This is a genomic window from uncultured Parabacteroides sp. (assembly GCF_947855115.1).
In the GTDB taxonomy this organism is placed as follows: Bacteria; Bacteroidota; Bacteroidia; order Bacteroidales; family Tannerellaceae; genus Parabacteroides.
In genome coordinates, this window is record NZ_CANTZW010000001.1 from 346030 (window position 1) to 403700 (window position 57671).

The following is a 57671-nucleotide window of genomic DNA, read 5'->3' on the forward strand; positions in this document are numbered from 1 at the left end:
TCCGTCCCTTCATCACGGGTGAGTTCACGGTAACAGACATTAAACGAGCTCGTTTATCCGAATTATTTTTCAACGAGAACGGTGATCGATTCTATAAAATCAAGGTTTATTTCATCACGTTGGACGAGAAAAGCGGGGCAGAAAAGAAAACCGCCGCACAAATGCTTGCCCAAGCCACTACACTTAAAGAGGCCATCGCCGTGTTGGAGGATGGGATGAAGGGTACATTGGCAGATTATACCATTGCTTCCGTCGCGGAAACCCAGTTGATGGACGTATTCCCATTCGACGCCAACAGCATTCCCGGCGAGAAGAAAAGCGGTGAGGAACTGATAGCGGAACAAAAGCAACAAGCAGAACAAAGAGGATAAAAACACATGAATATCGCTCAAAACATAGTACAACTAAAAACATCGCTCCCCGAAGGGGTGACGTTGGTTGCCGTCTCTAAGTTTCATCCGGCAGAGGCTCTGCTGGAGGCTTACAACGCCGGACAACGAGTGTTTGGCGAAAGCAGGGCACAGGAATTAAGCGCCAAGCAAAAAGTACTACCAGAGGATATCGAATGGCATTTTATCGGCCCGTTACAAAGTAATAAGGTAAAAGATATCGCTCCTTTTATCCATTTAATCCATAGTATCGATTCCTTGAAGCTTTTGGCCGAGGTGGATAAACAAGCGAAAAAGCACGATCGCATTATCCGGGTATTATTGGAGATCCATGTAGCGCAAGAGGAATCCAAGCACGGACTCACACCCGAGGAATGCAAGGAGTTGTTGCGTGACGAATCTTTGGCCGGACTCCACAATATTCGTATTTGCGGATTGATGGGTATGGCTACCAATACCGATGACATGGAGTTGGTACGGAAGGAGTTCCGTAAAATCCATGATTTATTTATCGAACTGAAAGAGACTCTCTGTAAAAACAACCTTGATTTCAAGGAAATATCCATGGGTATGAGCCATGATTACCCTATCGCTATCCAAGAAGGAAGTACCTTGATACGGGTGGGAACCAGTATTTTTGGTGAACGGGAATATTAAAGTAATTATTAAATCTAAATATAGACAACATGATTGACATTAAAACCCAATATGCGGGGTTGACACTTCGCAATCCGATTATTGTCGGGAGCTCCGGACTCACCAATAAAGCGGAGCGTAACAGGGATTTTGAGAAAGCAGGCGCTGGCGCTATCGTATTGAAATCTCTTTTCGAAGAGCAGATCGAGATGCAGAGCGAGGCTTTGATGCAAGATTCTGATTACCCGGAAGCAGCGGATTATATCCGTGGTTACGTAAAGGCGAATCAAGTAAATGACTATCTGGAACTGATCAAGAAGAGTAAGGAATTATGTACGATCCCCATCATCGCCAGTATCAACTGCTACAAGGCAGACGCTTGGATTGATTTCGCCCGCCAAATCGAGTTGGCAGGAGCGGATGCCTTGGAACTGAACGTGTTTTTCATGGAAACTGAGCTGACAGAAAATTTTGAGAATATCCGAGATACGTATGTCAGCATTATTCGTAAGGTAAAAGAAACCGTATCTATTCCGGTTATCATGAAGATCGGGAAGAGCCATAGTAATATTCCTTCGCTGGTTAATTTGCTAAAAGTAAACGGGGCTGATGGGGTCGTGTTATTCAATCGTTTCTATCAGCCGGATATTGATATTAATAATATGCAAATCGTCTCGGGCAATGTATTCAGTAATCATTCCGACTTGAGCGACACGATTCGCTGGACAGCTATCGTATCCGGGAAAATACCAGGAATCAGTATCGCTTCCTCTACCGGTGTACATGATTGGGAAGATGTCGTTAAATGCCTATTGGCGGGCGCTTCTGCCGTACAAATGTGTAGCGCAGTCTATACACATGGAGCGGAAATCATCTCCCAAGTATTGACTTGCGTGGAAGAATGGATGCATCAAGCCCATTACCAGTCTCTCTCCCAATTCCAAGGTAAATTGAATTACGCCAATATCCCGGACCCGGCGATGTATGAGCGTTCACAATTCATGAAATATTTCTCGAACAGAGACTAAAAAAGAAAGAAAGAGGTCCCTCCACAGGACCTCTTTTTACTCCCTGATCATTCCTTTGTATGCCTTGACCTTAAGGGCATATTCTTCTAGGGCAGCGCTCCTTGTTCTCTTTTCCTACGATTGTAGCGGTGCGTTATACAACGCAGAAATCATATTGCCTTACTTCTTAAAAGACAATGAAACTAAGTCTGTGGGGAGGATTCTCTTTTTACCTGATTATTTACTTCTAGCGAATATGTATAACACAAATTAATAAAAACAGATATGAAATACTTGATTATTGGCGGTGTAGCCGGTGGAGCTACCGTTGCGGCCCGGTTGCGTAGAATGGATGAGAAAGCGGAAATCATTCTTTTCGAACGTGGAGAATATGTTTCTTACGCAAACTGCGGATTACCTTATTACATAGGAGACACGATCAAGAACCGGAATAAACTGTTTGTACAAACAGTGAAAGGTTTCACGGACCGGTTTCGTATAGATATCCGCACGGGACAAGAAGTGACCCGAATCCTTCCCGAATCCAAACAAGTAGAAATTAAGATATTAAGTACCGAGGAAACTTATACCGAGACTTACGACAAACTGGTTCTATCGCCCGGAGCGGAACCCTTGCGTCCACGCATCGAAGGGATCGAGAGTAAAAAGATATTCACGCTACGTAATGTTCCGGATACGGACACAATCAAGAATTACGTGAATGCGGAAAATCCACGTACCGCCGTAGTAGTAGGTGGTGGCTTCATCGGTTTGGAGATGGCAGAGAATTTGCATGAGCTGGGTATCCACGTTACCGTGGTGGAAATGGCTGATCAAGTGATGGCGCCTCTCGACTATTCCATGGCTGCTATCGTACATCAGCAATTGGTCAGCAAGCATGTAGGCTTGATGCTGGAAGATGGAGTATCTCGTTTCGAGGAGACTTCAGGAGGCGTGACTGTTCATTTGAAAAGAGGGAAGCAAATCCCGGCAGATATGGTTTTATTGAGTATCGGTGTCCGTCCGGAAACCCGGTTGGCCAAGGAAGCGGGACTTACGATCGGAACACTCGGAGGTATCGCAGTCAATGATTATATGCAGACCTCGAACCCGGATATTTATGCGTTGGGAGATGCCGTGGAAGTACGCCATCTCGTGACAGGAAGACCGGCATTAATCCCATTGGCTGGTCCGGCAAATAAGCAAGGACGTATCGTAGCCGACAATATCGTTTTCGGTAATAAAGAAACCTACGATGGGACGATGGGAACCTCTATCGCCAAGGTATTCGACCTGACGGTTGCCACGGCGGGAGCTAACGCCAAACTGTTGAAACGGGAAGGAATCGCTTACCAATCCTCTTATACCCATGGGGCTTCGCATGCGGGATATTATCCGGGAGCCGTACCTTTATCGATCAAGTTATTGTTCGCTCCGGAAAACGGACGACTGTTAGGAGCTCAAGTCGTAGGTTTCGGTGGCGTTGACAAACGGATCGAGATGTTGGCGCAAGTTATCCAGCGGAAAGGCACAGTCTACGAGCTAACCGAATTGGAACATGCCTATGCTCCTCCTTATTCGGCAGCTAAAGATCCCGTAAATATGGCCGGGTTTGTTGCGGAGAACCTACTTACGGGAAAAGCCAAAGCGATCCAATGGAGAGAGATCGAGAATTTATCGCCCGATACTGTATGTATCGATGTCCGTACCCGGGATGAGTATAACTTAGGAACAATTCCTGGCTTCATCAATCTCCCGGTCGATGAATTAAGAGAACATTTAGCTGAATTACCCAAAGATAAACCGATTGTCGTGACTTGCGCCGTTGGATTGAGAGGCTATCTGGCTTATCGTATCCTGACACAAAATGGTTTCACGAATGTCCGAAACTTATCTGGTGGTTATAAGACTTGGAGTGTAGCGACAGCAAAGATTAAGAATGAGCCGATCGACGCATCTTGTCCATCAGGGAACATTTCCAATAAAACTTCCGGCCCAAACACCCCTTGCGAATCCGCTCCGGTAACCACCACGATCAAGGTAGACACTTGTGGATTAACGTGTTCAGGACCGATCATATAGTTGAAAAAGAAGAACTAACGGATAATGTTATTCCCCAAGGCTATAGCTATCTATATGGAAAGTACTAAAAGTATAGATTTATTCATCTAATTCAAATAAAACATCCCAGTATATCCTTTATTAGGAGGATTTTCTGGGATATTTTACATAGAAGTTATACGAAGTCCAATGTTGAACGTTTCATAATAATGAGGATATAACGTTCCGGATGTTTCAAGCTTTCGATCTCCAAATCAACATTTAACTCCGGCCATTCTATCGCATTACGCCTAGCCATTCGAACATTTAACACATTACTAATACGTGCTTCTTTCAACCATGGAACACGATTATATGACAGAAAATAATCCCGTTCTAACACCGAAAGCATGATACCCTACACATTAATCATTAATACGTTTACCGATATGTTCATCGAATTGTTTCCTGAACTCGTTTGCCTTATTCCCCGCTTTTATAACATGAATACGCTTATGTTCCTCTTCGTTAGAGAAGATCTTAAATGTATATCCATCTTGCCTTAAAAAGTTGGGACTCATACATTCTTATTCGAGATTATCATAATAATAAAAAGCACATCAAATGATTTGATTCTTATTTAATCATATCAAACCCAGTGTAAGGTATCAGCGCTTTCGGGATGCGGATGCCTTCGGGGGTTTGGTTGTTTTCCAATAAGGCGGCTACGATGCGAGGCAAGGCCAAAGCGCTACCATTCAAGGTATGGCAAAGTTGCGTTTTCTTATTCTCGTCACGATAGCGGCATTTCAAGCGGTTGGCCTGATAGGTATCGAAGTTGGATACGGAGCTAACTTCCAACCAACGTTGTTGCGCCTCGGAATACACCTCGAAATCAAAGCAAAGAGCAGCCGTGAAACTCATATCACCACCACAAAGACGAAGGATACGGTATGGCAACTCTAGTTTCTGAAGCAATCTTTCCACATGATCCAACATCTCTTGGTGAGATTGCTTGGAGTGCTCCGGTTTATCGATCCGAACCAATTCCACCTTAGAGAACTCGTGCAAACGGTTCAAACCACGTACATCCTTACCGTAAGACCCGGCCTCACGACGGAAACACTGCGTATAAGCGCAATTCTTGATCGGTAACTGCTTCTCATCCAGAATGACATCCCGGTAAATATTTGTCACGGGCACCTCTGCCGTCGGAATCAAATACAGATCGTCTACCTCACAATGATACATTTGTCCTTCCTTATCCGGAAGCTGTCCCGTACCATAACCGGAAGCCGAGTTCACTACCGTAGGCGGCATGATCTCTACATAACCGGCATCACGGGCCTCATCCAAGAAGAAATTGATCAACGCACGTTGCAAACGAGCGCCCTGTCCTTTATAAACCGGGAAGCCAGCACCTGTGATCTTAACACCCAGATCAAAATCAATCAAATCATATTTCTTCGCCAATTCCCAATGCGGAAGAGCGTTCTTCGGAAGTTCCGTTTCCATACCCCCCATTTTCTCTACCACATTATCCTCCGCGCCAACACCCTCTGGCACCTCATCATAAGGTACATTCGGAATCGTATAAAGTAAGTTCTGCAACTCCTCGGCAGCCTGATCCATCTCAGCCTGCAAAGCCTTGCTCACCTCTTTGATCTCGGAAACATGTTTCTTAGCGGCCTCTGCCTCTTCCTTCTTGCCCTCTTTCATTAATTGTCCGATCGACTTCGAAGTCGCGTTTACCTCCGCTAGGTTCTTATCTAATTGGTTTTGTGCGATACGTCTTTTATCATTCAATTCCAACACTTTAGCGATGCTCTCTTTCGCATCCTTAAAATGTTTCTTTTCCAACCCACGAATCACCGCATCCGTGTTTTCTGTAATTAATTTGATTGTCAACATATTTCTATTTATGTTTAATAGTTTTTCTAGGGCACAAAATTAGTAATTTTATTTTACCCGACCGCCCGTTAACCAAGTTCTTGTATAATAAGGCTCGCTAAGGTTACTTACCATCACGCCTCTGGATGTACTGGTATGGATGAAACGCCCGTTTTTCAAATAAATCCCCACGTGATTCGGAACACCGCGTTTCCCTCCACGGCTTGTCTTGAAGAAAACCAGATCTCCTTCCCTCAACTTGGCACGACTTACCTTCTTGCAATTATACTTCAACATATCCGCTGACGAACGAGCCAGTTGCTTGCCATACACCTCCCGATAAACGATAGATACGAAACCGGAACAATCCACGCCCCGTTTTGTGCTTCCCCCTAATTTATGACGTACTCCCAGCCAACGAGCCCCTTCGTTGTACAAGAAGATGTTATCTTCCGGCGTGATGCGTACCCCGTATAAGCGAGCCAACTCCTTCGGCCCCTTGAAATCGGCGGGTAAAACTACTTTCTGTTGTTTCCGGCTACCGCACGAGGTCAGGCATACAAGTAGGATAAAGATCCGGATAAACCCTAAAGGAATGCTATTCTTCATATCGATTACTCTTAATTAAAGCACGAATATACGCATAAAAGTTTAGAATGCCCATTATAAGATCCCTACAATGGGCATCGTAAACTCGTTAGAACGCCCATCGTAAGGAGCTCAGGATGGGCATTCCTGCTCAAGAAGGTTGAGCGGCCTTCAAATAAGCGTTGAACGCCTCTTTATAGGCATCCGTCACGTGGATGACCTCTTTCCCGATATAAACACAATTATTCCGGTCAACGGAACGAATCTTGTCCAACGCCACGATATAGGAACGATGGACCCGCATAAAACGACCGGAAGGCAGCATCTCCTCCATCGCCTTCATCGTCACATGGGTGATAAGCGGACGAGCCTCCTCTTCCAGATAGATCATCACATAATCCTTCAAGCCCGTCACGTACAATATCCGGGAGACATCTATCTGCCGCAACTGGCTATCCACCCGCACGAAAAGACTGCCTCTTTCCTCTTTCGCGCTACTCATCTCAAACCATTGGCGAGCCTTCTCGGCAGCACCCAGAAACTTATGATAACGAATCGGTTTCAGCAGGAAATCAAGGGCATTCACCTCATAACTATCAAAGGCATATTCCTTAAAGGCGGTCGTAAAGATCACCTTTGTACCGGGTGGAACCATACGGGATAAGTTCAATCCGTCCAGATCCGGCATCTGGATATCCAAGAAAAGCACGTCTACCGGAGACTCGCGCAACGTGGAGAGCGCCAACACCGGGTCATTGAAAGAAACCGTCAGCCTCAGATAAGGCGTACGGCTCACGAACCCTTCAAGCATTTTCACAGCCAGGGGCTCATCATCCACGATCATACAGGTAAGTGTTTTCATAAGCAGTCTCGAAGTGTTATTTGAACAAAGTAAATATCTTCCCGAAGTTCTTGTACGTATTGGTAGCGACCGGGATAAGCCAGATCCAACCTACGCCTCAGGTTTTCCAATCCGATCCCCGATCCACTACGGTTTACGTCCGGTTTCGGATGATCGCTATTCTCGCAGGTAAAAACGAGATCATCTCTTTCTGCCTTGAAACGAATACGCACGAACGACGGTTTACGGCTATTCACGCCATGCTTGAAAGCGTTCTCTATCAAAGATATGAACAAAAGAGGTACGATCCTCATCGGTTTGGGCGGGACCTGTAAATCCACCTCCACGGTTGCCAGTTCATTACAGCGCAGCCTCATCAACTCAATGTAATTATTCATGAACTCTATCTCTCCTTCCACCGGTACCAGCTCATGATTCGACTCATAGAGCGTATACCGTAACAAATCGCTCAACTGTCCGATACTTTCCTGCGCCGTATCTTGATCTATTTGAACCAAGCTGGATATATTATTCAAGGTATTAAAGAGAAAATGCGGATTCAACTGGTTCTTCAGCCAAGCCAATTCCGCCTCGGCGTTTTTCTGCCGTTCCTCTTTCAAACGCATCTGCATATCGCCCCAACGTACGATATAACGGAATCCCACGGCACATCCGACCACTAGCAAATGCAAGAAGAAAGCTCCGAAAGCAACCATATACATCCCCGAACGCCATTCGTCCGGCAAATCTGCCTTGGGAGAGAATATCCATACGTTAGCCCCCGTGATCAACAATAAATTCATCAAACCAAAGAGCATCTTCCGATCCCGATAAAGCAAATAGGGCACCAATACATAGAAATTAACGGTGAAGACAATAGCCAACGGAGTAATGAACCCCGTATTAATCTTCCATACCTCGAAAGCCGAACCCGGATTAAAACGTATGAAAAAATCGATCGCAGGAGGAATCAACCATAAGGTGATCCACAATAAAGCCTGTCCCCCCGCCAGTATATAATCTTGCCTCGTGAGTTTCATAGAACCGTTTTTCACAAAAGTAAACAATAGATTTGAATCCCCCGGCTATTTGATCAACATATTCCCGACTCCTTCCGTCTCGGATTTCATATCCTTCACGTCCGTATTCCGGATCGTACGTTTCACCTGCTTTATTGCCTGTTGCTTACCAAAGGTATAGCTCACGCTTATGCCTACCATTCGGACCGGGAGAAGCATGCAGGTTCGATTCACGAAATCCTTGCCTCTCGCATAAGACTTGAACTCCATACTCTTTCCCTTAAAGGGAGTAGCCCCGGTGATACTCACGCTCAAGCGATCTTTCAAGAAGGAGCGGGATACGCTTCCCATCATTGCATTAAAGCCCGTGCTCCATCCCTGCAGATTATACTGCTTCGTAGAACCGATCAGGTTCACGCTCAGCCGGATATTCCATGGAAGTGTCTGTTGGGCACCCACCATGGCGTTTGTCTGCCATCCGCTATTCGAAAGATCTAGTTCCGGGCTTCTCAAGTCGATGTACGAGATACCACCATTCAAATAGATACGGGTCTTGGGGCCGGCGTTCCAGTTCACATAAGCGTTCAAGCCTGTCTGACGGTTCTTCACGATATTCCCGTAGGTCGTGTTCAAGATATTATCCTTATAGAAACTATAGCTCTCGATAGCGTTATCGCAAAAGCCCTGCCTCAACGTCAGGTTCACGATCCACTTGCTGGTGAAAAGATTGTATACCAAGCTCAGGTTATGCGCTTTCTCGCATTCCAGATCCGTATTACCATATGAGACGCTGGTCGGGTCGGATTTATCGATATAAGGATTTAAGTAGCCGATACCCGGGCGGCTGATACGCATATTGTAAGTCACCCCGATATTCTGGTTGGCCGACAAACTATAAGAAAGGTTGGCCGAGGGAACCAGATTGCCGTAACGCATCGAGAAATTCTCACCCTGACCTACCACGTACTTCACGTTCTGCCAAGTGTACTCATAGCGCAAACCGCCCTTGAGCCCCCACTTCTTCCATTTCCCGTCGTATTCGGCATAACCGGCCAAGATGTCATTGTAATGCTTATAGTTCAAGCTATTGCTCTCGTTGTATACATACCCGCCATTCTCGTTGAGATAATACTTAGAATCAGAGTAGTTATTCCGGGAGATATATTTCAATCCCACGTTCAAGAGATGCCCGGGTTTCAAAGGCGAGGTGTAATCCACTTGAAAGGTATTCTCTAACGTATTCCGGCGAGCGTCCGTATAACGGTTCGTCAAGTTCAGGAAGGGGTTTTCCTGCTCTCCGTCGAAGAGGCTGTACGAGTCCGTATTGGCCGGAGAGGAAGAGATTAAGTAAGAGAAGGTCAACATCCGGTCCTTGTTACCGGCGAAAGAACGTTGGTAATCGAGACTGCCGTTGATAGAATAACTGCCATTGTCTTGTTTCGATCGTCCGGTATAATCGAAACCATTGCCGTAGATGCCGCCCCGCATCGAGGTCATCGTACGATAATCCGAGTTGTTATCGAACCCCATTAAGCCAAAAGAGGCTGAGAGCAAACGTAAGGAATCGATCTCGTAACCCAGATTCAAGTTTCCCATTTTTATAAGAATATCCGTCCGGCCTTTCTGCGAGTTATCCAAGAAACTACTGCCGGCTTCTCCCAACTGCTCCCGGTCCGCGCTGATTTCCGAATCATCGATATCCCCGTTAGCGACGTTGGCATTCACGGTCATCGAGAATTTATCCTTTTGCATGCTGAAATAGGCCCCCCCGGCGAATCCTTTCGTACTGGCCATTCCCCGGAAGGTAGCGTTATAACCACTCAAACCCGCCTTGCCTCCGGCGGCCTTGTCCGTCACCAAATTCAATATCCCCCCTACGCCTTCGGCATCGTATTTCACACCCGGATTGGTGATTACCTCGATATTCTTCACGCTACTCGCCGGCATATTCTTCAACACCGCAGAGGGGTTACTGCTCATCATCACGTTCGGCTTCCCATCTACATATACCTTGAAATTGCTACTGCCGTTTACCGTGATATTGTCATTTCCATCCACGGTTACCATCGGTACCTTACGTAGCATCTCCAGTACGGTACTCGATTTCGAGTCTACGTCATCCTCCGTATTATAGCTCATCTTATCCACCTCCATCTTCACCAACGGGCGTTGGGCCACGACCTCTATGCCTTTCAGTCGCTGCATGTCCTCGGAGATATAGACGGTATCTAAGTTCACGGTCTGTTCTCCCTTCAAGGAAAAAGGAACCGTCTTGCTCGTTTTCCCGACCGAGCTAAATAAGATCTCGAAATCGCCTTTACCACTTACTTCTTGTTCGAACCGCCCCTCCATATCCGTCACCGTCATCGCCACGGGGTTATCCGGCTTCCGTTGCTGGAAAATACGGATAGTGGCGAAAGGCTCGCCTTCTTGGGTTAATGAATCCAATAACAAGCCTTTCACCAAAGTCTTTTGCGCCTGTACCAAAACCGAGACAGACAACGTAACCAATAACAGCATCCCCATTCTTATAAACCGACTCTTCATATCCTTTACTACTTTTTTATAAATGATATGCGAATCTAACGCCTGCGCCTATGAACGCAAGCGTTTATTCGACGAGTGGCCGGGACGCTTTAGACGAACAAAGAATTATCGTTTCTGGATACGAGCCGCATAGCCTCCACCGGGAGCCATATGGATTTTCAGTTTGCGATCTGCCGGCACGGGGATTATCTCTTTCTTATAATCACAAGCGGCACGATCGGCATTTATACCATCCTTAAATAATTCCAAGGTATAATCACCTTCGCCCAAGAAAGAAAGGTCCAAATCCAGCTCCCTCGGCGTCCAGTTGGTCAACGCCCCGATATACCAGTCATTACCATGACGGCGGGCGATCGCTACATACTCGGAGACTTTTCCATCCAATGAGATCGTCTCATCCCAGACGGTAGGAATAGTAGAGATAAATTCCGTGCACTCCTTCTCTCTCCTGTAATTAGACGGGGCATCGCACAACATATTGAAAGGAGACTCGAAGATCACGTAAGTAGCCAACTGGCGGCAACGGGTTCCTTGGCTCATCGGCTCCGAGTTTACCGGGCGATAATTACCCTTAGCGGCGTTACGCATAGCGCCTTGCGTATAATCCATCGGGCCGGCGACCATACGGATGAACGGGATCGTGACATCGTACGTCACCATATCGTAAGACTCGGGAGACCATTTCAGTTGCTCCAAGCCATTCACGCCCTCATAGTTCAGCACGTTCGGATACGTCCGTTGAAGGCCTGTCGGCTTGAATACGCCATGAAAATCCACAAGCATCTTATATCTCGCGCATACCTCGGAGGCTTTATAAACAAAGTTCACCATTTCCTGATCGTCACGATCCAAGAAATCCACCTTGAAGCCTTTCACGCCCATATCCGAATAATGCTTCACGACATTCTCCATATCGCGGGCGAAAGCCCAATAGCCCGCCCAAAGGATAATGCCGACATTCTTGGATTTACCGTAATCCACCAATTCTTGAAGATCGATCTCCGGTATTACTTGCATCATGTCCGCTTGCAGGTTTACGGCCCAGCCCTCATCCAAGATTACGTACTCGATACCATGCTCGGCGGCGAAGTCGATATAATATTTATAGGTGGGATTATTGATTCCGGCACGGAAATCCACACCGTATAGATTCCAGTCGTTCCACCAATCCCAAGCCACCTTACCCGGTTTGATCCAAGAGATATCGTTTATCCGGGAAGGAGAAGCCAGACGGTAGACCATATCGCAATCGGCCAGTTCCTTATCATTCCGGGAGATTATAAACGCACGCCAAGGAAAAGAACGGGTTCCGGATGTCTTGGCGATATAGCTCTCACGCTCTTTCACCAACATCTGTAATTGATTATGGCCACCTTGTTCCTTCACTTTCGGATAAGGTGCGTGAACCGCTTTCAAGGAAGGCTTTCCCGTCTCGTTATTCAAGAACATCCCGGGGAAATCCTCCAGATCGGCTTCCGTGATACAGACCTTACGACCATCTCCCAGGTCTACTAAAAGAGGCAGTATCTTCAAGCGTTTATCATTCAGGCTCGTGATCGACTCGTTTACGTAAGGCTGCTCGAAAGAGTTGAAGAATTGCTCCTCAAACGTCGGCTTCGTGCTATTCACGTAAGCGGTGAAGGTCTTATAATCCGAAGGGAAATTATAGATGGCCTCTTCATCGGCGATAACGATCGATTCCTTTCTTTTTGTCGTGAAGCGGTAAGCGACCCCATCGTTATAAACCCTGAACACCAAGCCGTAGTTTCCTCGAAACGAGATTTGCATCTCGTTATAGACATCTTTTACTACGTCTTTCTTATAGAATGGAGAGGGTATTTCCTTATCCACCGAGGTCTTCGTCACTTTCGAGACTTTCGGGTTCGCACCAAGCACCTCGCCTCCCTGTAAAGTCATGGATACTGCAGAATTCATCACTTCCGCATGATCCTGCACGATAGCGAAAGTAACTTTCTCGGCTACCGTGACCTCAACCTTTATATCCCGGTTTGGAGATTGGACTTGGTAATTCTTTTGAGCGATCGACGGGATAGCGCCCAGTAAAAAAAGAAAAACAAATAACACGTTTTTACTCATGGTTTGCAGATTTAAGTTTGTTTATGAATACAAATATATACTATCTTTGCCATACTCTTAACAAAAAAGCAAATAATACCGAAATTATGAGACTTCACAAAATCTTCTTAGCGCTCGTGTGTTTCACGGCCTTCTCCGTCCATGCGCAATGGAAATGGCTTAACCCGCTCGAATGCGGATTCCCTGTCATACAAAACCAAGGATGGACCGAAGAGATCGGAGACAGCTACGTCCGGCTTCCCCAAAGGGCCGAGGGCAAAGTCCGTAAACCTGTATGGGATCTATCCCGCAACTCTGCCGGGCTGGCGATTCATTTTTTCTGTAACGCTCCCGAACTAAAAGTACGCTACGTAGTAAACGGCCCCTTGAATATGCCTCATATCCCTACGACAGGCGTATCGGGCGTAGATTTATACAGTATCGATAGCGATGGCCAATGGAGATTTTATTTCGGAGGTTATCCTTCCGGCGATACGCTTCAATATCATTATACGAATCTAGGAAAAGACAAATATCACGACAAGGGCTATGAGTTCCGTCTCTACCTCCCGCCTTATAATACGATAAAATGGCTGGAAATCGGTATACCCGAAAAAGATGAGCTTACGTTTATCCCCGTATCGCCCGAAAAACCGATTCTTTTATACGGAACCTCGATCGCCCAAGGCGCATGTGCCTCTCGTCCGGGTATGACTTGGGCCACGATCTTGCAGCGTTCTCTGGGATATCCGCTTATCAACCTGGGGTTCTCCGGTAACGGACGTTTGGAGAAAGAGGTATTGGATTTTATTTGCGAGATAGACGCACGCCTTTACATTCTTGACTGCCTGCCCAACCTCACGCCAAAAAGCAAAGATGAAATCACGCGACTCATATTAAACGCGGTCAAGCAAATACGTGCCTCCCACTCCTCCCCGATCCTATTGGTGGAGCATGCCGGATATAGCAACGCTCTTGCCGATGATACGAAGCTACAAGATTATATACGCATGAACGAAGGGGCTAAAAAGGCTTTCGAGGAATTGCAAGCGCAAGGGATAAAGGATATCTACTACCTTACACGAGAAGAGTTGGGACTGCACCCGGATGCCTGGGTAGATTATGTCCATCCTTCCGATTGGGGCATGGAAACACAGGCGAATGCCGTAGAACGGAAAATCCGGGAGATATTACACATTCCTCTGGGGAATCTCTCAACTACGAAACCTGTCACCCAACGCAGGGAACCGAACAATTACGAATGGCAAAAACGTCACCGGGATATCCTCGCGTTGAATCAAAGTAATCCACCTCGACGGGTGATCCTAGGTAATTCCATCACGCATTTCTGGGGAGGCGAGCCTAAAGGACCGTCCATGCGAGGTATGGAAACCTGGGAGAAAATCATGCGCCCGGCAGGATTCCATAATCTCGGATATGGTTTCGACCGTATCGAAAACGTGCTTTGGAGGGTCTATCATGGCGAATTGGATGGATACAAGGCCGAGGAGGTAGTATTGATGATCGGCACGAACAATATCGGGGTCAATAACGACAACGAGATCGTGGAAGGTCTTCGCTTTTTGCTTCCCGCCATCAAGCAGCGGCAGCCGGAAGCTACGATCAAGATGATCGGCATCTTGCCCCGCCGCAATCAAGAGGAACGGATAAAAAATCTTAATCTCCGCATTCGCCAAATGACGGAAAGCGAAGGATATACCTTTAAGAACCCAGGTACAAAACTACTTCAGGAAGACGGTAAGATAAACGAGTCTTTATTCTCGGATGGGTTACACCCGAATGAGGAAGGCTACAAACGAATCGTAGACGAGATCGCCCATTAACGGAACGCCTTTTACCCACGGATCAATCCGAGCAACATACGCAACGCCGCCTCTGCCGATAAGCGAATGTTCTCCAAACGAGGATTCTCCCCGAAATGAAAACACTCGGAGAGAATCTTTTCTTTATAAGCGGCGGCTATCCAGACCGTTCCTACCGGTTTCGATGGAGTCCCGCCTCCCGGTCCGGCGATTCCGGAGGTAGCGACAGCGCAATCACATCCCAATACCCGCATAGCTCCACGGGCCATCTGCTCCACGACCGGTTGGCTTACGGCCCCGAAAGCGCTCAAGTCTGCCTCGGAAACACCGAGCACATTATGTTTCACCTCATTGCAATAGGAAACTACGCCTCCGGCAAAATACTCCGAACTGCCGGCTATGGAGGTTATCATACTGGCGATCTTCCCACCTGTACAACTCTCTGCCGTACCCATCATCAAGTGTCCTGATTTGAGCACGTTCGCTACTGCCAATTCTATTGGTAAACCATCTATTTCCATCGCTATAATGATAATAGGAGTTTCATTAGGGATAAACAATAGTTTCCTCTCTAGAAAAAAATAGTTTCTATTAGAAGAAACTTTTGTTTTCCCTAGGAGAAACTTCTGTTTCTCTATAGTAAAACTCTTTTTCTATAAGACAACCCGGGAGAAAGGAGCGGCATCCATCGGACAGAACTCCTTATCCATATATTTATAATATCCCGTGATAGCGACCATAGCGGCGTTATCCGTGGTAAAGGAGAACTTCGGGATATGTACTTTCCAGCCGAAACGTTTCGCGTGATCCAAGAACGCATCACGCAAACCGGAATTAGCCGATACACCTCCGGCAACGGCAACTTCCTTTATATTCAAATCCTTTGCCGCCTTGCGCAATTTACTCATCAAGATATCGATTACCGTAGCTTGCAAGGAAGCGCATAGGTCTTGCTTGTTCTTCTCGATAAAATCCGGATCGTCTTTCAAATGATCTCGCAAAGTGTACAAGAAAGAGGTCTTCAAGCCACTAAAGCTATAGTCATACCCGGGGATATGCGGTTTACTAAAGGTAAAGGCATTCGGATTGCCCTCGTTCGCCAAACGGTTCACTACAGGGCCACCGGGATAACCCAATCCCATCACCTTGGCGCATTTGTCGAAGGCCTCTCCCGCGGCATCGTCGATTGTCTGGCCAATCACCTCCATGTCATTATAAGCGTTCACTTTTATAATTTGCGAGTTACCTCCCGAAACCAACAAGCAAAGGAAAGGAAACGAAGGAGCGTGATCATCGTCTGGGGTTTCCTTGATAAAATGAGCCAACACATGAGCCTGTAAATGATTGATCTCGATCATCGGAATATCCAAGGAAGCGGCCAAACCCTTAGCGAACGAGGTCCCGACCAATAAGGAACCCATCAAACCCGGCCCGCGGGTAAATGCCACGGCACTCAACTCGGACTTATCGATCCCCGCACGCTTGATCGCCTCGGCCACTACCGGAATGATATTCTGCTGATGGGCACGGGAAGCCAACTCGGGAACAACCCCGCCATAGGCCTCGTGAACGGCTTGGCTGGCTATTACGTTGGACAGCATCACGCCATCCCGGATCACGGAAGAGGAAGTGTCGTCGCAGGAGGACTCGATTCCTAATATCGTTATACTCATATCTTCGTCTTTTTTTCCGCGAATTAACGAAATCTATCGCGATATTGTTGTAGATTTGCGCTAAATAAATAGAAAAGATATCAGAGGACTTAAATACATAATCATTACCCTGCTTACGTTATTCTGGATATTTTATGCGTTACCGGGCATCTTGCTGAGAATCCCTTACATCCAAACCCAAGTCTCGGAAATAGCCACGGCCCAGTTATCCAGCCATCTCGGTGTGCCCGTAAAGATAGGAAATGTGGATATCGAATGGTTCAATCGTCTGGTACTGGAAGGGCTTTATCTGGAAGATCAAGACGGGAAAGTCATGTTCGAGGCGAACCATGTGGCGGCGGGATTCGAGATCATGCCATTACTGGAAGGGAAGTTCGTCTTCACGACGGTACGCCTGTTCGGTTTCTCCTTCAATCTACGAAAGCATACGCCCGAAAGTCCTTTGAACCTGCAATTCGTGATCGACGCTTTCGCCAGTAAGGACTCGATAAAGAAAGAGAAGAATATCGATCTCCGTTTCAACTCCATCCTGATCCGAAGAGGTAATTTCAGCTATAACGTGGATAGCGAGAGAGAGACCCCTGGAAAGTTCAACGCCAAGCATATCGATATCAAGAACCTGAGTGCCAAGATATCTCTCAAGGCTTTTAACAAGGACAGCGTGAACGCTCATATCAAGAAGATGAGTTTCGACGAGGCATCCGGTTTCTCCTTGAATAAGTTATCGCTAAACGTGGTCGGGAACCGGGATAGCGCTTTCGTGCAAGATTTCGAGGTACGTTTGCCGCAGACAGACTTGAACATCGGTCTTGCCCGGATCGATTTAAGTAAGATCGATAGCCTCCCCGCTCTCTTGAACAACGCTCCGATCGATTTGAATATAACGCCTTCGCAAATCTGCCTGAAAGACTTATCCCCTTTCGTCCCGGCGTTCAAGAATTTCGCTGATACGATCGAGTTATCGGCCGAGGCAAACGGCTACATCAATAATTTCAACTTGAAGCGTCTCACCTTGAAATATAGCGATAAGATGCTGTTTATCGGCCAGATGGAACTAAAGAACATCACCCATCCCGAGGAAACGTATCTTTTAGGGAAAGTGAATAAGATGTATATCACGACAGACGGTATCTCCAGCCTGGCCAATAACTTCAATGAGCGTCCGAAAAGTCTCCCTGCCCCGGTCGTCAAATTGGGCACGATCAATTTCACGGGCGAGATATCGGGCTTTTTCGACAACTTGGTAGCTTTCGGAAAGGTATCGTCTTCCATCGGTTCCATACAGACAGACTTGATATTCGGTAGCAACAAAGATAAAAATATAGCCGCTTATCTACGAGGACGTATCGCCTCTAGCGACATACAGTTTCACGAGTTGTTCGGGGAGGATAACCTTTTCGGGAAAGCCCGCTTCGATATCAATATCGATACCCACAAGCCTGTTGGCGGGAATTTCTCCGGAAATATCCAAGCGCAAGTCAAGGAGTTCGATTATAAAGGATATAAATACAAGGATATAAACCTTTCCGGCAATTTCAAGAAGAACAGTTTCGATGGGACTATCCATGTAAACGATCCTAACGGCGAATTACACGCCCAAGGCATCTTCCAGCATCAAGGGCAAAATTCCTTGTTCAATTTCACCGCCCGCCTCAATCACTTCCGTCCGGACCAATTGAACCTGACGGACAAATACGAGGAGCCGAATATCTCTTTAGCGTTAAACGCTGATTTTACAGGAGATAATATCGATAATCTGGAAGGTAACATCACGTTAGACAGTCTTTCTTTCGAGACCGCTCCCAGCAGTTTCTTCTTGAAGAAACTCAATGTAGTGGCCTCGGGGGATAGCCTCAACCGGCAATTAACCATAACTTCCGATATCTTGAACGGGGAAGTCACGGGGTCTTATTCATTCAACACGCTAATTCCCAGCCTTATGAACACGTTCAAGGGATACGTGCCGGCCCTGATCAACACGACCCAGAAAAAACAAATCGTGAAGGAGAATAACTTCGCTCTCCTGCTGACGGTCGAGAATACGGAAGCGCTTTCTACGACTTTGAAGCTGCCGTTCACGATGGTACAGCCCGGACGGATCACGGGGCATTACAATAATATCTATAATAAATTCCGTATCGAGGCGTGGCTCCCGAAGTTCAACCTCGGAAAGTCTATGTTCGAATCCGGATACTTGGTTTGCGACAATCCGGACGAGAAGGTGAACCTTCAATTAAAAACGGTTAATTACAACGATAAGGGATTACGTAATTATCTTGATCTCAAGGCAGACGCTAAAGACAATTTAGTGAACACCGTGATCGGATGGGCGAATAACAAAGAGCGGTTATTCAAGGCCGATATCTCAGCCTCTACCCTTTTCGTCGAGGAGGAAAACGAGAACGGGCGGGCCAAGTTACGCACGGAAGTCTCGTTAAACAAAAGTCCTCTTATCATTAAAGACACGCTATGGACCATCAATCCGGCGCATATAACGATCCGGGAGGGTAAGATCGGCATCGAGCATTTCCGGGTAGATCATGATACTCAATATTTATCCATGGAAGGGGTGATCTCTAAAGATCCGGCAGATACCCTGTTGGTGGATTTAAAGCAAATAGAACTGAGCTACGTCTTTGATGTATTGAATATCCCGGTCTTGCAGTTCGCTGGCGAGGCGACCGGCAAGTTCTACCTGAACGACTTATTCAATAGTCGCATGCTAAACACGGATCTGGAAGTAAAGAATTTCTCATTCAACCAAGTCACCTTAGGCCGTCTCAATCTTTTCAGCGAATGGGACAACGCGCAGAAAGGTATCCTTATGTTGGGAAGTATCTACAAGAACGACAGCACCTGGACGGATGTGAACGGTTACGTATTCCCGGTAGGGCCTAACGCGGGACTATCCTTGTATTTCGATGCCAATGACATCAATCTGGCCTTCCTGCAACCCTTTGTCGATACGGTCGTAAAGAACCTGCAAGGCCGGGGATTCGGAAACATACACCTGCACGGCCCCTTCAAGGCGCTGAATGTAGAGGGAGACGCTTATGTCATGGACGGAGGGGTCGGGGTTGATTTCCTGGACACTTATTACACTTTTTCCGACTCTGTGCATTTAGACTCTACGTCCGTCAATTTGCGGAACATCACGGTCAAGGATCAATTCGGGAACTCCGGGAAAGTCAGCCTCAAATTCAACCACTCGCATTTCCGGGATTACAACTTCCTCGTAAACGTGCAGGGAAATAAGATGTTGATGTATAACGCCAACCAGAAAAAGAACCCGCTGATCTACGGAACGGTATTCGCCAGCGGTACGGCGCAAATCAAGGGCAACGGTAAGTTGATAGACTTCGACATTAATATGAAAAGCGAACCTAAGACCGCCGTCTATCTGGATTTCATGAATAATAACTCGGCTACGGACTATGACTTCATCACCTTCGTAGACAAAAGCAAGCTGGCCACTAACGTAGACTCCACCACCACGCATCCATTAAATATCATACACGAGACCGACGAGGGGGCCGAATTACGAATGAACTTCCTCCTCGATATTACCCCCGATGCCGACATCGAGCTAATCATGGACCCGGTAGCGGGAGACCGTATCAAAGGAAACGCCAGTGGAAGCTTGCAAATACAATATGGAACGAGAAGTGATCTTCGCATGTACGGCGACGTGAATATCGTACAAGGAAACTATAATTTCAGCTTGCAGCAAATCATCCATAAAGAATTCAAGATCAGAGACGGTAGCACGATCAATTTCCGGGGCGATCCGTTCAACGCCCATATGAATATCAACGCGACCTACAATTTGACCGCAAATATAGGCGACCTGGATCAGAGTTTTTTACAGGAAAGCTCGCGGACAAACATACCTGTCAATTGCGTGCTAAACCTTGAAGGCGCATTGCGCAGCCCGTCTATTTCCTTCGACCTGGAATTCCCGAACTCTAACGAAGAACTAGAACGTCAAGTCAAGGCCTTTATCGATACGGAGGATATGATGACCCGGCAAATCGTTTATCTGTTGGTCTTAAATAAATTCTATACTCCCGAATACGCCCAGACAACTTATAAGTCTAGCGAACTAAATGCCGTGGCCTCATCCGCTATCTCTGCGCAATTATCCAATTTGCTGGGAAGTTTCACCGACAAGGTACAAATAGGAACAAACATACGAGCCGGACAAGATGGCTTCAAGGAAGACACTGAATACGAAATGCTATTATCCAGCCAATTGTTAAACAACCGGTTATTGATCAATGGAAATTTCGGTATGAGGAACACGGTCAACACAGGGAAAAACAATACGTTCATCGGAGAGTTCGACTTAGAATACAAATTGACTCCTTCCGGCGAGATCCGACTAAAAGCCTATAACCATGCCAGAGATATGTATTTCGGCCTGAAACAAGCCTTGACCATACAAGGTGTGGGTATCATGTACCGGAAAGATTTTACAAACCTCTCTGAGATTTTCAGAAGAAGAAGGAGACCTCTTTTCCCCTTGGCGCCCAAAGACTCTACGGGTATCTCTCCCACAGTAAAGGACTCCACGAATACATCTCCCGCCGTCAAGGATTCAACAAATCTTTCACAGCCGACCGATAAGAAGTAAGGGAAGTACTTTTCAAAACTTTCTTACGCGGTTTTTTATCGGCTTCCGGCAAAAGATAATCCCAGACCGTCTTCATTTTAGATAATAACTGATGTTCGCCTCCTTCCAGCCGGGTAGCGTATTCATCCATCAACAAATCATGAAACGTTACCAATCTTTCCCGTATCTCTTTTACGTTCAAGGCCTGTCCGGACATATATTCCGAAGCCAACCAAGGAGAAGCCAACAACCCTCGTCCCAGCATGATCCCGGCAAGCCCCGGAAAACGCTCCTTTACAGCCCGGATATCTTCCAGACCAAGTAAATCTCCATTATAATATAAAGGATGTCTGCATTCCTCGTAAAAGCGGGAGAATCCATCCCAATCTACAACCCCTTTATATTGCTGTATCCCTAACCGGGGATGCAAGGTTATATGCTTCAAAGGCAACTTATTCAATAAAGGAAGAAGCGCGAATGACTCTTCCGTACGTTCCCACCCCAAACGCATTTTCACAGAAAAAGAAAGATCCGGAAACTCCTCGATCGTATGTAACAAAGACTCGGCCTCTTCCTGATGCGGCAAAAGCCCAGAACCTCTATGGGCACGGACTTGCATAGGGAAAGGACACCCTAAATTAATATCCACCTCCCGATATCCTTTCTCCCGGAATAAACGTACGATCAACCGGAACTCGTCCGGTGTGGAAGCGATCAATTGCGGTACGACATGCGCCTGCTTATTTCCATCCCTGGCGATATCCTTCAGATCCTTATTCCGGAAACCACTTTTTTCTACCCTTACGAAAGGAGTATAATACGTATCCACACCCCCGAATATCCGGGCGTGCACCTCCCTATAAACCGAATCTGTATATCCCTGCAAAGGAGCGAAATGAATCACAGCCATATCAAGCGAAGATTTCCATGAAAATCGATCTCAACCGGCTTTTCGCCAACTCAAAGTCTTGCGTCTCCCCCAGCTCCATGGCCAAGGAAGTAACACCTTTATCCGTAAAACCACAAGGGTTGATCAACGAAAAATAACTCAGATCCGTATTTACATTCAAGGCAAAGCCATGCATCGTAACGAACCGGCTGCTCTTCACGCCAATCGCACAGATCTTACGGGCACGTCCCGGCACTTCCGGTTCTAGCCACACGCCCGTCGCTCCTTCCAGTCGTTCTCCTTTCAAGCCATAAAGCGACAGGAAACGGATGATCGTCTCTTCCAGCGTATAAACGTATTGCTTCAATCCCATACCCCAATATTCCAGATCAAATACCGGGTAACCGGTAATCTGTCCCGGTCCGTGATACGTTATATCCCCCCCTCTGTTTATATGGTAAAACGAGACCCCTCGTTCCCGCAAGGCCTCCTCGGGAATAAGCAAATTAGAGTCTTTTCCACTTTTACCGATCGTCAAGACCGGTAAATGCTCGCAAAAGAACAATTGATTATCCTCTTTCTTTCCCGCCGCTTTCGCTTCTAATAAGGCCTCGAAAGCGGCTGTCTGATATTCTAACGCATCGGCATAGACGATTCGTCCTAAGTCGTGATAACGGAAACTTTCCATTTCTTTCTTCTTTTTAACCTTTCCGGCATCCGGGGCTACTTACCCGGTACCAGATCCATATTCACCTCGCCAGAGGTATTATCAAATTCTTCGTATTCAGAGAGACAAAGGTAAAGAATATTTCAGTTTCCGATAGACTGAAACCCATAATTTGCAGAAAAGGCACTATCTTTGGCTTCTGACAACTTTCCAGCCTGTCATATGGTTATTTTGATAAATAAATAAGTATGGAGAATCGTTTTTTAGAACTCATAGAGAATAGTATCAAGGAGCATTGGGATCTCCCGGCATTCTCCGATTATAACGGACACACCTTTCATTATAAGGACGTAGCTCGTCGAATCGAGAAATTTCATATTATCCTAGAGCATGCCGGTATCAAGAAGGGAGACAAGGTAGCCTTGGTAGGGCGTAACTCCTCCAACTGGGCGATCTGCTTCTTCGGGATCTTGGCTTACGGAGCCGTAGCCGTGCCTATCCTACATGAATTCAAGCCGGATAATATACATCATATCGTAAACCATTCCGAGGCAAAGGCTGTGCTTGCCGCTTCCAGTAACTGGGAGAATATGAACGAGCGCATGATGCCCGACGTGAAACTATTCATGATGCTGGATAATTTCTCGATCATCCATAGCAAAAACAAGGAAGTCCGGATGGTAAGAGACCGGATCAATGAATATTTCGGTAAAAAATATCCCCGGTCATTCACCTCGAACGATGTCCGGTATCACGTAGAGAAACCGGATGAGCTGGCGGTGCTCAACTATACCTCCGGAACCACCAGTTTCTCGAAAGGGGTCATGATCCCCTACCGGAGCTTATGGAGTAATACGCAATTCGCTTACGACAACCTGCCATTCATCCATCCGGGTGATAACATCGTATGTATGCTCCCGATGGCCCATATGTACGGATTGGCATTCGAGGTATTGAACTCCGTGAATAAAGGTTGCCATGTACACTTCCTCACACGTACTCCCAGCCCGAAAATCATAGCGGAAGCCTTTGCTACGATCAAACCGGCGTTAATCTTGGCCGTCCCCCTGATCATCGAGAAAATCATCAAGAACAAGGTATTCCCGGAGCTGGAGAAGCCCTTGATCAAATTGCTTTTGAAAGTACCTTATATAGACCAGAAAGTACTGGATACCATTTCCGCCAAGCTGACGGCATCCTTCGGAGGAAACTTCGGGGAGATCGTCATCGGAGGAGCCGCCATCAACAAAGAGGTGGAGACGTTCTTGCATTCCATCCATTTCCGCTATACCGTAGGTTACGGAATGACCGAGTGCGGCCCGTTGGTCTCTTATGCGCAATGGGACGAGTTCAAGCCCGGCTCGGTAGGACGTATCGTCGACCGTATGGAGGCCCGTATCGACTCAGAAGACCCGGAAAACAAGGTTGGGGAAATATTGGTAAGGGGAATGAACGTGATGCTCGGCTATTACAAGAACCCGGAAGCCACGAAAGCCGTCATGATGCCCGACGGATGGATGCGTACCGGCGACCTGGGAACCCTCGACAAAGACGGATTCCTATACATCCGCGGACGCAGTAAAACCATGATCCTAGGTCCCAGCGGACAAAACATCTATCCGGAAGAGATCGAGGATCGCCTGAATAATATGCTATACGTAGCCGAATCGCTCATCATCTCCCAAGGAGGCAAGCTGGTCGCCCTCATCTACCCCGATTGGGAGCAAGTAGACAAGGCGGGCATACAACATTCCGAAATCGAGAAGTTGATGCAAACCAACATAGACCAATTAAACGAGGAGATGCCGAACTATAGCAAGATCGCCTGCTTCAAGCTGTATCAAGAAGAGTTTGAGAAAACACCTAAAAGAAGCATCAAGAGGTATTTATACCAACCGGCCGAATAAAAAGAAAGCCGTCTTTTTCGTTAAAGACGGCTTCTTTTATATAAAGTAAATTTTATCCTTGACGAAAATCTTTTAATACTTTTTGTAATTCTTGTCGAGCGAAAAATATACGGCTCTTAACCGTTCCCAGAGGAACACCCAGTTTATCAGCGATCTCGTTGTACTTATAACCGCTCAAGAACATAGAGAACGGGACTTTCAACTCATTATTCAAGCTATTGATCGCTTTCGTGATCTCTTGAATCTGATAAGCGCCATCCGGAGAGTCAAAACCTGAGTCGTTCACGACATCCAAGTTGTACAAATCGACACCCTGATCTACGACAGTCTGTGTACGGACGATCTTGTGATAATTGTTGATGAAAATGTTACGCATCACAGTCAAGACCCAGCCCTTAAAATTGATATTGTCTACAAATTTTTCTTGATTGTCTAAAACCTTCAGCGTTGTGTCCTGCATCAGATCTTGGGCATCATCTCTGTTTGCCGTAAGCATAAGCGCAAAATTCATCATGTTTTCTTGCATGCTCAATAATTTTTTCTGAAATTGCAACGCATTCATATTGTTACTAGTTAAATAAAGTTTAATACTGTAAAAGTATTATCCCTCAAACATTGAAGGATGCAACAAATATAGGAATTAAAAATGGAGATATGCAGTTCTTTGATAAATATTAATATTAAAAATCGTAACTTAATATTTTTGTTGTAAATCTTATTGAAAATGAGTATTATTTACAAGTTATACAAGTTACAAAAATCAACATTTACAAGAGACATGTTACAATTTTCAAGCAAGCATTAAAAACGAATATAATACAAACAAAATGAAAGTTTTATTAACAGTATTAACAAGTATAATCCTTATACTCTCGTCCTCTTTTCAATCGGCAGCCAAAGAAAAAACCTTAATATACACGATCGATATAAAAAAGGAAATCGATAACACCACATGGATTTACCTCCATAACGGGTTGGCCGAGGCTAGGCGATTAAATGCCGAAGCGATCCTGCTGCATATGAACACATATGGAGGGTTGCTGGAATCGGCAGACTCCATGCGGACGGCTATTTTATACAGCCCCATACCGGTATATGTATTTATCGATAACAACGCGGCCTCGGCAGGTGCTTTAATTTCCATAGCGTGCAAGAAAATCTATATGCGGAAAGGAGCGAATATAGGAGCGGCCACGGTTGTCAACCAAACAGGAGCGGCCCTACCCGACAAATACCAATCTTATATGCGCTCCATGATCCGGTCTACGGCCGAGGCACAGGGAAAAGACACGCTTATGCAAAACGGTGACACGGTCTACCGATGGAAAAGAGACCCATTGATCGCCGAGGCGATGGTAGACGACAGGGTGGTAATACCCAACCTCATCGATAGCGGAAAGGTACTGACGTTTACCGCACAAGAAGCGCTTAAATGGGGTTATTGCGACGGGATAGCCGAAAGCCCGGACCAGGTTATCACAGAATATATCGGATACAAGGATTACGAGATTAAAAGTTATGAACCTTCTTGGTTCGACAATGTAAAAGGCTTTTTTATGAGTCCGGTGATACAGGGTTTATTAATCATCTTTATTATCGGCGGTATTTACTTCGAGATGCAAACCCCGGGGCTTGGTTTCCCATCAGCGGCAGCTATAATAGCGGCGATTCTTTATTTCGCTCCCTTATATATGGACGGGTTGGCCGAGAACTGGGAAATCCTGCTATTTATCATTGGCGTTATCTTGGTAATGCTGGAGATATTCGTGATCCCGGGTTTCGGCGTAGCGGGGATAAGCGGTATCCTCCTCGTGGTAGGCGGGCTTACGATGAGCTTGCTGGACAACACCGATTTTGATTTCCGGGGCGTATCGGGAATGGATACGGGAAGGGCCGCCCTTACGGTCTTATTGGGGCTGGGTATCGGGTTCGCTTCCGTGATATGGTTATCCGATAGGATAGGCCATAAGGGGCCGTTTAAGAAAATGGCATTAAACGCCGATTTAGAAAAAGCGGTATCCACCCCCAGCCTGGCACGGCTGGTCGGTAAAGAAGGCAGGGCCGCTACCGTCTTACGCCCATCGGGTAAGGTATCCATCGAGGGAGAGCTGTACGACGGCATATCGGAATCCGGCTTCATAGAGAAAGAGACCCCGGTAAAAGTGGTCCGGTTCGAGAACTCGCAGGTATACGTAACCAGCCTATAGGCGAACCTAGGCGATCCGTTTGTAAGCGATGCGTTTATTGATCACCACATACTCCATCGTCCCCATCGCCATCAAGTCGCTCAATATGTCTCGAGCCGCGTAATAGTTGATATGGGCGATACGGCAGAACCGCCTTATGCTGATATACGGATGCTCGTCGAGCCAAGAGAACAGGATCTCGACGGGCTTGCTTATCTTCAGCAACGTACCCTCTCCGGCCTTCCGTTTCTCCCATGCCCGCATGAGGACCTCGTTCGCCAATATATTCTCGTCTGCCACCCGGATATACGCCTTATATCTATCGTCCTTGTCGGGTGCCAGATGCGGCCTGTCACCGCTTGGGGCGATATAGACCTCCAGCACGGTCTTGCCGCAGACATCCCAGCGCTTGGCCGTAAACGGCACCTCCGGGCGTGTATACATCTTAGACGCGGCCTCGATCATATAATACTCCTCCTCGCTCCTCACACCGGAAATAGCGCCGTTATCCTTCACCCCGATCAGCAACCGCCCGCCATCTGTGTTAGCGAACGCACTCAGCGTACGGGCGATCTTCTTGCTGTCGCTCACCTCAAACTTGAAATCGAGTTGTTGGTGCTCCCCTTGTTCTATAAGCGCTTCAATCGGATGTCTCTTCTTCATTTTGGCCTCTGTTTTGAAGCGCGAAATTAAAATAAATACCTAACTTTGGCAATCGAAAAACTATAAACGATGTCTCAGATACCTGCACTAATATCAGATCTCGCGGTCATACTCATATCCGCCGGACTGGTTACTTTGTTATTCAAAAGGTTAAAGCAACCGGTCGTATTGGGATATATCGTAGCCGGAATACTCGCCGGCCCTTCCATCGAACAAGTCCCGACAGTTACAGATGTAGAAAGTATCCGTATCTGGGCTGATATAGGCGTCATTTTCCTATTATTCGCGCTGGGCCTCGATTTCAGCTTCAAGAAACTGATGAAGGTAGGCGGAACCGCCGTCATAGGGGCCATAACGGTTGTCATAGGCATGATGACAGCGGGATACATCACCGGGCTATCGCTCGGCTGGGGGCATATGAACAGTCTTTTCCTCGGAGGGATGCTATCGATGTCGTCTACGACGATTATCTTCAAGGCCTTCGATGACATGGGGTTGCGTAACCAGCGGTTCGCCGGTGTCGTATTCGGTATCTTGGTGGTGGAGGATCTATTCGCCGTATTATTGATGGTATTGCTTTCTACCGTGGCGGTAAGCAAGCACGTGGAGGGGATGGAGATGCTGGACAGCGTGGTCAAACTGGGTATCTTCCTCCTATTCTGTTTCGCGGTGGGAATCTACCTGATCCCTTCTTTCCTGAGAAAAGCCAAGAGCTTCCTCAACGAGGAGACGCTGCTGATCGTGAGCATCGGGTTATGCCTCGGTATGGTCATGATCGCCACAAAAGCGGGATTCTCGTCGGCTCTCGGGGCTTTTGTGATGGGTTCTATCTTGGCCGAGACCATCGATGCCGAGCGGATCGAGCATCTGGTAAAACCGGTAAAAGATCTATTCGGGGCGATCTTCTTCGTGTCCGTGGGCATGCTGATCGATCCTCTGATGCTTTGGGAATACAAGATACCGATCTGTATCATCACGCTCGTGGTCATGGCCGGGCAGATTTGTTTCGCCTGCTTCGGCGTATTGCTTTCCGGGCAACCCGTAAGAATAGCGATCCAAGCCGGTTTCTCGCTAGCGCAGATCGGAGAGTTCGCCTTCATCATCGCAGGCCTGGGATTATCGCTGAACGTGACGGACCAATACCTCTACCCGATCGTCGTAGCCGTATCCGTGCTCACCACATTCTTCACCCCCTATATGATCCGGCTAGCCGAGCCTACCTACAAATGGGTGGAGCGGATCATGCCGGAGAGTTGGAAGCAGTTCCTGGAACGGTATTCGTCCGGTTCCAATACGATCCGCCAAAAAAGCGCATGGGACAAGTTGCTAAAATCCTTGGTCCGCATCGTCGGCACTTATACCGCCGTCTGTCTCGTGCTCATCTTTTTATGGCTACAAATCGTGACCCCGTTCATCTGCGGACATTTGCCCGGCATCCAAGGCAACCTCATTTCCTTGATCTTGATCCTAGCCTTGATCTCCCCGATGCTGCGGGCGATCATGATGAAAAAGAACCATTCCACGGAGTTCCAGCAATTATGGAACGACAATAAATATAACCGGGGTCCTTTGGTCTCGCTCGTGATCCTGAGAATCTTGCTTTGTATCGGCCTCGTCATGCTCCCTGTCGCACGGCTGCTGAATGTAACGGTGGGAATCATGCTGGCGATCGCCTCCGTTCTCATCGTCTTGATGATATTCTCCAAACGCCTGAAAAAGCAATCGATCTTGATCGAGCGGCATTTTTTCAACAACCTCGTGGCAAGGGAAGTGGAGCAAGAACGAAATGCCTCGATCAACCAGCGTTTCGCCAACCACTTGCTTGAGCGAGACCTCCACTTGGCAGACTTCGAGGTCAAGCAGAATTCTCCTAGTATGGGAAAAAGCTTGAAAGAGCTAAACTTCAGGCAGAAATGCAACGTAAATGTCGTGACGATCATCCGAGGGGAGAAACGGATCAACATACCGGGAGGAGACGAGTGTCTGTATCCTTTCGACAAGCTGATCGTGGTAGGATCGGACGATGACCTGGAGCATTTCAGGAAATATCTGGAGGAACGTTACAAGAAGTCGTACACCAAGCAATCGAGCACCAGGAAGGAGGAGATGAGCATGGAGCAGATCATCATCTCGGAAGGCTCCCGGCTGATCGGCCGTTCCATCATCGAATCCGGTATCCGCGATAAAGCAGCTTGTCTGGTAATCGGTATCGAACGGGGTAGTACCTCGATCAAGAACCCGCCTCCCAGCACGGTTTTCGAGGAGGGGGATATCGTATGGATCGTAGGTGAGCGTGGCAAGCTGATACAGCTAAGCGAAGGAAAAGTAGTGACCAGTTGATAAAGCGATAGATATAACCAGTTAACAAAACGACATAGAATGATGAGATTTATAGGAATTATTCCAGCAAGGTACGCTTCCAGCCGTTTCCCGGGGAAGCCGTTGGCAGACATGGACGGGAAGCCCATGATACAACGTGTATATGAGCAAGTAAAGGATGTATTAGACTTCGTATGCGTAGCTACCGACGATACCCGGATAGAGGAGGCGGTCAAGGCCTTCGGCGGCCATGCCGTCATGACCTCCGACCAGCACCGCAGCGGCACGGATCGTTGCTACGAGGCCTACCAGAAGATAGGCGAGGGCTATGACGTAATCGTCAATATCCAAGGCGACGAGCCTTTCATCCAGCCCGGACAAATCCAGGCGGTCAAAGCCTGTTTCGCCGACACGGACACGCAAATAGCCACGTTGGTAAAGCCTTTCCATGCGGACGATGATTTCGAGAGTACCTTATTCAACCCCAATTCTCCGAAGGTAGTGCTCAACAAGAATAACGAGGCCCTGTATTTCAGCCGTTCCATCGTCCCCTATATCCGGGGCAAGAAATATACGGAATGGCTATCGAGCCATACTTTCTACAAGCATATCGGATTATATGCCTACCGTGCGCAGGTATTGGCAGAGATCACCCAGTTGCCCCAATCTCCCTTGGAGCTGGCCGAGAGCCTCGAGCAATTGCGATGGCTGGAAAACGGGTACAAGATCAAGGTCGGTATCACCGAGCAGGAAACGATCGGCATAGATACGCCGGAAGACATGGAGAAGGCCCTGGCCTTCCTCGCCAAGCATCGCTAGCAAACCGCAAGACCTCCCCTACCCCGGACGAACGGAAAGCCGGACGGAGCAGGAGGCTACCTGATACGAAACGCCCCCTAAAAGTTTGATGAGAAACTTTTAGGGGGCGCTCTTATGAAATACGGTTATGAACGAAGGCCGATATAATCCTATCGTTTTTTCTTGGCCTCTTGCTGCTTGCGCAACGTCTCCTGCTGCGCCCGCTGAGCTTCCTCCAGACGTTTCAGGAAGCCGGATTTCTTCATCGGCTTACGTTTGTTGGCCTCCAGCTTCGCCAGCAACTTATCCTCATCGATCGTATAGCGGAAAATCAATGTCTGCACGATCGTGATCAGCGTAGAGACGAAATAGTAATAAGTAAGACCGGAAGCGTATTGGTTGAAGAATACCAAGAACATCAACGGCATCATGTACATCATGGCCTTCATGCCCGGCATCTGTTGCTGCCCGGTATTCGTCATTTCCATATTATACTTGGTATAAAAAATATTCGTGATCGTCATCAGCAAGCAGAACAAACTGATGTGGTTCCCGAAATAGGGAGTGATGATCGGAATATACTTATCCCATGTGAAGATAGCGTCGTAGGTAGACAAATCGTGCGCCCAGAGGAAACTCTGGTGACGCAGCTCGATAGCCGAGGGGAAGAACATGAACAGGGCGATCAGGATCGGCATCTGCAACAACATCGGCAAGCAACCGCTCATCGGGCTCGCTCCCGCACGGCTGTAAAGCTCCATCGTCGCCTTCTGCCGCTCCATGGCCTTGTCTTGGCCGGGATACTTAGCGTTGATCTCCTCCACCTGCGGACGCAGCACACGCATCTTGGCAGACGACATATAAGACTTATACGTCAGCGGGAAAAGGATGATCTTCACGATCAAGGTCAGCAGAAGGATCAATACACCGTAGTTGTGGATAAACTTACCCAGGAAGTCGAACAAAGGGATCACGAAATACTGGTTCACCCAGCGGAAGATACCCCAACCCAGCGGAACCAGTTTCTCCAGATCGAGCTGCTGGTCGGCGACAACTCCCTTGTCGAACGACTTCAGCAAGGCGAACTTGTTCGGCCCGAAATAAAAAGACAGGTTCGTAGGCTCCTTGCCCTGCAAGTCGAAAGGAATGGAAGTGGTCGTCTTGAACCGCTTCAGCACATCCCCTTCCGGGATCGCCTTCGAGTCTAAGGTCGTAGCCTCAAACCCATCCCCCGAGATCAATACAGTAGAGAAAAACATATCCTTGTACCCGATCCATCTCAAACGGTTCGAGATCTGCTTGCTGTCGCTACTCGACTCGCTCAGGTGCTCCACGTCGTCGGCCATGAACTTATAGCTCAAGGTCACGTAGCGATCCTCGAACTTACGTCCTTTCTCCTGCTGACGGATATCCTGCTCCCACAGCAAATCCAAGGCGTTCGTGCTCGGCGCCAAGACACCGTTCAGGCCCGTACCCAAGATCTGGTAGCGCACCATATAATCATCCGGCTTCAAGGTATACGTGAAATCCAGGTGACTGCCATCGCCGGCATTCAAGCGCATGATCACGGTATTCGGATCTTCGCTCTTCACCGGGGTGAAGTACAGGTCGCCCGTATTCACGACACGGTTCGTAGCCGTGACCAGCGTAAAATTAAAATCAGACTCTTTCTCGTCGAACAAGACGAGAGGCTCGTCATTATACGTATCGTACTCCTTCAGGCGTGCGTAGCAAATACGCCCGCCCTTATTGCTGATACGAAGCTCGACCACGTCATTTTGCAGGGTCGTATAGCCTTCCGAGCCAACCATGGCATCGCCAAACACCCCGAAGCTCTGCTGCAAGCGCAGCGCCCGTACCGAGTCCGGCAGGCTCTCCAACGAATCCTCTACTAAAGCGCTCTTGTTCTCTTGTTTCTGCAATTCCAGTTGCTGGGCATACTCAATCTTCGCGATCGAGTCTTGGTAGCGGCGTTGCGCCTCCAACTGCTCAGGCGTCGGCTGGTTGAACCAGCTAAACGCAAATAACACGACACCGATCAGCAGAAAACCTATTAATGTGTTTTTATCCATTTATCACCAATTATTTTTTATTTTCGATAGCAGCTCTCACAAAGCTGAGGAAAAGAGGATTCGGGTTCACCACGGTGCTATTGTACTCCGGATGATACTGCACGCCGACGAACCATTTCAAGGCAGGGATCTCCACTACCTCCACCAAGTTCGTCTCCGGGTTCTCGCCCGTACACATCATGCCGGCGGCCTCGTACCGGTCCTTATACTCGTTGTTGAACTCGAAGCGATGGCGATGGCGCTCTTGGATATGCTCCTTGCCGTATGCCTCCCATACCTTGGAACCTTCCTTCAGCGTACAGTCGTAAGCGCCCAGACGCATGGAACCTCCCATGTTGGTAACGTTCTTCTGCTCCTCCATCAGGTCGATCACCTTATGCGGCGTGTTCGGCTCCATCTCCGTGGAGTTAGCGTCGGCCAAGCCCAATACGTTACGGGCGAACTCGATCACCATGCACTGCATACCCAAGCAGATACCCAAGCAAGGTACATTATGCTCGCGGGCATACTTGATAGCGGCGAACTTGCCTTCGATACCTCTCTGCCCGAATCCCGGGGCGATCAGTATACCGTCCATATCCTTCAATTGGGCGGCGGCGTTCTCGTTCGTCAGCTTCTCGGAGTGGAACAAGTGCAAATCCAATTTATGATGATTGTAAATAGCGGCTTGCAACAAGGACTCGTCGATCGACTTGTAAGCGTCTTGCAACTCCACGTATTTACCTACCAGACCGATCTTCACCGTATCCGTGGCCGTGCTCTTCAAGGCCAGGAACTCCCTCCAGGGCTTCAGCTCCGGGGTCGGGCCTACCTCCATGCCTACCTTGCGCAATACGACCTCGTCCATCTTCTGGCGTTGCAACACCAAGGGTACCTCGTAGATCGTCGGCACGTCGATAGACTGGATCACCGAATCCTCGGCCACGTTGCAGAACAACGCTACCTTGCGCAGTAAATTCGCATTCAACTCGCGCTCCGTACGCAGCACCAGCACGTCCGGCTGGATGCCCAGCTCCTGCAACTGCTTCACGGAGTGTTGCGTAGGCTTGGTCTTATACTCTTTCGCCGCGGCGATATAAGGCACGTAGGTAAGATGCACGCAAAGGCAGTTCTTGCCCAGCTCCCACTTCAACTGGCGTACGCTCTCGATGAAAGGCAGAGACTCTATGTCGCCTACCGTACCGCCGATCTCGGTGATCACGAAGTCAAACTTATACTTGCTTCCCAATAATTTCACGTTGCGCTTGATCTCGTCCGTGATATGAGGCACCACCTGTACCGTCTTGCCCAGGTAATCTCCCCTGCGCTCCTTGTTGATCACGCTTTGATAGATACGTCCGGTAGTGATATTATTCGCACGGGTAGTCTGGACATTCAAGAAACGCTCGTAATGGCCCAAGTCCAAGTCGGCCTCATGCCCGTCTACGGTCACGTAACATTCCCCATGCTCATAGGGATTCAACGTACCCGGGTCGATATTGATGTAAGGATCGAATTTTTGGATAGTAACCTTGTAACCTCTCGCTTGAAGGAGCTTACCCAAAGAAGCGGAAATAATCCCCTTTCCTAAGGAAGAGACTACGCCGCCTGTAACGAAAATGTACTTTGTATCTGCCACGATAGTAATATTTTAGTTATCTTTTTAATTGCACACCTGCATTTCGAAACCGCGAAGTTAACGATTTTCATCGAGACATGCCAAATTTAATGTTTTTATTTCATGTAGTACTACATTGCAGGTCCCGAAACCTTCGTAATCCACTAACCTGCAACAATATAAAAGCGCCCCAAAACTACTGATGTAGCACCCCAATGTAGCACCCCTTATATTAATAAATAATATATATATAACTCTTCTTTTTATTTTTTTTCGAAAAAAAGAAATTCCGACTATTCGCGAGAGCCTGCACGACAGGTAGCGCGGCCCATCGGCACGGGTAGCGTAGCCCATCGGTACAGGCAGCGCCGCCTCTCGCTACCGTATGCGTATCCCTTCGCTACCTGTCGCGTATATATTCTCATATTCCCGGATTTAATTCCCCGACATAAAGATACGGATTAATACCGATATACGGACGCTTATCCCGTATCATTATTACATTTTATCTCTCGTTTTCTCACCGTATTACATATTTGTACATAATCTGCCGGACAAAGGTTCGTATCTTTGTATCCGTGACAGAGATTTTACCCAGATAAATAATCAAATCTTTATGTTGTATATCATTCTTTTTAGCTAATTTTGCAACCGCTACAACGAATTAAAGATGTAAATTAAGGTGTATTATGATGACGAAAAGGCAGGGTGTGTATGCGTTATTACTACTATTCTCATTCATTATCAACTCGGCATACAGCCAAGAGAACCAATTAGTTACCGGGGCAATCGTTCAGCGTCCGGCAGAACGGGCCGTATCGGAAGACACGATCCCGGAGATCCTTCTCGACGAGGATGAGCTGGACAACATCGTAGACATCCGCCAGCAATTCGAGAAGCAGAACAAGACCTACTCGGCTCCCATGCCTTCTAGCTCGAACCTGCTGCGCTTCTTGAAGAAAGACGAGCTGGAGATATCGGACGAGGCGATGTACTGGGCCCGCCTTGTACGAGACGCCTCCACCCTCTTCGACAACACGATGACCTTCCGGGATACCATAATCGTAAACCCGCTGTTCATGCCGATCGTCTTCCGGGGAGATTACCTGCCCAAGAACCTGATATTCTATGATTTCGACTTCCTGAAGGAGAAGACACCGTATGATAACCTATACCCAACGGACTCTATCTTCAAGGACCAGGAACGAAACAAGCAGTTCGAGGAGATGGCCTACAAATACGTGCAAAACAATTACCCTACCTATTTCCGCTACTCCGAGCGAGACCTGCCCGACGAGGTGATCAAGCCCAAGTTCATCAAGAAGAACATCTACGAGGACCTGCCGATCAAGGTGGAAGCGGACGCTAACGTAGAAGACGTAGACGCTCCGGCCCGCTTCATCCCCGAACGCAAATATTGGATATCGGCGTTCGAGAGCGCCTTGCAGTTCTCCCAAAATTACGTATCCGAGAACTGGTACAAGGGTGGTAGCAGCAACTTGAACCTGTTCACCAAGAACAACCTGAAATACGACTATAAGAAAGACAAGGTGCAAGTCACCAACGAGCTGGAATTCAAGGCCAGCGTATATACGGCGCCGAAGGATACCCTGAGAAACTACAAGATCGGTGACGACGTGTTCCGTATCCACAGCAACGTCGGTTACCAAGCGTTCAACAAATGGTACTATACGTTCGACGCCGAGTTCAAGACCCAGTTCTTCACCAATTACCAAGAGAACGAGCATATCAAGCAAGCGGCGTTCCTCTCGCCCTTCTCCCTCAACTTCGGTCTCGGTATGAAATATGAGCTGGAGAAACAGATCAGCAAGCATAGAAAGATCAAGTTCAGTACCAACTTGGCGCCTTTCTCCTACACGTATATGTACTCCAGGCAGGAAATCGACTACAGCCGCCACGGTTTCAACAAAGACGAGGAGACCGGGGAATACGAGAACCGCCTGAGCCAGATCGGTTCCACCGTTCGCGCGGACCTCACCTTCGATTTCAACCGCAACGTGAGCTGGCAGTCTCGCGTCTACTTCTTCACCACTTACGGTAACCATACGGTCGGAGAGTTCGAGAACACCCTCGTCTTGGCCATCAGCCGCTTCTTCTCCACACGCATTTATTTTCATCTGAGATACGATGATGGAGTGGAAAAAACAGAGGATAACAAGAGTTATTTCCAGCTTAATGAGTTGTTAAGTTTCGGTTTTAATTACAAATGGTAAGGCAGTTGAGAGCAGACAGCAGACAAGTGATAGTTGAGAGCCGAAAAGGGCTAAAGACTATTTAACAACTGAAGCGAAATATTTTTCATTCTTAACGGTCAATTATCAACCGCCAATTGCCAACTGATTCAAATTAATGTTTACTTTTGCCGTGATTTTGCAATGTCGAGATTACAAATATGAGCGAAAGTATAAATCATACAGGATTCGTAGAGAAGATCGATGGCGATACCGTCTTCGTCCGCATCACTCAGCAATCCGCATGCTCGGGATGCCACGCGCAATCTATATGCTCGGCCTCCGAGAAAAAGGATAAGATCATCGAGGTACCCGACCGTTCGGGACGGTTCCGCGTGAACGAGGAGGTGATGGTATGCGGACAGAACTCCATGGGGCTTCAAGCCGTGGCGCTGGCTTTTGTCATCCCCCTGGCGATCGTCGTGGCCGCCATCGTGATCGGAACGAATTTACATTGGAACGAAACCACGAGTGGGTTAACCGGTTTGTTGCTTTTGCTACCTTATTACTGTATACTATACTTAATGCGAGACAAACTGAAAAGACGATTTATATTTACTTTGAAAAAACTTAATTGATAATATATCATGATTTTAATTGCCGTTATTTCATTAGGAGCAATCGGGGCGGTGGGAGCAATCTTCCTCTACGCCGCTTCCAAGAAATTCGAAGTCTATGAAGATCCGCGCGTCGCGCAAGTGCAGGAAGTCCTTCCGGGGGCGAACTGCGGAGGTTGCGGTTATCCGGGTTGCGCCGGATTCGCCGGGGCTTGCGTGAAAGCCGACTCGCTAGACGGGTTGCTTTGCCCCGTGGGTGGTGGCCCGGTCATGGCCAAGGTCGCTACGATACTAGGCAAAGAGGCGGGTACGACCGAGCCCATGGTAGCCGTTGTCCGCTGCAACGGGACTTGCCAGGCCCGCCCTCGTACAAACACTTACGATGGAACGAAAAGCTGCGCCATCGCCTCTACCCTTTACGGGGGCGAGACGAATTGTTCTTTCGGTTGCCTCGGTTATGGCGACTGCGTGAACGCTTGCGCCTTCGATGCCATCCACATCAACCCGATCACGGGAATCGCCGAGGTAGACGAGCAGAAATGTACCTCCTGCGGCGCATGCGTGAAAGCTTGCCCGAAGAGCATCATCGAGCTGCGGAAGAAAGGGCCTAAGTCTCGCCGGATCTACGTATCGTGCGTGAACAAAGACAAGGGAGGCGTGGCTCGCAAGGCTTGTGCCAACGCTTGCATCGGTTGTGGCAAATGCGCCAAGGAATGCCCGTTCGAGGCGATCACCGTAACCAATAACGTAGCTTACATCGATTACACGAAATGCCGTATGTGCCGTAAATGCGTGGCCGTATGTCCGACCGGGGCTATCCACGAGCTGAATTTCCCACCTCGCAAGGAGGCCGCTCCCGCACCAAAGGCAGAGAGCGTGAAACCGGCTCCGAAAGCGGAGAACGCAAAACCGGCTCCGAAGGTGGAAGCTCCCGCCCAACAACCGGAGACCGCTTCCCCTGAAGCTACAGTGAAAGAAAAAACAAATCAAAATTAAAATCTAATAGTATGCTAAGGACATTTCGAATCGGAGGTATACACCCCCCCGAGAATAAACTGTCTGCCGGTAAGAAAATTACGGCTCTCGCTACGCCTAAGCAGGTAATCATCCCCCTCAGCCAGCATATCGGCGCTCCGGCGCAACCCGTGGTGAAGAAAGGAGACCTGGTAAAGGTGGGCACGTTGCTAGCCAAGGCGGGTGGTTTCGTATCCGCGAATATCCACTCCTCCGTATCCGGCAAAGTGAACAAGATAGATAACGCTCTCGACGCTAGCGGATACAAACGTCCCGCTATCTATATAGATGTGGAAGGTGATGAATGGGAAGAGACGATCGACCGCAGCGAGACCGTGGTGAAGGAATGCACGCTGTCTTCCAAGGAGATCGTAGATAAGATCGCCGCCTGCGGTATCGTAGGCTTGGGCGGTGCCACTTTCCCCACGCAGGTGAAACTGATGCCGCCTCCCGGCAACAAGGCCGAGATCGTGATCATCAACGCCGTGGAGTGCGAGCCTTACCTTACCTCCGACCATTCGTTGATGCTGGAGAAAGGCGAGCAAATCTTAGTAGGTGTCACGATCCTGATGAAAGCGGTCAATGTGAACAAGGCCGTGATCGGTATCGAGAACAACAAGCCCGACGCTATCGCCCATCTGCAAAAACTGGCGGTAAACTATAAAGGCATAGAGATCATGCCGCTCAAGGTACAATATCCGCAAGGAGGAGAGAAACAATTGATCGATGCCGTCATCCGTCGGCAGGTAAAGAGCGGCGCGCTTCCTATCTCGGCGGGCGCCGTGGTACAGAACGTAGGAACCGCTTACGCCGTTTACGAGGCGGTGCAAAAGAACAAGCCGTTGTTCGAGCGTGTGGTGACGATCACGGGTAAGGCGGTAGCAAACCCATCCAACTTCCTGGTTCGCATGGGAACACCTATCAGTTGCCTGATCGAGGCTGCCGGCGGCCTGCCCGAGAACACGGGTAAGATTATCGGTGGAGGTCCGATGATGGGTAAGGCGTTGATCAGCGCCGAGGTTCCGGTCTGCAAGGGAAGCTCCGGCGTTCTGTTGCTTACGAAAGAGGAATCTGTACGCAAGCTGGTACGGGATTGCATCCGTTGCGCCAAGTGCGTAGGAGCCTGCCCGATGGGGCTGAACCCTACCCTGCTGATGAACGCCACGGAATTCCAGAACTGGGAACTGGCAGAGAAGAATTATATCACCGACTGTATCGAGTGCGGGTCTTGTAGTTACACCTGCCCGGCCAACCGCCCATTGCTGGACCAGATCCGGTTGGGCAAAGGAAAGGTGATGGGTATTATCCGGTCTAGAAAGTCATAAAACGAGAGAGCAACATGGAAAATAATTTATACGTATCGCCCTCGCCCCATATCCACGGCGGCGACAGCATAAGCAAAAATATGTATGGTGTACTGATTGCCCTTATCCCGGCTTTCTTGGTATCCCTTTATTTCTTCGGCCTGGGAGCGTTGATCGTCACGGTCGTATCGGTCCTGGCCTGTATGGTATTCGAGTATTTGATCCAGCGGTTCCTGATGAAAAAGGAACCTACCCTTTGTGATGGCTCCGCTATCCTGACGGGCGTATTGCTAGCCTTCAACCTACCTTCCAACCTACCGGTATGGATCATTATCATCGGAGCGTTGGCGGCTATCGGCATCGGTAAGATGTCGTTCGGCGGATTAGGCAACAATATCTTCAACCCGGCGCTGGTGGGCCGTGTGTTCCTGCTGATCTCCTTCCCGGCTCAGATGACAACCTGGCCGGTGGTAGATGCCTCGAACGTTTTCCCGATGACTTATACGGATGCCCAGACCGGGGCTACGGTACTGTCGTTGATGAACGAAGGTGTCACCGAGCTTCCCTCTTACGGGAATATGCTTGTGGGAGCGATGGGAGGCAGTCTGGGTGAGGTAAGTGCCATCGCCTTGATCCTCGGTCTTTTATTCATGCTATGGAAAAAGATCATCACTTGGCAGATTCCGGTTTCCATCTTGGTTACCGTATTCGTATTCACGGGTATCATGCACTTGGTGAACCCGGTACAATACGCCAGCCCGTTCGTTCATTTACTGTCGGGCGGCTTGTTGCTAGGTTCCATTTTCATGGCTACCGACTACGTGACCTCGCCGATGAGCAAGAACGGAATGCTCGTCTATGGCGTGGGAATCGGAGTCCTTACCACGGTGATCCGTCTGTTCGGGGCTTATCCGGAAGGTATGTCGTTCGCTATCCTGATCATGAACGCATTTACTCCGCTAATCAACAGCTATATCAAACCTAAACATTTCGGAGGAAAGTAAGCATGGCAAAATTAAAATCAACATTACCCAATATGCTCCTTTCGCTAACAGGTATTTGCTTGGTAGCGGGGGCGATCCTGGCCGGAGTGAACCAGTTTACCGCCGGCCCTATAGCGGTGGCCAAAGCGACCGCCTTGGAGGAAGCGATTAAGGCCGTTGCTCCCGAGTTCGACAACAAACCGACCGAGGACGCTTATATGGCAGTCTCCTCCGAAGGCGATTCCCTCAAGATCTATCCCGCCAAGAAAGACGGGCAAGTCGTAGGTGGAGCCGTAGAGAGTAACACGAAAAAAGGCTTCAGCGGCGAGATCCGTGTTATCGTAGGTTTCGATATAGATGGTAAGATCTTGAACTATTCCGTCTTGCAGCACGCCGAGACTCCGGGCTTGGGTTCTAAGATGGAAGAATGGTTCCGGGCAGACAGGAACAAGCAGAACGTCTTAGGACGCACGGTTCCGGACGGAGGCTTGAAAGTGACAAAAGATGGTGGCGACGTAGACGCTATCACGGCGGCGACAATCTCCAGCCGTGCGTTTCTCGATGCCGTGAACCGTGCGTATAGCGCATTCTCCGGCGTAGACGGGCTAACGGAGGCCACTTCAACTGATAACAAATAAAAAGGGAGGACAGAGCAATGAGTAATCTAAAAATATTGATGAATGGTATCATCACGGAGAACCCGACATTTGTATTACTGTTAGGTATGTGTCCGACCTTGGGTACGACCTCTTCAGCGATCAACGGCATGAGCATGGGACTGGCTACGATGTTCGTGTTGGTTTGCTCGAATATCGTGATCTCGGCCTTGAAAAACGTAATACCGGACTTGGTGCGTATACCGGGATATATCGTCGTGATAGCGACGTTCGTGACCGTGGTGCAGATGTGCATGGAAGCGTTCGTGCCGGCTTTATACGCCAGCCTGGGATTATTCATCCCGCTGATCGTGGTAAACTGTATCGTGCTAGGGCGTGCCGAGGCTTTCGCCGCAAAGAATGGCATAATCCCTTCCGCTTTCGATGGAATAGGTATCGGGCTTGGCTTCACGATGGCTCTTACGCTGCTGGGCGCTTGCCGCGAGTTCTTGGGAACAGGCAAGTTATTCAGCATAACCTTGATGCCCGAGGAATACGGATCGCTGATCTTCGTATTGGCTCCGGGAGCGTTTATCGCCTTGGGGTATCTGGTAGCAATAGTAAACAAATTGCGTAAAGCATAATAAACGGATCATATGGAATATATACTGATATTTATCGCCGCCGTATTCGTTAATAACGTTGTACTGGCACAGTTCTTGGGAATTTGTCCGTTCTTGGGAGTATCCAAGAAAGTGGAGACAGCCGCGGGTATGGGAGCCGCCGTTACGTTCGTGCTTACGATCGCCACGATTGTCACCTTCCTCGTGCAAAAATATATATTAGACGCTTTCGGGCTAGGGTTCATGCAGACGATCAGTTTCATCTTGATCATCGCCGCCTTGGTGCAGATGGTGGAAATCATATTGAAGAAGGTATCTCCCGCCCTTTACCAGGCGTTGGGCGTATTCCTTCCGTTGATCACCACGAACTGCTGTATCTTGGGTGTAGCGATCCTTGTAATCCAAAAAGAGTATAATTTATTAGAATCCGTGGTATACGCGATCTCAACCGCTATTGGATTTGCGCTGGCTTTGATTATCTTCGCGGGTATTCGGGAACAACTAGCCATGACACACGTTCCGGAAGGCATGAAGGGTACCCCGATCGCCTTGATCACGGCAGGTTTGCTGGCTATGGCTTTTATGGGATTCTCGGGTATCGTATAAACTTATCTAAATGAACACTAGAATGGGAAAGAAGATCTTAGTAGCGGGCGGAACCGGTTATATCGGCTCACACACCACAGTAGAATTGCAGAACGCCGGATATGAGGTAATCATTATCGACGATTTGTCAAACTCGAATATCGAGGTGCTCGATGGTATCGAGAAAATCACGGGCATCCGTCCGGAGTTTATCCAATTGGATTTAAAGGATAAGGAAGGTACCCGCAAGGCCTTGGAAGCCCATCCGGGCATCAAGGGCATTATCTTGTTCGCCGCTAGCAAGGCGGTGGGTGAGTCCGTACAACAGCCCTTGAAGTATTATCGCAACAATATCGTCACGTTGGTGAACCTGTTGGAGATGATGCCGGAGTTCAATATCGAAGGTATCGTGTTCTCTTCCTCTTGCACGGTATACGGGCAACCGGACCCGGAGAACCTGCCGGTGACCGAGAACGCCCCGATCAAGCCGGCGATGTCGCCCTATGGCAACACGAAGCAGATCAACGAGGAGATCATCCGGGATACGATCCATGCCGGAGCGCCTTTCAAGAGCGTTATCTTACGTTACTTCAACCCGATAGGCGCTCATCCCAGCGCAGAGATCGGCGAGTTGCCTAATGGAGTTCCCCAGAACCTGATCCCGTACTTGACACAGACCGCTATCGGTATCCGTAAGGAACTGAGTGTATTCGGCGATGATTACGATACTCCCGACGGTTCTTGCATCCGCGACTATATCAATGTGGTAGACTTGGCGAAAGCGCATGTAATCGCCATGGATCGCATGCTTGAGAATAAGTCTGACGAGCGTATCGAGATATTCAACCTTGGCACGGGCAACGGGGTCTCTGTCCTTGAACTGATCAACACGTTCGAGCAGACAACGGGTGTTAAGGTTCCGCACAAGATCGTAGGCCGTCGTGAGGGTGATATCGAGAAGGTATGGGCCAATCCGGAGCATGCAAATAAGGTATTGGGCTGGACGGCTAAGGAATCCTTGGCCGACACGTTGCAATCTGCCTGGAACTGGCAGAAACGCCTGAGAGAACGGGGCATCCAATAAGACACGACATAAGGGGTATCCGGCGAAAACGTTTGATTCGAAACCGGGTATCCCTTTTCAAGAAAAAGCCATAGTATTCCTCCAAAAGAGGGTTACTATGGCTTTTTTAGGCTCGCAAGGCTAGATGTGCCTACCGGTTACTACTTTTCAGGAAACGTACTTAGTCTTGACACATCCCCTTTCCTATATCCGATAAGTATTTCTCCAAGATCTCACAGAGCTTCCCGAAATCGATCGGCTTAGCGATATGTCCGTTCATCCCGGATTCCTTGCTTTTCTTGATATCTTCAGCGAACGCATTGGCAGACATGGCTATTATCGGTATGGATTTTGCATCCGGACGCTCCAATGCCCGGATATGCCGAGTAGAGTCGTACCCGTTCATAACCGGCATCTGGATATCCATGAACACCAAGTCGTAATACCCCGGACTGGAGTCTCTCAGCATATTTACCGCAATAAGGCCATTTTCCGCTGTCTCTATCGATGCTCCGGTCTCTTCCAGCAATACGGTCGCTATCTCCCTATTCAAGCTATTGTCTTCCACCAGCAAGATTCGTTTCCCCACAAAGTTGCCGAAAGGATACTGAGGCTTCTCCGTCTCTTCCTCCTTTTTATCCTGCTTGACGGCGAGACTTTTCATCAGATAAAACAACTTGGATTTCATCAATGGCTTGCTGATGAACCCATCAATACCGACCCGCTCGGCGATCTCGTCAAATCCCGGACAGTCATAGGCAGAAAGGATAATGATCGGGACATCCCGGCCCACTACCTTCCTGATACGGGTAGCGGTCTCGATACCATCTATCCCCGGCATTATCAGATCTAGGATAACGGCGAAATAACTCTCATCCCTATCCCGGGCCACCTCTATCTTCCTGAGCGCTTCCTCGCCCGAGAGAGCATACTCGCCTTTCATACCGATCTCGTTGATCCGGATGCAAGCGTTCTCGCAACATACGATATCATCATCTACCACGAGTACGGGCAGGTCCCACAGATGATTATCCTCGAAGCATTCCTGCTCCTGGAATTTCAGTTGCATGGTAAACGTAAAGACGGAACCTTTGCCATACTCGCTCTCCACGAGGATCTCTCCATTCATCATGTGGGCGATATTACGGCTTATCGCCATGCCTAACCCGGTTCCCTGTATATTCTGCCGGATCGCATCTTCCGCACGCTCAAAAGGTTCGAACACCCTGTGCAAGAAATCCGGCTTCATCCCGATACCATTATCTATGACCATGATCTCAAACAGGCCGTAATTTCCTTTCCTGACAGGTTTCTCTCTTATCTCGAGCGTTATTTTCCCATGCTCCGGCGTATATTTTATGGCGTTCGACAACAGGTTCAGCAGCACTTGCTGGATACGTTGCACGTCGCCTATCAATTTCTCATGCTCTACCTGAAACAAGTGAACCCTGAAATCCTGGGATTTCTGGCTGACCGAAGCCTGAACCATAGCGATCACGCTCTGCAATAACTCCCCTAGCTCAAACTCCTCGTCGGTCAGCAGGATACGTTTGCTCTCGATCTTGGACATATCTAAGACCTCGTTGATCAAGCCCAACAACAGCTTGGAAGAAACCGTGATTTTCTTCAAGCAATCCGCTACCCGCTCCCGGTCTTCAACATGCATGCTGGCGATAGTGGTCATACCGATGATGGCATTCATCGGGGTACGTATGTCGTGGCTCATCCGGGATAAGAAATCCAACTTTGCCTGGTTCGCCGCTTTCGCCACTTGCAGGGCATCCTGAAGCAATTGCTTCTGCCTCTCCTCCTCACGTACCTCCATGATATCGGTCCGGGTCAGAAGGAGTATGTTCCTCTCTTTATCGAAATAACTAAAGCGCAACTTTTTGTCCCTGAAAACGCCATTCTCCTTCACTTGGCAAAACAAGACGTATTCACGGGAGTCTCGCAAGACTGACAACACGTGGTCGATAGACAGGTTCCGGGTCAATTCTTCCCGCTGTTCCTCCGGCACGTATTTCTGATGGAACTCGGCCACCTCTTTCTCGTAATCATTGCTCGCTACGGGAGGGACCGGCGTCCCGCTTTCCCGGTTGGAGGTATACATGACATAGCTATTCGTGTTTGCCTCTATATAAACGACATAATCATACTCAGTCTGGACAGCGGTCTCTACGATCTGCGCTTTGCGGTAATTATTCACATAACGGCTGGAAAGGATGACACGGTCCGGAATCCCATTCGCATCCTCCGATATATGGATGAAAGCCTCATGCCATTCAAAACCAAACAGGTCGTTGCAAAAACGCATGTCGAATTTCTTGTCTCTCACACCTGTAGCCGCCATTTTCCTCAACGAGCCTAGAGACAGTATCTCCTCCCATTTCTCCAAGTCCGCCGGATATACATATTCCCGGACGTAGGTCTGGCTAAGCTCGGAATAAACCAAGCATTGCCCTTCCTTCTCCGGATTCATCGAGTCTCTGACGATCTCAACCTTATCCTTACTTAACGTGATGACCCAAAGCGTATCGATAAACTCGTTTACACCACAGAGCAATTCTTCAAAGTTTAAACTAGTATTCGTCATTTCCTATATAGATTTTATCCTCCTCTCCGACTTCCGGACCATCCGGTCAAAACATCGTTTGATTTACAAAGGTACAATTTATTCCGCATATCCACGCATCTATGCCGCTAAAACGAAAAAGGGGCATAATCCTCACAGATCATGCCCCTTAACTTAAATCCATATCTTGATATAATAATACCTAATCCAATTTATGGATCACCAAGCCGGAACGGAGCTTCGGCTCGAACCAAGTCGTCTTCGGAGGCATTATATTGCCCGTATCGGCAATATCCATCAATTGCTTCATCGTAACCGGATACAAGGCCAAGGCCAGTTTCATCTCGCCGCTATCCACACGGTGTTTCAACTCGCCCAAGCCGCGGATACCACCCACGAAATCGATCCGCTTGTCCGAACGCAGATCCTTAATGCCCAAGATCTCGTCTAAGATCAAGTTCGAGGAGATCGTGACATCCAGTACACCTATCGGGTCATTATCGTCGTACGTGCCGGGACGGGCTGTCAAGGAATACCATTTTTCTCCTAGATAAAGGGAGAAATTATGCAAGGCATCCGGCTTGTATATATCGGCGCCCTTCTCCTCTACCACGAAGTTTTTCTCCAGTCTCTCCAAGAACTGTTCCTCGGTCAGGCCGTTCAGGTCTTTTACCACACGGTTATAATCAATGATGGTCAATTGGTTGGCCGGGAAGCAAACAGCCATGAAATAGTTGTACTCCTCATCTCCCTTATGATCCGGGTTCTGGCTTGCCTTCTCCGCGCCTACCAAAGCGGCGGCAGCAGAACGGTGATGCCCGTCGGCGATATACAATGCCGGCATCTCCCCGAACAACTCCGTGACACGGGCGATGTCCTCGTCTTCATCGATGATCCAGAAGGTATGGCCGAAACCATCCGGCTTGGCCACGAAATCGTATTCCGGCTCACGAGCCGTATATTTCATCACGATAGCGTCTAGCTCGGGATTGTCGGGATAGGCGAAGAAAACCGGTTCGATATTAGCGTTGTTGACACGCACGTGCCTCATGCGATCTTCTTCCTTGTCACGGCGGGTCAACTCATGTTTCTTGATCGTACCGTTCATATAATCGGGAACATAAGCCCCGACCACCAAGCCGTATTGAGTCTTACCGTTCATCGTCTGGGCATAGACATAATAATATTCTTTAGGGTCTTGAACCAGCCAACCTTTCTCCTGGAAATCCTTGAAATTGGCGGCGGCCTTCAAGTAGACAGCCGGGTCGTGCTCGTCCGTTCCTTCCGGGAAATCGATTTCCGGCTTAATGATGTGGTAAAGGGATTTCTCGTTTCCCTCCGCTTCCTCACGGGCCTCTTGTGAATTCAATACGTCGTATGGGCGGGAGGCTACCTCCTCGATAAATTCTTTGGGAGGACGAACTCCTTTGAAGGGTTTTATTTTTGCCATGGTATTTAAATCTAATTGGTTTATATATCGATGTAGAGACGGGGCATACCCCGTCTCCCACCAGCTGATAGTAATTTAAAATACTATTTTGATAAAATGAGATTAGTTTGATAAGATGAGACGAGGCGTTCCCCGTCTCTACAGCCGGATATTTTTATTTATTAACTCGATACTTTTCATTGCCGTTCACCAAGAAATCCACGATCTGCTTGGCGGCTGCGATACCGGCGTTGATATTCGCCTCGGCTGTCTGGGCCCCCATCTTTTTCGGGGTACTGAAATAACGGCCGGCGTATTTCTCCACCAATTCCGCATGGATAGCGGGCATGATATCTGTCAGGTACTTGAAGTCCGGACGCTCTTCCAGCATCTTCACGATGCCTGCCTCATCCATTACCTCCTTACGGGCCGTATTCACTACGATAGCACCTTTCGGCATAGAATTCATCAACTCGAAGTTGATAGAACCCTTGGTCTCGGCCGTAGCCGGGATATGCAAGGAGACGATTTGGCAAGCCTTGAACAAATCGGCTGTAGAAGCCACCGCCTTCACGCCGTCAGCCTCGATCACGGATGCCGGGCAGAACGCATCGTAAGCGTAGACCTCCATACCGAAGCCTTTAGCGATACGAGCCACGTTACGGCCCACGTTGCCATAAGCCAATATACCTAATTTCTTTCCTTTCAGTTCCGTGCCGGAAGTACCGTTATAGAAATTACGGACTCCGTACACCAACATCCCGAATACCAACTCAGCGACAGCGTTAGAGTTCTGTCCCGGCGTGTTCATCACGCATACCTTATGGGCGGTAGCCGCTTCTAAGTCTACGTTATCATAACCTGCCCCGGCACGAACCACGATCTTCAGATTCTTGGCGGCATCCAACACCTCCGCATCTACCTTATCGCTACGGATGATCACGGCATCGGCATCCTTTACAGCGTCAAGCAATTGAGCCTTCTCCGTATATTTCTCTAAAAGGGCCAGCTCCATGCCGGCGGCTTCCACTACCTCACGGATACCTTTCACGGCAACCGCAGCGAAAGGCTTTTCTGTTGCTACTAATATCTTTGCCATAAAATTATCAATCTATATTCTTGATCTATGAGTCATGACTCACGAACAATATCACGGTCATACCCCGGGATCAGAAATCATGACCCATAAATCAGAAATGAATTATTAATGTTGTTTCTCGAACTCTCTCATACAAGCGACCAAGGCCTCTACGCTACTCTTCGGCATAGCATTATAAAGAGACGCACGGAATCCTCCCACGGAACGGTGACCTTTGATACCTACCATACCGGCGGCGGCGGCGTACTTGCTGAACTCATCCTCCAGCTCCTTATACTCTTCATTCATCACGAAGCAAACGTTCATGATAGAGCGGTCTTCCACGGCAGCCGTTCCGCAGAACAACTTATTGCGGTCGATCTCATCATAAAGTATGGTAGCGTTCTCCACGTCTTTCTTCTCCATAGCGGCGATACCTCCTTGCTCCTTGTACCATTTCAACGTCTGCAACGCAGCGTAAATCGGCAACACGGGAGGTGTGTTGAACATGGAGTCTTTGTCGATATGCGTTTTATAGTTCAGCATCGTGGGAATCGGACGGTCTACATGGCCCAAGGCATCCACACGCACGATCGCCAAGGTAACGCCCGCCGGAGCCAAGTTCTTTTGTGCCCCCGCATAGATCAGGTCGTATTTAGACACGTCTATCGGACGGGAGAATATGTCGGATGACATATCGCATACCAAGCGTTGCTTCACGTCCGGGTCTTTACGGGTCTCGGTACCGTAAATCGTGTTGTTAGACGTATAATGGAAATAATCCGCATCGTCGGCGATCGCATAGCCTTTCGGGATATAGGAATAGTTCTTATCTTTCGAAGAAGCTACAACCTCCACCTCTCCGAACAACTTAGCTTCCTTAATAGCCTTGGATGCCCATGTACCGGTATCCAGATAAGAAGCCTTCTTGTTCAGTAAATTATAGGGAGCCATGCAGAACTGCATACTGGCGCCACCACCTAGGAAAACGACTTCATAGCCTGCCGGAACATCCAGTAATTCCTTGATCAACGCACGTGCCTCGTCGTTTACGGCTACAAACTCCTTACTTCTATGAGAGATCTCAAGAAGTGATAACCCCATACCCGCAAAATTTTCTACCGCAGCAGCCGTATTCTTAATCGTATACTCGCTCAGGATAGAAGGACCTGCATAAAAATTGTGCTTCTTCATACCAATGTCTTTTTAGAATGTTATTATAAATAAAGTAACTACTTTCTCAAAAATAGGCGGCTAAAGTAATCAATTAATTGAAAATTGAAAACTAAAAAAACGAAATTATTATCATAAAGATGACATTTCGCCCCATTTTATTACTTTCCTCCACCTTTTCCGGCTTTCAATTATCAAATTTCAAATCCTAGAATCGTTCTCCCCAAAGGTGTCTCATCTGGTCGACCAGCTTGCGCTCGGCCGGATTTTCCTGTCCTTTCCACAAACGCTCGTTCAATATTTCTTTCGGAAGGTACTCCTGCCTTACGAAATGGTTCTCGTAATCGTGCGCATACTTGTATTCCTTACCATAATCCAACTCTGCCATCAACCGGGTCGGCGCATTGCGTAAATGCAGTGGCACAGGTAGGTTACCTGTCCGGTTAACAAGTTCCAACGCATCGTTGATCGCTTTATAAGCCGAATTACTTTTCGGGCTGCAAGCCAGGTAAACGGTAGTCTCGGCCAAGATGATCCGGCCCTCCGGCCAACCAATCTTCTTCAAAGAGTCGAAACAGGCGTTCGCCAACAAAAGCGCGTTCGGGTTCGCCAACCCGATATCTTCCGAGGCAGAGATCACCAACCGCCGTGCGATAAACTCAGGGTCTTCTCCACCGGCCACCATCCGGGCAAGCCAATAGATAGCACCATCGGGATCGCTTCCCCGGATCGATTTGATAAAAGCAGAGATGATATCGTAATGCATCTCTCCTCCCTTATCATAAGCCGCGGGATTCTCTTGCAATCGTTCTACCACTTTCGCATCCGTAATCTCTATATCGCCAACTTCTTCCGCAGCTACTACCAGCTCCAGTATATTCAACAACTTCCTAGCATCACCCCCGGAATAACGCAACATGGCATCGCTCTCCGTCAACTTGATGTTTTTCTCTTTCAGGATAACGTCCTCCGCAATCGCCTTGCGCAATAGCGTGAGCAGGTCTTCCTTATCCAACGATTTCAATACATACACCTGGCAACGGGATAATAATGGACGGATCACCTCGAACGAGGGATTTTCCGTTGTCGCCCCGATCAGTGTCACGACTCCCGTCTCTACGGCGTTCAGCAACGAATCTTGCTGCGACTTACTGAAGCGGTGTATCTCATCAATAAACAATATCGGCGATACCGTATTGAAGAAGTGGTTACTCTTGGCCTTTTCTATCACGTCTCGCACGTCTTTCACGCCTGAACTGATCGCACTTAACGTATAAAAGGGCGCATCCAACTTATTCGCTATGATTTGCGCCAGGGTGGTCTTCCCCACTCCCGGAGGCCCCCACAATATAAAAGAAGGGACTCGTCCCGCATCAATCATCTTCCTCAACACGGCTCCTTGACCTACAAGGTGCTTCTGTCCGATATAATCATCCAACGTCTTCGGACGTAATCTTTCTGCTAATGGCTGACTCATCATGGAAGCAAAAGTCGGATATTTTATTTACTTTTCAAAGGATAAGCGAAGAAATTTATCCGGCAAAAAGGATGTTAAGCAACAGAAATTTACGTCAAAATGAAAGAACAATCCTTTGCGATACGCCAGCTAACCCGCATATACATGACATTTTGATAATACCATCTCCTAGCATTCCGTATTTATCCCAGCCTTTTCATCCAGAACTTTTAACGATTTCTTTCCGGCTGCTCCTCCTTTCCTTCCTATGGAAGCGACCTTCCACCATCCGCTGGACGGTCATCTACCAACTAGTGGATGATTTTCCTACGGATGGTGGTGATCTACGCTTCCTTATAAAATCGACAAAACGACTTGAGGAAACCGGTTGAAGCAGCAACAGAAATGATAAGATACAGGGATAAAAAAAGGATGCCTCTCCGTAAAAAGAGAAGCATCCCTATACATTATATTATATATGCCAGATTAGTTAGCTCCACCGGCCCACCATACCTTATCGCTATAGATATAATATCCATCGCCATAAGCTTCCTTGATGTTCGGGTTGCCCAGCACGGCGCTGTTAGCGTAAGGCAAACGATACGGGAAACGGTTGATGCCGCTTTGCGTATTGTTCGGGTTGGTCAGGTTAATGTAAGACTCTCCCATAGCCTCCAAACGGCGAAGGTCATTATAAGTCTCTACCTGCTCGTCTACACATTGAGCCACATATTTCTGCTCAAACAACGTCTTCAAGGTCGGAGTACCTAGCGACTCCGCAAAGGTAGCCGCATCTGCGCTACCGTCTTCGCCGAAGAAGCTATAAATATCCGATATGGAAGACTTCACCGCTGTTTGGAAAGCCTCCGTAGCATCTTCTCCGCTACGCAGTTGTGTCTCGGCCAAGATGAAATAAAGCTCTGACTCGCTAAACAAATGGATAGGTTGAGAACCTAACATAAGCCACTCGGGAAACGCATAATACGGCTCACCCGTGGAGGAGTTATAAAGTACCGTAAGCTGAGAAATTTCAGTGTCGCCCGGATTGTAAGCCTCTCCAAGGTCGTAGGTGTAAAAGCCCAGACGAGGGTCATTATTCGCTTTCATCAAATTAGCCACAGTGTTGGATGACAGAGTATAACTACGGCTCATGAAGAACGCATACCAAGGGTTATCGCAAGTCACTCCGTTAAACTCGCGGATAGAAGCTCCCTTGAATCCTAGCTCTACAGCTTTCTGTGCGGCAGCCTTAACATCTTTCAATACCTCCGGCTCGACAGCCAACTTATGCAACAAATAACGAGCTTTCAAACTATAGGCAAACGCCTTCCACTGATTCAAGTCGCCATTGAACACGATATCCTGATTCTGTACGGATGCTAAGTCCGCTCCTTTATCCAGATTCTCGATAGCGCTATCCAACGTAGCCAAGATACCGGCATAGACATCCTTCTGAGAGTCTAGCTTCGGCTGCAAATTCTCCAGTCCCTTCAAAGCTTCGCTGTAAGGGATATCACCGTGCATATCGGTCAGGATACCAAAGTTCAACGCCTCCAATATCTGGGCGATACCCAGCAAATCGTACTGGCCGATGTTTCCCGGTACCTCATTCTCAATCTTCGAGATGATCTGGCGAATGTTGTTCAAGTTTCCGTAAACCGAGTTCCAAGTATTGTTGAATGTCGTAGAAGCAGCCCACTCGATCGGGTCGCGTAGCTCCGCTTTCATCAACTGGTTGTTGCCGACACCGATCTCTTGCTCCGTCAACGAAGATATATAGAAGGAATAATCTCCGGAGACAGCGCTATACCCCGTATTCATGATAGCCTCGCTTAATTGCAGGTAAGCCGGTACATTATCCGGGGCCGGATGCTCGTTATCTTTATTGATAGTGTCTAATGTATCTTCTGAACAAGCCGAGAAACCCAAAAGAGCCACCGACAAGGCAATGAATATATTTTTCTTCTTCATAATTGAAATCTATCTATTATAACATGTTTAGAAAGTTAATGTAAGGCCAGCGCCGTAGCTAGAGGTATTCGGGATAGAGAAACGCTCGAAATAACCACTCATGTTGTTGTTACCTTGAGACGATTCCGGGTCGAAGTTAGGCAAAGCGGACCAGATCAAAATATTACGTGCAAAACCATATACAGAAACGTCTACGCCGGCGATCTTCGGTAATTGATAAGTCAACGTCAAATCACGCAATTTCACGAACGACGTGCTATAAATACCAGACTCCGTCACGTTATAGTAAGCCATATAGTAATCCTGCTTGCTTACCTCAACCTCGTTTCTCTCGCCAGTTGCCTCATCGATACCGTCTACCACCATCGTTCCCTCGTGGTAAGGCAAAGATTCCTTAGTAGCACCAAAGTAGTTCATGGTCATGTTCGTACCGTGGTACATTTTACCTCCTTGCTGCCAGCTCCAAGTAGTAGACAATGAGAGTCGTTTATAACGGCCTCCCAAGTTGATACCTGTCGTGAAATCCGGAGAGCAAGCACCTAGGTCGCGGCTATCGCCCGTACCTTGGGGCAGACCGTTCATCAACAATAAGTTGCCAGCATCATCACGCTTGAAGGCTATACCATAGATATTCGGATAAGTAGTTCCCGCCTGCGCACGTACCTGCGGCTCAACGAAACCACCCAACATAATAGACTCAACACCCGGAGCCAACTCTATTACCTCGTTCTTGATGCGAGTGAGGTTGATACCCAAGGTCAAATCGAAATCTTTCGATTGCAGGATAGCGGCGTTGATCGATAACTCGTGGGATTGCGTACGCATCTTACCTGCGTTCGTCAACATTTCCTGATAACCCGTAGATCCGTCCATCGGAACAGCGAAGATCTGGTCTGTCACGTTCTGCAAGCTATAGGTATATTCCACTTTCAAACGGTTGTTGAAGAAATAAAGATCCGTACCGGCCTCCCAGTTTGAGGTATTCTGAGGCTTCAAGTCATCATCGTACACCCGGTAATAGGGAACAAAAGTAGATATACCGCTAGGCAACGGATAAGATACAGGCGTATACCCGTAGAAACCACCGCCATAAGAAGGTGTATAATAGTAATTCTGATAATAAGAACCAGCTTGTCCTACCTGAGCGAAAGAACCGCGCAACTTACCGTAGCTCAACACGTTGTTGCCTTGAAAAGCAGGTAACTGAGTAAATTCCCATCCCAATGATACAGAAGGATAGAAGAAGCTGCGGCTACCGCGGGGCATCGTTGATACGTAGTCGTTACGTCCGGTCACGGTAAGATACAACTGATCTCTCCAAGAAGCGGATATACTACCGAAGAAACCAACGGTACGCTCTTGACGAGTGTATTCGCTAGCGGTCAAAGAGGTAGAGTTTCCGATCGTAGGGAAGCCAGAGAAGTTAAAATTACTACCGTAATAGTCCCAGTTACGGATATTCTCGTGGTTAACCTCGTTTCCTAAAATCACGTTCAAGCCCCACTCCTCATCGTAACCGAAACGACCATCGAAGTTGATGGTAAACAAGTTATTGAACACATTATGCTGCGTACCGTAATTCCTGATGTCGCCATTTTGAAGCGAGGAGGTACTACCCACCTCGTGAATATCCCGGTAATCGGAAGTCCACAAGTCCAAACCTGCCTGCTCGCGGAACTTCAAGGTCATATTGTCTCCCCAGTTCAACTTCGGCTGGAACTCGGCATAAGCATTACCAAACATACGGTTGGTATGTTGGCTATACTCGTTATTCTCAGACCACCAATAAGGATTCACGAAGCTCAAGCTACGGAACAGGATTTGCTGCGTGACATCTCCCGGCACGTGGCTAGGTATGCCTTTCAGGTCATACTCGCCCGGAGCGGAGTAAACCACGTTCATGATACCATCGTTGGCTCCCGGAGCAGAAGTGATCTTGCTAGAAGAGTAGTTTGCGGAAAAACCAGTCGTCCATTGATCATTGATCTTCCAGTCTACCAAACCGCGAGCTCCCCAACGATCCATACCCGTCGAAGGAATGATACCATCTTGATGCGAGTTATTAACACCGAACGAATAGTTGACACCATTAACACTCTGAGAGATATTCACGTTCGTATTCTCTGTGAAGCCTGTACCAAGGAAATCGCCTACGTTATCATAAATCTGCGGTGTAGTCCAAGGATCTAGCCCAGCTTGCGCACGCTGCGGGTTGTAATATTTACCCGACTGCATGCCATACTGCCGCGTATAATCATTATCTACATTTCCACCATATTTGGAGTCGTTAGGCAGATCGGTGATCTTGGGTCCCCACGTCATAGAGGAAGTTGGATTATAGGCATCGACACCATCACCTTGCGCATAGATATTCTGGCGCTCAAATTTACGAGACACACGCTGCGCGCTCAAGTTCGTAGAAACCGTGACAGTCGGACGGCCTTGCGCATTCTTCGAGCCACGTTTTGTCGTGATAACGATCACACCATTAGACGCACGGATACCATAGAGAGCGGAAGCCGCCTGACCTTTCAATACGTTGATTGATTCTATATCTTCCGGATTGATATCGATACTACGATCTGAGTAATTCGCACCACTCACGGAATTACCCGTATCAAAATCGGCAGAAGTATTGATAGGCATACCATCTACCACATATAGAGGTTGGTTATTACCATCGAAAGAACGAGCACCACGAATAACAATTTGTGAGGAAGCACCCGGGGCACCGGAAGATTGACGAACATCCACACCTGTCAATTTACCTTGAATCGCATTCGCTAAAGAAGTTGTTCCACTTTTACTTAATTGGTCTGATTTCAAATCTTGAGCCGCATAACCCAATGCCTTACGATCACGCTTGATACCCATGGCGGTTACCACAACCTCGTCCAGATTCTGGGTATCGCTCTTTAACACAACATTCAATGTCGGCGCAACCCCGACTTCTTGCGATTTCATACCGATATATGAAATCACCAATTGCTTGCCGTTCGAAGGGACATCCAGTAAAAAATTACCATCAAAGTCTGTTACCGTACCCACGTTCGTCCCTTTTACGATAATAGAGGCGCCGATCACCGGCTCACCATCTTCTCCGATTACCTTACCAGTAACCTTCGAAGTCTGTGCTGAAACCACACCTGCGCTTAACGCAAGAAATAGTAACACAGAAGTCAACTTTTTCTTCATAAACACACTTATTTATTAACTATACACTAAAAATGCTCTTCTATACCTGGAAGATTTGCCAGACAGAGTTCCCGCAGAACTCTCCATACCTTCTAGTGTTTACTTGCTATAAGATATTCCGACGCAATAAGGGTATAACATTTGCTTCAACATCAGTGGAATTTGAGAAAAGAGAGAAAGACCTGGTATCTCATATTAAGTTGACATCGTGCCTGCAACACATATTCCTTTTGTGCGTATTGTGATAAATTAAGATAAAAATAAAATTTTTTCATCTATCAAAAAGGAATAATACTTAGGAGTCGACTTCTTAAAATAGATCATAATAATGTTTATAGAGTTGTCTAAAATGGGGTAGATTGTTTCAAATTGACAATTTTAACAGTTAAGAAAATAAAGAAAATTCACCAAGCTAATAATAAATTATTGTTTTTTCCGACATAATTTATACTTTTGCAACCGTTTTTCATTTAATGGGTATGTCGTAAAACATAAAAATGGAGAGTTCTGCGGGAACTCCGTCTGATAGATCACTCAAATAGAAGAGCATTTTTTAGTGTATAGTTAATAAATAAGTGTGTTTATGAAGAAAAAGTTGACTTCTGTGTTACTATTCCTCGCATTGAGCGCAGGCGTGGTTTCAGCACAGACTTCGAAGGTTACCGGTAAGGTAATCGGAGAAGATGGCGAGCCGGTGATCGGCGCCTCTATTATCGTAAAAGGGACGACTGTGGGAACAGTCACGGATTTTGACGGTAATTTCACCTTGGATGTTCCCAATAACGGACAAGAGTTAGAAATCTCATACGTAGGTATGAAAAAGATGGAGGTGAAGATCGCCCCGAAGATGAACATAACCATGTTGGCCGACTCACAAAACCTTGATGAGGTAGTGGTTACTGCCTATGGAACCTCAACCAAAGGTACTTTCACCGGATCGGCTGCCGTAATGAAAGCAGAGACAATCGAGAAACGTCTGGTATCCAACATCACGAACGCATTATCCGGATCTGTAGCCGGCGTACAAATTCTTAGTGATAACGGACAACCGGGCGAAAGCGCCAAAGTTCGTATCCGCGGCGTAGGCTCTATAAACGCAGGAACAGAACCCCTTTACGTTGTAGATGGCATTCCTTTCGACGGAGAACTGTCATCCATCAACGCCTCAGACATCGAATCGATGACAGTACTGAAAGATGCCGCCTCTACCGCCTTGTATGGTGCCCGCGGAGCGAACGGTATCATCATGATCACTACTAAGAAAGGTAAGAGCGGAAAAGCTCGTGTAAACTTCGATGCCAAATGGGGTGTCAACTCACGTGCCGTAAAGAGCTACGACGTGATGACAGACCCGAACCAATACATGGAAACAGTTTATCAGGCTCTGTACAACGCAGGAATCTACAACTTGGGTTACGACGCAGCAAAGGCTAACGCCTACGCAAATAGCACGATCTTCACGAACTCTGAAGGTGGTTTGGGGTATCAGATGTATACTATCCCTGAAGGAGAGAGCTTATTCGGCATGGACGGAAAGATCAACCCGAACGCCAGACTGGGTTACTCCGACGGACAATATTA

The 57671-nt window shown here is 47.9% G+C and carries 43 protein-coding genes and 1 pseudogene (2 of these 44 only partly in view); 21 read left to right on the top strand and 23 right to left on the bottom strand.

What is annotated here, in order from left to right:
• From Q0110_RS01395 to Q0110_RS01410, 4 genes and pseudogenes are all read left to right on the top strand, one after another.
• Nucleotides 1–371 carry the 3' portion of a DUF4494 domain-containing protein gene (locus Q0110_RS01395; protein WP_297901195.1) on the top strand. 133 nt of this gene lie to the left of the window's left edge, so only the last 371 of its 504 coding nucleotides appear in the window; its start codon lies beyond the left edge, outside the window; its stop codon occupies nt 369–371.
• A gap of 6 nt (nt 372–377) precedes the next feature.
• A complete protein-coding gene (locus Q0110_RS01400; RefSeq protein ID WP_297901197.1) occupies nt 378–1046 on the top strand; it encodes a YggS family pyridoxal phosphate-dependent enzyme in 669 nt (222 codons plus the stop codon).
• A 29-nt stretch (nt 1047–1075) separates the two neighbouring features.
• Entirely contained in the window at nt 1076–2053 is a 978-nt protein-coding gene (locus Q0110_RS01405) for a dihydroorotate dehydrogenase-like protein (protein WP_297901199.1), read from the top strand.
• Between the two features lie 264 nt (nt 2054–2317).
• Nucleotides 2318–4111: pseudogene (locus Q0110_RS01410) on the top strand (FAD-dependent oxidoreductase); the annotation flags it as partial.
• Between the two features lie 157 nt (nt 4112–4268).
• On the opposite strand, the gene Q0110_RS01415 reads toward Q0110_RS01410, so the two are convergent.
• From Q0110_RS01415 to Q0110_RS01445, 7 genes are all read right to left on the bottom strand, one after another.
• Complete coding sequence (locus tag Q0110_RS01415; protein ID WP_297901203.1) at nt 4269–4484, bottom strand: DUF2442 domain-containing protein; 216 nt, start codon at nt 4482–4484, stop codon at nt 4269–4271.
• 224 nt (nt 4485–4708) lie between these two features.
• Nucleotides 4709–5983 carry a serine--tRNA ligase gene (serS, locus tag Q0110_RS01420; RefSeq protein WP_297901206.1) on the bottom strand — a complete coding sequence of 425 codons (1275 nt, stop codon included), beginning with the start codon at nt 5981–5983 and terminating at the stop codon, nt 4709–4711.
• A 48-nt stretch (nt 5984–6031) separates the two neighbouring features.
• Entirely contained in the window at nt 6032–6571 is a 540-nt protein-coding gene (locus Q0110_RS01425) for an NlpC/P60 family protein (RefSeq protein ID WP_297901209.1), read from the bottom strand.
• A gap of 130 nt (nt 6572–6701) precedes the next feature.
• Nucleotides 6702–7412 (bottom strand): LytTR family DNA-binding domain-containing protein, encoded by a 711-nt coding sequence (locus Q0110_RS01430; RefSeq protein ID WP_297901211.1) that lies wholly within the window; start codon nt 7410–7412, stop codon nt 6702–6704.
• A complete protein-coding gene (locus Q0110_RS01435) occupies nt 7409–8431 on the bottom strand; it encodes a histidine kinase (protein WP_297901215.1) in 1023 nt (340 codons plus the stop codon). Before Q0110_RS01435 ends, Q0110_RS01430 begins: the two co-directional genes overlap by 4 nt.
• 45 nt (nt 8432–8476) lie before the next feature.
• Nucleotides 8477–10957 carry a TonB-dependent receptor gene (locus tag Q0110_RS01440; RefSeq protein ID WP_297901218.1) on the bottom strand — a complete coding sequence of 827 codons (2481 nt, stop codon included), beginning with the start codon at nt 10955–10957 and terminating at the stop codon, nt 8477–8479.
• 105 nt (nt 10958–11062) lie between these two features.
• On the bottom strand, nt 11063–13054 hold the full coding sequence (locus Q0110_RS01445) for a glycoside hydrolase family 97 protein (RefSeq protein WP_297901221.1): 1992 nt from the start codon (nt 13052–13054) through the stop codon (nt 11063–11065).
• Nucleotides 13055–13140: 86 nt separating this feature from the next.
• Here Q0110_RS01445 and Q0110_RS01450 point away from each other — a divergent pair, with 86 nt between their 5' ends.
• Nucleotides 13141–14877, top strand: coding sequence for an SGNH/GDSL hydrolase family protein (locus Q0110_RS01450; protein WP_297901224.1), 1737 nt, complete (start codon nt 13141–13143; stop codon nt 14875–14877).
• Between the two features lie 11 nt (nt 14878–14888).
• Here Q0110_RS01450 and Q0110_RS01455 read toward each other — a convergent pair whose 3' ends face one another.
• Together Q0110_RS01455 and tsaD are read right to left on the bottom strand one after the other, a co-directional pair.
• Nucleotides 14889–15377 carry a CinA family protein gene (locus Q0110_RS01455; RefSeq protein WP_297901228.1) on the bottom strand — a complete coding sequence of 163 codons (489 nt, stop codon included), beginning with the start codon at nt 15375–15377 and terminating at the stop codon, nt 14889–14891.
• A gap of 132 nt (nt 15378–15509) precedes the next feature.
• Entirely contained in the window at nt 15510–16529 is a 1020-nt protein-coding gene (tsaD, locus tag Q0110_RS01460) for a tRNA (adenosine(37)-N6)-threonylcarbamoyltransferase complex transferase subunit TsaD (RefSeq protein ID WP_297901231.1), read from the bottom strand.
• A gap of 109 nt (nt 16530–16638) precedes the next feature.
• Here tsaD and Q0110_RS01465 point away from each other — a divergent pair, with 109 nt between their 5' ends.
• On the top strand, nt 16639–21162 hold the full coding sequence (locus Q0110_RS01465) for a translocation/assembly module TamB domain-containing protein (protein WP_366139628.1): 4524 nt from the start codon (nt 16639–16641) through the stop codon (nt 21160–21162).
• Here Q0110_RS01465 and Q0110_RS01470 read toward each other — a convergent pair.
• Both Q0110_RS01470 and lipB read right to left on the bottom strand, forming a co-directional pair.
• The gene (locus Q0110_RS01470; protein WP_297901237.1) at nt 21119–22051 is read right to left on the bottom strand and encodes a tRNA-dihydrouridine synthase family protein; all 933 of its coding nucleotides are present in this window, start codon (nt 22049–22051) and stop codon (nt 21119–21121) included. The two genes, Q0110_RS01465 and Q0110_RS01470, sit on opposite strands and share 44 nt — an antisense overlap.
• 1 nt (nt 22052) lies before the next feature.
• Nucleotides 22053–22718 carry a lipoyl(octanoyl) transferase LipB gene (lipB, locus tag Q0110_RS01475; RefSeq protein WP_297901241.1) on the bottom strand — a complete coding sequence of 222 codons (666 nt, stop codon included), beginning with the start codon at nt 22716–22718 and terminating at the stop codon, nt 22053–22055.
• Nucleotides 22719–22945: 227 nt separating this feature from the next.
• Here lipB and Q0110_RS01480 point away from each other — a divergent pair, with 227 nt between their 5' ends.
• Nucleotides 22946–24604 carry an AMP-binding protein gene (locus Q0110_RS01480; RefSeq protein WP_297901244.1) on the top strand — a complete coding sequence of 553 codons (1659 nt, stop codon included), beginning with the start codon at nt 22946–22948 and terminating at the stop codon, nt 24602–24604.
• 52 nt (nt 24605–24656) lie between these two features.
• On the opposite strand, the gene Q0110_RS01485 is transcribed toward Q0110_RS01480, so the two are convergent.
• Nucleotides 24657–25166, bottom strand: coding sequence for an RNA polymerase sigma factor (locus tag Q0110_RS01485; RefSeq protein WP_297901247.1), 510 nt, complete (start codon nt 25164–25166; stop codon nt 24657–24659).
• A gap of 265 nt (nt 25167–25431) precedes the next feature.
• Between Q0110_RS01485 and Q0110_RS01490 the strand changes: the two genes are divergently transcribed.
• A complete protein-coding gene (locus tag Q0110_RS01490) occupies nt 25432–26811 on the top strand; it encodes an NfeD family protein (RefSeq protein WP_297901250.1) in 1380 nt (459 codons plus the stop codon).
• Nucleotides 26812–26817: 6 nt separating this feature from the next.
• Here Q0110_RS01490 and Q0110_RS01495 read toward each other — a convergent pair whose 3' ends face one another.
• Nucleotides 26818–27453 carry an ATP-binding protein gene (locus Q0110_RS01495; RefSeq protein ID WP_297901253.1) on the bottom strand — a complete coding sequence of 212 codons (636 nt, stop codon included), beginning with the start codon at nt 27451–27453 and terminating at the stop codon, nt 26818–26820.
• Nucleotides 27454–27522: 69 nt separating this feature from the next.
• On the opposite strand from Q0110_RS01495, the gene Q0110_RS01500 reads away from it, so the two are divergent.
• Together Q0110_RS01500 and kdsB are read left to right on the top strand one after the other, a co-directional pair.
• Nucleotides 27523–29793, top strand: a complete 2271-nt coding sequence (locus Q0110_RS01500; protein ID WP_297901256.1) for a cation:proton antiporter — start codon at nt 27523–27525, stop codon at nt 29791–29793.
• A 42-nt stretch (nt 29794–29835) separates the two neighbouring features.
• On the top strand, nt 29836–30591 hold the full coding sequence (gene kdsB / locus Q0110_RS01505) for a 3-deoxy-manno-octulosonate cytidylyltransferase (RefSeq protein ID WP_297901368.1): 756 nt from the start codon (nt 29836–29838) through the stop codon (nt 30589–30591).
• A gap of 149 nt (nt 30592–30740) precedes the next feature.
• Here kdsB and yidC read toward each other — a convergent pair whose 3' ends face one another.
• From yidC to Q0110_RS01520, 3 genes are all read right to left on the bottom strand, one after another.
• Nucleotides 30741–32642 carry a membrane protein insertase YidC gene (gene yidC / locus Q0110_RS01510; RefSeq protein ID WP_297901258.1) on the bottom strand — a complete coding sequence of 634 codons (1902 nt, stop codon included), beginning with the start codon at nt 32640–32642 and terminating at the stop codon, nt 30741–30743.
• Nucleotides 32643–32652: 10 nt separating this feature from the next.
• Nucleotides 32653–34260 carry a CTP synthase gene (locus tag Q0110_RS01515; RefSeq protein ID WP_297901261.1) on the bottom strand — a complete coding sequence of 536 codons (1608 nt, stop codon included), beginning with the start codon at nt 34258–34260 and terminating at the stop codon, nt 32653–32655.
• Nucleotides 34261–34532: 272 nt separating this feature from the next.
• Nucleotides 34533–34664: a hypothetical protein gene (locus Q0110_RS01520; protein ID WP_297901263.1), complete on the bottom strand. Its 132-nt coding sequence runs from the start codon at nt 34662–34664 to the stop codon at nt 34533–34535.
• A gap of 264 nt (nt 34665–34928) precedes the next feature.
• Between Q0110_RS01520 and Q0110_RS01525 the strand changes: the two genes are divergently transcribed.
• The 9 genes from Q0110_RS01525 to galE all read left to right on the top strand — a co-directional run bounded on the left by Q0110_RS01525 (nt 34929) and on the right by galE (nt 43237).
• A complete protein-coding gene (locus Q0110_RS01525; protein ID WP_297901266.1) occupies nt 34929–36473 on the top strand; it encodes a DUF3078 domain-containing protein in 1545 nt (514 codons plus the stop codon).
• A 179-nt stretch (nt 36474–36652) separates the two neighbouring features.
• On the top strand, nt 36653–37069 hold the full coding sequence (locus Q0110_RS01530) for a SoxR reducing system RseC family protein (protein WP_297901269.1): 417 nt from the start codon (nt 36653–36655) through the stop codon (nt 37067–37069).
• Nucleotides 37070–37078: 9 nt separating this feature from the next.
• Complete coding sequence (locus Q0110_RS01535; RefSeq protein WP_297901271.1) at nt 37079–38044, top strand: Fe-S cluster domain-containing protein; 966 nt, start codon at nt 37079–37081, stop codon at nt 38042–38044.
• 11 nt (nt 38045–38055) lie between these two features.
• A complete protein-coding gene (rsxC, locus tag Q0110_RS01540; protein ID WP_297901273.1) occupies nt 38056–39387 on the top strand; it encodes an electron transport complex subunit RsxC in 1332 nt (443 codons plus the stop codon).
• 14 nt (nt 39388–39401) lie between these two features.
• Nucleotides 39402–40370: an RnfABCDGE type electron transport complex subunit D gene (locus tag Q0110_RS01545; RefSeq protein ID WP_297901276.1), complete on the top strand. Its 969-nt coding sequence runs from the start codon at nt 39402–39404 to the stop codon at nt 40368–40370.
• Nucleotides 40371–40372: 2 nt separating this feature from the next.
• Complete coding sequence (locus Q0110_RS01550) at nt 40373–40987, top strand: RnfABCDGE type electron transport complex subunit G (protein WP_297901279.1); 615 nt, start codon at nt 40373–40375, stop codon at nt 40985–40987.
• Between the two features lie 17 nt (nt 40988–41004).
• Nucleotides 41005–41589 (top strand): electron transport complex subunit E, encoded by a 585-nt coding sequence (locus Q0110_RS01555; protein WP_297901282.1) that lies wholly within the window; start codon nt 41005–41007, stop codon nt 41587–41589.
• Between the two features lie 12 nt (nt 41590–41601).
• Nucleotides 41602–42174: an electron transport complex subunit RsxA gene (gene rsxA / locus Q0110_RS01560; RefSeq protein WP_005855659.1), complete on the top strand. Its 573-nt coding sequence runs from the start codon at nt 41602–41604 to the stop codon at nt 42172–42174.
• 22 nt (nt 42175–42196) lie between these two features.
• The gene (gene galE, locus Q0110_RS01565) at nt 42197–43237 is read left to right on the top strand and encodes a UDP-glucose 4-epimerase GalE (protein ID WP_297901308.1); all 1041 of its coding nucleotides are present in this window, start codon (nt 42197–42199) and stop codon (nt 43235–43237) included.
• A 160-nt stretch (nt 43238–43397) separates the two neighbouring features.
• On the opposite strand, the gene Q0110_RS01570 is transcribed toward galE, so the two are convergent.
• The 5 genes from Q0110_RS01570 to Q0110_RS01590 all read right to left on the bottom strand — a co-directional run bounded on the left by Q0110_RS01570 (nt 43398) and on the right by Q0110_RS01590 (nt 50945).
• Nucleotides 43398–45809 carry a response regulator gene (locus Q0110_RS01570; protein WP_297901311.1) on the bottom strand — a complete coding sequence of 804 codons (2412 nt, stop codon included), beginning with the start codon at nt 45807–45809 and terminating at the stop codon, nt 43398–43400.
• A gap of 181 nt (nt 45810–45990) precedes the next feature.
• Nucleotides 45991–47238, bottom strand: coding sequence for a DUF1015 domain-containing protein (locus tag Q0110_RS01575; RefSeq protein WP_297901314.1), 1248 nt, complete (start codon nt 47236–47238; stop codon nt 45991–45993).
• Between the two features lie 154 nt (nt 47239–47392).
• On the bottom strand, nt 47393–48316 hold the full coding sequence (locus Q0110_RS01580; RefSeq protein ID WP_297901316.1) for an NAD(P)-dependent oxidoreductase: 924 nt from the start codon (nt 48314–48316) through the stop codon (nt 47393–47395).
• 105 nt (nt 48317–48421) lie between these two features.
• Complete coding sequence (serC, locus tag Q0110_RS01585; protein WP_297901319.1) at nt 48422–49489, bottom strand: 3-phosphoserine/phosphohydroxythreonine transaminase; 1068 nt, start codon at nt 49487–49489, stop codon at nt 48422–48424.
• Nucleotides 49490–49676: 187 nt separating this feature from the next.
• Nucleotides 49677–50945, bottom strand: a complete 1269-nt coding sequence (locus Q0110_RS01590; protein ID WP_297901370.1) for a replication-associated recombination protein A — start codon at nt 50943–50945, stop codon at nt 49677–49679.
• Here Q0110_RS01590 and Q0110_RS01595 point away from each other — a divergent pair.
• Complete coding sequence (locus Q0110_RS01595; protein ID WP_297901322.1) at nt 50933–51316, top strand: hypothetical protein; 384 nt, start codon at nt 50933–50935, stop codon at nt 51314–51316. The two genes, Q0110_RS01590 and Q0110_RS01595, sit on opposite strands and share 13 nt — an antisense overlap.
• Before the next feature lie 94 nt (nt 51317–51410).
• Here Q0110_RS01595 and Q0110_RS01600 read toward each other — a convergent pair whose 3' ends face one another.
• Together Q0110_RS01600 and Q0110_RS01605 are read right to left on the bottom strand one after the other, a co-directional pair.
• Nucleotides 51411–52895, bottom strand: coding sequence for a SusD/RagB family nutrient-binding outer membrane lipoprotein (locus tag Q0110_RS01600; protein WP_297901325.1), 1485 nt, complete (start codon nt 52893–52895; stop codon nt 51411–51413).
• A 27-nt stretch (nt 52896–52922) separates the two neighbouring features.
• Nucleotides 52923–56090 (bottom strand): SusC/RagA family TonB-linked outer membrane protein, encoded by a 3168-nt coding sequence (locus Q0110_RS01605; RefSeq protein WP_297901328.1) that lies wholly within the window; start codon nt 56088–56090, stop codon nt 52923–52925.
• Between the two features lie 583 nt (nt 56091–56673).
• Between Q0110_RS01605 and Q0110_RS01610 the strand changes: the two genes are divergently transcribed.
• Nucleotides 56674–57671 carry the start of a TonB-dependent receptor gene (locus Q0110_RS01610; protein WP_297901330.1) on the top strand. The gene runs 2191 nt beyond the window's last position, so the window shows 998 of its 3189 coding nt (coding positions 1–998); the start codon lies at nt 56674–56676; its stop codon lies off the right edge, out of view.

Bases quoted from the DNA above. Each gene is read 5' to 3' on its own strand.
- Q0110_RS01400 (WP_297901197.1), top strand. From the start codon at position 378: ATGAATATCGCTCAAAACATAGTACAACTAAAAACATCGCTCCCCGAA.
- Q0110_RS01405 (WP_297901199.1), top strand. From the start codon at position 1,076: ATGATTGACATTAAAACCCAATATGCGGGGTTGACACTTCGCAATCCG.
- Q0110_RS01415 (WP_297901203.1), bottom strand. From the start codon at position 4,484: ATGCTTTCGGTGTTAGAACGGGATTATTTTCTGTCATATAATCGTGTT.
- serS (WP_297901206.1), bottom strand. From the start codon at position 5,983: ATGTTGACAATCAAATTAATTACAGAAAACACGGATGCGGTGATTCGT.
- Q0110_RS01425 (WP_297901209.1), bottom strand. From the start codon at position 6,571: ATGAAGAATAGCATTCCTTTAGGGTTTATCCGGATCTTTATCCTACTT.
- Q0110_RS01430 (WP_297901211.1), bottom strand. From the start codon at position 7,412: ATGAAAACACTTACCTGTATGATCGTGGATGATGAGCCCCTGGCTGTG.
- Q0110_RS01435 (WP_297901215.1), bottom strand. From the start codon at position 8,431: ATGAAACTCACGAGGCAAGATTATATACTGGCGGGGGGACAGGCTTTA.
- Q0110_RS01440 (WP_297901218.1), bottom strand. From the start codon at position 10,957: ATGAAGAGTCGGTTTATAAGAATGGGGATGCTGTTATTGGTTACGTTG.
- Q0110_RS01445 (WP_297901221.1), bottom strand. From the start codon at position 13,054: ATGAGTAAAAACGTGTTATTTGTTTTTCTTTTTTTACTGGGCGCTATC.
- Q0110_RS01450 (WP_297901224.1), top strand. From the start codon at position 13,141: ATGAGACTTCACAAAATCTTCTTAGCGCTCGTGTGTTTCACGGCCTTC.
- Q0110_RS01455 (WP_297901228.1), bottom strand. From the start codon at position 15,377: ATGGAAATAGATGGTTTACCAATAGAATTGGCAGTAGCGAACGTGCTC.
- tsaD (WP_297901231.1), bottom strand. From the start codon at position 16,529: ATGAGTATAACGATATTAGGAATCGAGTCCTCCTGCGACGACACTTCC.
- Q0110_RS01470 (WP_297901237.1), bottom strand. From the start codon at position 22,051: ATGGCTGTGATTCATTTCGCTCCTTTGCAGGGATATACAGATTCGGTT.
- lipB (WP_297901241.1), bottom strand. From the start codon at position 22,718: ATGGAAAGTTTCCGTTATCACGACTTAGGACGAATCGTCTATGCCGAT.
- Q0110_RS01480 (WP_297901244.1), top strand. From the start codon at position 22,946: ATGGAGAATCGTTTTTTAGAACTCATAGAGAATAGTATCAAGGAGCAT.
- Q0110_RS01485 (WP_297901247.1), bottom strand. From the start codon at position 25,166: ATGAATGCGTTGCAATTTCAGAAAAAATTATTGAGCATGCAAGAAAAC.
- Q0110_RS01490 (WP_297901250.1), top strand. From the start codon at position 25,432: ATGAAAGTTTTATTAACAGTATTAACAAGTATAATCCTTATACTCTCG.
- Q0110_RS01495 (WP_297901253.1), bottom strand. From the start codon at position 27,453: ATGAAGAAGAGACATCCGATTGAAGCGCTTATAGAACAAGGGGAGCAC.
- Q0110_RS01500 (WP_297901256.1), top strand. From the start codon at position 27,523: ATGTCTCAGATACCTGCACTAATATCAGATCTCGCGGTCATACTCATA.
- kdsB (WP_297901368.1), top strand. From the start codon at position 29,836: ATGAGATTTATAGGAATTATTCCAGCAAGGTACGCTTCCAGCCGTTTC.
- yidC (WP_297901258.1), bottom strand. From the start codon at position 32,642: ATGGATAAAAACACATTAATAGGTTTTCTGCTGATCGGTGTCGTGTTA.
- Q0110_RS01520 (WP_297901263.1), bottom strand. From the start codon at position 34,664: ATGAGAATATATACGCGACAGGTAGCGAAGGGATACGCATACGGTAGC.
- Q0110_RS01525 (WP_297901266.1), top strand. From the start codon at position 34,929: ATGATGACGAAAAGGCAGGGTGTGTATGCGTTATTACTACTATTCTCA.
- Q0110_RS01530 (WP_297901269.1), top strand. From the start codon at position 36,653: ATGAGCGAAAGTATAAATCATACAGGATTCGTAGAGAAGATCGATGGC.
- Q0110_RS01535 (WP_297901271.1), top strand. From the start codon at position 37,079: ATGATTTTAATTGCCGTTATTTCATTAGGAGCAATCGGGGCGGTGGGA.
- rsxC (WP_297901273.1), top strand. From the start codon at position 38,056: ATGCTAAGGACATTTCGAATCGGAGGTATACACCCCCCCGAGAATAAA.
- Q0110_RS01545 (WP_297901276.1), top strand. From the start codon at position 39,402: ATGGAAAATAATTTATACGTATCGCCCTCGCCCCATATCCACGGCGGC.
- Q0110_RS01550 (WP_297901279.1), top strand. From the start codon at position 40,373: ATGGCAAAATTAAAATCAACATTACCCAATATGCTCCTTTCGCTAACA.
- Q0110_RS01555 (WP_297901282.1), top strand. From the start codon at position 41,005: ATGAGTAATCTAAAAATATTGATGAATGGTATCATCACGGAGAACCCG.
- rsxA (WP_005855659.1), top strand. From the start codon at position 41,602: ATGGAATATATACTGATATTTATCGCCGCCGTATTCGTTAATAACGTT.
- galE (WP_297901308.1), top strand. From the start codon at position 42,197: ATGGGAAAGAAGATCTTAGTAGCGGGCGGAACCGGTTATATCGGCTCA.
- Q0110_RS01570 (WP_297901311.1), bottom strand. From the start codon at position 45,809: ATGACGAATACTAGTTTAAACTTTGAAGAATTGCTCTGTGGTGTAAAC.
- Q0110_RS01575 (WP_297901314.1), bottom strand. From the start codon at position 47,238: ATGGCAAAAATAAAACCCTTCAAAGGAGTTCGTCCTCCCAAAGAATTT.
- Q0110_RS01580 (WP_297901316.1), bottom strand. From the start codon at position 48,316: ATGGCAAAGATATTAGTAGCAACAGAAAAGCCTTTCGCTGCGGTTGCC.
- serC (WP_297901319.1), bottom strand. From the start codon at position 49,489: ATGAAGAAGCACAATTTTTATGCAGGTCCTTCTATCCTGAGCGAGTAT.
- Q0110_RS01595 (WP_297901322.1), top strand. From the start codon at position 50,933: ATGGCTGACTCATCATGGAAGCAAAAGTCGGATATTTTATTTACTTTT.
- Q0110_RS01590 (WP_297901370.1), bottom strand. From the start codon at position 50,945: ATGAGTCAGCCATTAGCAGAAAGATTACGTCCGAAGACGTTGGATGAT.
- Q0110_RS01600 (WP_297901325.1), bottom strand. From the start codon at position 52,895: ATGAAGAAGAAAAATATATTCATTGCCTTGTCGGTGGCTCTTTTGGGT.
- Q0110_RS01605 (WP_297901328.1), bottom strand. From the start codon at position 56,090: ATGAAGAAAAAGTTGACTTCTGTGTTACTATTTCTTGCGTTAAGCGCA.